This is a genomic window from Olsenella sp. An293 (assembly GCF_002159495.1).
GTDB lineage: Bacteria > Actinomycetota > Coriobacteriia > Coriobacteriales > Atopobiaceae > Thermophilibacter.
The window spans coordinates 1-56,452 of the sequence record NZ_NFIT01000001.1 but is presented as its reverse complement, the minus strand read 5'-3'; the positions used below and the strand labels follow the sequence as shown (position 1 = coordinate 56,452).

Sequence of the window (56,452 nt, the reverse complement as noted above, 5' to 3'; positions counted from 1 at the left end):
TGGGGTTTGGCTCCTCGGTCCTGCACGACCTCGTGACCGGCGGCTTCGTCAACGAGGAGACCATGCGCGCCCAGCTTGGGGTCACGCACCTCCCGCGGGACGGGTCCTACGCGATGCTCACGTTCTCCGGCCAGCGCGACGCCGACCGCGACTACCTCGCCCGCGTGGGCTCGATGGTGGGCCGCGCGGTGCGCAGCTGCCTGTGGTGCATCGAGGACGGCGTCCTGTGCGCGCTGGTGCCGGTGGGCAGGAGCGAGGCCGTTGGCTACGACGACTACGCGCGCTGCGTCCGGCGCCTCTCCGCCAACTCCGCCCTGGCCTCGATGCTCGAGAACAACGACCTGCGCGCCTTCGTGAGCGAGCCCTTTGACGAGGTCGACCGCGCCGGCGCCCGCCTCGAGCAGTGCCGGCTGCTCATGCGCGTGCCCGACCCGCGCGCCCGCGGCCGCGTCTGCTACTTCTGGGAGAACCGCTTTGGCGTGCTGGCTGCCGTCGCGGGCACGCGGGAGCGCGTCGACATGATGCTTGACAAGCGCGTGGTGGCGATGTACGCCTACGACCGGGAGCACGGCACGGCCTACCTCGAGACCGCCATCATGTCCGTGCGCCACCCCGGCAGCCCCGCCGAGGCGGCCGCCGCGCTCTCGGTCCACCGCAACACCTACTTCTACCGCATGAACAAGGTCAAGGAGCTCTTCTTCGTCGACCTCAAGGACGGCGAGGACCGCCTGGCGCTCTCCTTCACCGCGCAGGTCCTCGAGGCCTCGCGCCGGTAGCGTGCGCCGGTTGACAGTGGCGTCAGGTTATATTGTCAACTTGACAATCGCGTCAGGTTATATTGTCAAGTTGGCCGAGAAGAACGTCCGGATGCCGCACGGGGTTGACAGCGGCGTCAGCCGTCCAATGTGCAATCGCACAGACACGTTCTTCTCGCCTGGGCGTTTATCAAACGTCAGCCTAACGGGTTTGCCCATACGCTTTTCCCAACGGAACCCAAGCCGGAGAGGAAAGGGGTCGCCATGACCAAGATCGTGGGCGTTTCGTTTGGCACCAAGAACGGCAACAACGACTGCATCTGCAAGGAGGTGCTCAAGGCCTGCCAGGAGGAGGGCTGCGAGATCGAGTTCATCCGCGCGATGGACCTTGACATCAAGCACTGCACCGGCTGCATCACCTGCGTCAAGATGCTCATGAGCGGCACCAAGAACATGTGCGTCCACAAGGACGACTTTGACTGGCTCGCCTTCGAGATGTTCAACGCCGACGGCGTCATCATGGTCGACCCGATCTTCGAGACCGGCGCGTCGGGCCTCTTCCACACCATCATGGACCGCTTCGGGCCCCGCATGGACACCGGCAACAACTTCATCGGCACCCAGATCGCCCAGGGCCGCCTTGCCCAGGGCGGCGCCGCCGCCAAGGGCGTCGAGGTGCCCAACCCCGCGATCATGAGCCCCAAGGTCGTCTCCTACATCGGCATCGGCGGCTCCGACTGGGGCACCCACGTCCAGTCCGAGCACCAGCTCCAGGCCATGACCCCCAGCTGGAAGGTCATTGACAACGAGTGGGTCGCCTGGTCCAAGACCGCCCTCATGGACGACTCCCTGATCGAGCGTGCCCACCAGATCGGCGTCAACCTGGCCAACGCCGCCAAGGACATCGAGCACGCCACCTACCAGGGCAAGCCCGGCATCTGCCCGCACTGCAACTGCAACGACTTCTACCTCGTCCCCGGCGAGAACCGCGCCATCTGCTGCGTCTGCGGCCTCGAGGGCACCGTCTCGGTCGAGGACGGCGTCGTGAAGGTCACCTACGCCGACGAGGACCTGCACAAGGCCCACGACATCCAGTCCGGCAAGGAGATCCACGGCAAGGACATCGCCGAGAACGAGGGCAAGCTCGCGGAGATGAAGAAGACCCAGGCCTACAAGGACCGCGTCGCCTACTATCGCGACCTCATCCAGCCCACGATGCCCCCGCGCGCCTAGCGCGTCGGCAGGCCAGAAGAACTGCCTTTAGGACCCGGCCGCGACCACGTGGCCGGGTCTTCTCGTCCCGTGCGGGGCTCCCGGGCGCCAGGCCCGAGACCGTCGAAAAGCGCATGGGTCGAGCGCACAAACCACGCGGGACATTTTGGCCCGATATGTGTTGCGCGCACATTGTTGGCGAGACGCCCGTGCGCGATGGTGTACGCGTGCAAGAAGGTGCCGAGAGGCACGCATGGCAGCAGATAGAGGAGGATTCGCATGAAGCAGCTTGAGACCGACGTCGTCGTCATCGCGGCCGGCCTCTCCGGCCTCGCCGCGTCCGTGGCGGCCGCCGAGAGCGGCGCGAGGGTCATCACCCTCGAGAAGGCGTCCAACACCGGCGGCGCCGCCAACATGGGCATGGGCCCGGCCGCGGCCGGCTCGCCCCTCCAGAAGGCCTCGATGATCGAGGTCACCCCCGGCGAGCTCTTCCGCCGTCACATGTTCTACACCCACTACCAGGTCGACGCCCGCCTCGTGCGCGACTACTACTTCAAGAGCGGCGACACCATCCAGTGGCTCATGGACATGGGCGTCGAGTTCAACAGCGTCCGCCCGGCGTTCCGCGCCCGCGAGCGCACCCGCGCCTACGCCGACGGCGAGTACACCTGGCATGTCGTCCAGCCCGAGGACGGCTCCGAGCCCGGCCCGCGCGCCGCGACCACGATGACCAAGCGCATGACCGAGCACGCCCAGGAGCTCGGCGTCGAGTTCATGCTCGAGTGCCCCGGCACCGGCCTCATCACCAACGACGAGGGCGCCGTCGTGGGCGTCACCGCCAAGGACAAGAACGGCGAGGAGTACGAGATCTCCTGCTCCTCGGTCATCGTCGCCACCGGCGGCTTTGGCCACAACGCCCAGATGATCAAGGACACCATGGGCTTCGAGTGGGGCAAGAACCTGTTCTCCTTCGCCATCCCCGGCATGGACGGCGACGGCATCAACATGTGCCACTCCGTGGGCGCCGGCCACACCCCGGTCACCATGGAGATGATGTACCAGATCCCCGACAACATGAACCACTTCTACGTCGAGGGCGCCTTCCGCCAGCCCTGCTACTGGTGCAACCGCATGGGCGAGCGCTTCATGCCCGAGGACGAGATCTTCAACACCACCTTCGTGGGCAACGCGATCAACCACCTGCCCGGCAAGGTCGCCTACGCGATCTTTGACTCCAAGATGCTCAAGCACTGGAAGAAGGACGGCCCGGACATCGTCTCCCATGTCCACCCGCACGACCTCTACGAGGGCTTCGACGAGCAGTGGGAGCGCGACCTCGCCGACGGCTACGAGCCCATCTGCCAGGCCGACACCCTCGAGGAGCTCGCCGAGAAGGCCGGCATCGACGTCGAAGGCCTCATCGCCAACGTCGAGGAGTACAACGAGATGTGCGAGAGCGGCTGGGACGAGATCTTCGAGAAGGAGCGCGAGTTCATGCAGCCGCTCGAGAAGGGCCCGTTCTACTGCTGCAAGCAGTACATCGGCGCCTACGGCACCCTGGGCGGCGTGCTGATCAACCACAACATGGAGGTCATGACCGACGACTACAAGGTCATCCCCGGCCTCTACTGCGTGGGCACCGACGCCTGCACCATCTACGGCGACTCCTACAACTACTGCATCCCGGGCAACACCATGGGCTTCTGCCTCAACTCCGGGCGCATCGCCGGCGAGAACGCCGCCGCCAAGCTCTTCGAGTACTAGTTCCGTGACGCGCGGGGCCCTGCGGGGCCCCGCGCCCAAGCCGCGGAGAGGCGAGAGGGACGCGGGCTTGCGGACTTTCGAAGGGGGGAGCCGCGAGCCCGCGTCCTTCTCGGCGCGGCACGATCTGACAGAGGGGGTCATGTGAAGCTCACGATCAACGGCCAGCAGGTCGAGGCACGCGAGGGCCAGTCGGTCCTCGACGCGGCGCTCGAAGCCGGCATCTTCATCCCGCACCTCTGCAAGCACCCCGACCTCGAGGCCGTGGGCGGCTGCCGCCTGTGCATGGTCGAGGTCGACGGCGCGGAGGAGCCCGTGTGCGCCTGCAAGACCGAGGTGCGCGAGGGCATGCAGGTCAACGTCAACGGCGAGCGCGCCGACCGCGTGCGCCGCATGGCGATGGAGCTCATCCTCGCCACGCACCCTACCGACTGCACCGGCTGCCCCAAGTACGGCAAGTGCGAGCTGCAGTCGATGTACCAGTACCTGGGCGTCTCGCCCACGCGCTGGCGCGTGAAGAGCCGCCCCGTCGCCACCGACGAGTCCAACCCGCTCATCACCCACATGTTCACGCGCTGCATCCGCTGCGGCCGCTGCGTGCGCGCCTGCCGCGAGCTGCGCGGGGTTGGCGTCCTGGACTACCAGCACACCGAGGAGGGCATCCGCATCGGCACCGACGGCTCGGTCTCGCTCGAGGAGGCGGGCTGCCGCTTCTGCGGCGCGTGCATCGAGGTCTGCCCCACGGGCTCGATCATCGACGTGCTCTCCCGCGTGCACGAGGACCGCTCCCGCGAGGAGGACGTCGTGCCCTGCCGCTTTGGCTGCCCGGCGCACATCGACATCCCGCGCTACCTGCGCCACGTCCGCGACGGCGAGTGGGAGGCCGCGACGGCCGTCGTGCGCGAGAAGGTCCCGTTCCCCGAGACCCTCGGCACCATCTGCAACCACAACTGCGAGAGCGAGTGCAAGCGCAACGACCTGACCGCGCCGCTCTCGGTCTGCCGCCTCAAGCGCGCGGCAGCGGTGCGCGACACCGGCGAGTGGAAGAGCCGCGTGCGCCACGAGCCGCTCACGGGCAAGCGCGTGGCCGTCGTGGGCGCCGGCCCCGCGGGCCTCACGGCGGCTCTGTTCCTCGCCGAGAAGGGCCACCTGGTGACGGTCTTCGAGGCCAACGAGAAGGTCGGCGGGCAGCTGCGCTACGGCATCCCGGCCTACCGCCTGCCCGACGCCACCGTCGACCACGAGGTCGACATCATCCGCGAGATCTCCCAGGGCACCGACGCCGAGCCGCGCATCGACATCCGCTGCGGCGAGCGCGTGGCCGATCCCAGGGCGCTTCTCGGCGAGGGCTATGACGCCGTGCTCGTGGCCGTGGGCACCCACGTGGGCACCCGCCTTCCGATGGAGGGCTCCGACCTCGAGGGCGTCTACGTCAACACCGACTTCCTCAAGGCGGCCCGCACCGGCGAGCCGATGGACGTGACCGGCCGCGTGGTGGTGCTCGGCGGCGGCAACGTGGCCTACGACTGCGCCCGCACGGCCGTGCGCCTGGGTGCCGAGAAGGTCGACGTGGCCTGCCTCGAGTCCATCGATAAGATGACCTCCACGCCCGAGGAGCGCGAGGAGGCCGCCGAGGAGGGCGTGGAGCTCCACGACGCCTACGCCTTCACCTCCATCAACGAGTCCGAGCCCGGATCCGGCCGCGTTGGCTCCGTCACGATTCACAAGATCGAGCGCTTCTACTTTGACGAGAACCACCGCGCGGTGACCGAGCTCGTCGAGGGCGGCGAGCTCACGATCCCCGCCGACCACGTGATCTTTGCCGTGGGCCAGAAGCCCGAGGGCACCGACGCGATGGGCCTCGAGCTCACGCACGGCCCCTACATCGCGGCCGACGCCGAGCTCGCCACGAGCGCCGAGGGCGTCTGGGCCGCCGGCGACTGCGTCACGGGCACCAAGTCCGTCATCGCCGCCATCGAGCAGGGCCGCGAGGCCGCGAGCTCGATCGACCGCCACCTCGGCGGCGACGGCGACATCACGGCCGAGCTGCTCGACGCCGAGATGCCGCAGCAGCGCGTGGACAAGGTCCCCGAGGGCTTCTACGGCGGCCGCGTCGAGCCCAAGATCGCGCCGGCCGAGGAGCGCGCGCACACCTTCGACGTCTTCGAGTGCCCGTTCACCGAGGACGAGGCCCGCTGCGAGGCGTCGCGCTGCCTGCAGTGCGATCTGCGCCTGACCCTCACCACCCCGCGCCTGTGGAACGAGTACTAGGAAGGGAGCGAGAAATGACGACTATTGTGAGCTTCATGCCGACCTACGCGGCGGCGCCCGTCTCCCTTCACCTCCTGAAGGCCGACGTCGAGGGCGCGGCAGAGAGGATCGCCGGCCTCGGGGGAGAGGTGGCGGTGCTCGTGCCGTCCTCGGAGCCCGAGCTCGCCGCGCGCCTGCGCGAGCTTCTCGGCGACGCCGCGCGCGTGGTCGAGGCCGACGCGTCCCTCGGCTTTGTCTACGCCAACGACACCGCGTGCGCCTGCGTGCTGGCAGGCGAGAAACCTCTGCCCTCTGAGGTCACCGGCACCACCCCTGAGCTGCGCCTCGTTGCCGGCTCCGAGCTCCTCGGCGCCGAGGGTTCCCGCTGGACCTGGTTCGAGGGCGTGCAGGCCCCCGTCGAGCTCCCCGCGTCCACGACCGTGGGCGCGCTCGTCGCGGCCTCCGGCGTGAGCGACGCCAAGGCGGTCTACGTGGGTTATCCCACCGGCGCGTTCTTCTCGGCCTCGAACGCCGACGCCGCCGTCGAGCTCGGCAGCGACTACGTGCGCGTGTACGGCCAGGAGTCGTGCATGGCGAGCGCGCTCGACCAGGTGTGCCAGCTCTACCGGCACGAGACCTGCGGCCGGTGCGTCTTCGGCCACGAGGGCGGGCACCAGATCGCGCAGATCGTGAGCGACATCTGCCGCAAGAAGGGCAAGGCCTCCGACGTGGCGCTGCTGCGCGACCTCTGCCCCGTCATGGAGACGCAGAGCCTCTGCGAGATGGGCCGCGTGATGGCGCGCACCGTGCTCTCCGCGCTCGACGCCTTTGGCGACGAGATCGAGCAGCACTTCACCAAGAAGGTCTGCCCGGCGGGGGAGTGCAAGGCGTACATGACCTACCACATCCTGCCCACCAAGTGCGTGGGCTGCGGCGAGTGCGTCGACGCCTGCGAGGACGAGGCCATCCTCGGCAAGCCGCGCTTCATCCACGTTATCGACCAGAAGGCGTGCACGCAGTGCGGCAAGTGCGTGAGCGTCTGCGACGAGGAGGCCATCATCATGGCCGGCGCCGACAAGCCGCGCACCCCGCCGCGCCCGATCCCCATCCGCAAGCGCTAGCAGCACGTTGGGGACTGTCCCCAACGTGCAGGTGACGTCCCTGGGCCGCCTCCCCCGAGGCGGCCCTTTTCGTCGGCCGAGAAGGGCGCGCCGCCGCGGATTTGTCCCGTGCGCACAAAGGCGGCCCCTCCCGCCCGCCAGGCTCTGGTCCCGCGAACATGCCGCCGCGTCGGGCGCCGTGCGATACTACTCGCAACATGACCCTCTCGCGCTCTGTTTGCCATGCCGGAGCCCGAGGGGGTCACGCCTTTGTCCGCGCGCACGAAGCCGCGCCCGCCACGACCAAAAGCGTCGTTCGCCCAGACGGTGAACGCCCGCGCGCGCCGCCGTAGCATTCCCTCAGAATGCGCGGACGGGGGTCCGCGCCCGACGCTCGAGGAGAGGAGCGGACATGTCTTTCAAGGTCATGGCAATCTGCGCCGGCAGGCACGGAGGCAACGGCGAGGCGCTCGCCAAGGAGGCGCTCTGCGCGGTCCAGGAGGCCGGCGGCGAGGTCGAGCTGATCAACCTCTTTGACTACAACATCTTGCCGTGCACCGGCTGCGAGGGCTGCACGATGCAGATGGGCAAGGTCGGCGCGGGCCTCCAGAAGGAGTATCACGGCTGCGTCCTCAAGAACAAGGACGACGTCGACGCCATCGTGAGCGAGCTGCGCACCTGCCACGGCGTGATCTTCGCCGTCCCGACCTACGACCTCACCCCGAGCTCGGTCTACACGCGCTTCGCGCAGCGCTTCCTTGCCTACGAGCTGTCGTTCCTTCTCGCCATCGGCGCGGTGAAGGAGAACCCGCACACCGTGGCCGGCCTGATCGCGGTGGGCGGCTCCATGCACGACTGGCAGAGCCTCGCCCTCGAGAGCCTGCAGGCCACCATGTTCACGATGTCGCTGCAGGTCGTCGACCGCTACATGGCGCAGCGCGACGGCCGCCCGGGCAATGCCTTCGTCTGGGGCGACGACGTCGAGTGGGGCGGCCAGCTCGCCCGCGCCCGCAAGATGGGCGAGAACATCGTCAAGGCCATCCAGACGCCGGTCGAGGAGCGCACCTGGCTCGGCGACCCCGATGACGGCGTGTGCCCCAACTGCCACAGCTCGCTCGTCTACCCCGGCGACAAGCACTGGGACGGCATCGAGTTCCCGTGGGAGTGCGCGGTGTGCGGCGCCGGCGGCGACCTCGCCGTCAACGAGGAGACCGGTCGTCCCTACCTCAAGATCGCCGAGAACGGCCTCATCCGCGACCGCAACGACGACAAGGCACGCGCCGAGCACCTCAACGAGATCAACAAGACGCGCGATGAGTTCTTCGCGCACCTCGACGAGGTCAAGCCGCTGATGGAGAAGTACGCCAAGATGGAGTTCCCGACGCTCAAGATCGAGCGCTAGTCAGACGGGCCAGAGGGGGAGTCGTCCCCTCTGGCCCGCGTGCGGATTCCGGACGGTTTGGACCGCGAAAGCGTCCGGAGTCCGCACGTCTCCGGAAGAGGTGCGAGTTCCGGTCGTTCTTCTCGACAAAAGCGTCCGGAATCCGCGCGCTTCCTCGAAACGTGCGGGTTCCGGACGATCCGGCCGAGAAGGGCGACCTCCTCGCGCCCTCACTTGTGGTGCGCGCGGAGGTCGTCGCTCGTGCGCGGCTTGGTGCGCGTCTCGAGCAGGCCCAGGTAGATCAGGGCGCGGATGGAGAGGTGGAACAAGAACAGGTCCTCGCCGGACGTGAGGTCGTTCTCGCAGATCTCCTTGATGCGGCCCAGGCGGTAGAGCAGCGTGTTCTTGTGCAGGCACAGCAGAAGCGCGGTGCGCGCGGTGCTGCAGCCGTTTTGCATGTAGGCGTAAAGCGTCTCCACCAGCTCGCTGCCGTGGCGCTGGTCGTGGTCGTAGAGCGCCCAGATCGCGGGATGGACGTAGTTGAACAGGTTCACCCGGTCGTTGGCTAAGTCGAGCAGCTCCATGTAGGTGTAGTCGCAGTAGTTGTAGACGTGGGTGTCGTCGAGCACCTTGGTGTAGGAGGAGCCAAAGTGGATCGCGGAGCGCGCCTGGGCGAGGTGACGGCGCACGTCGCAGATGTCGTCGAAGGCGTTGCTCACGCCCACGAGCACATCGTTGTCCTTGGCGACGCGCGCGAGCAGGCGCCGGTCGTAGGCGGAGAGCATCGGCCCCTCCGCACGGCTCGCCACGATCACGAGGTCGCCGCCGTAGGAGGTCGTGAGGCTCTTGACCAGCATCGGCTGGAGCTGGCCGCGCAGGCTCTCCTCGTCCCGAGCGCCGAGGGCGCCGTCGGACGCGTCGCGGACCACCACGACGAAGAGCGTGGGCAGCGGCTCGATGCCCAGAAGCGCCAGGCGGCGCGCGGTGGCCTGGGGCGTGGGCTGCTCGTCCTCGAGCAGGCGGCGCAGGAAGTAGGACTCCATCTGGGCGCTGCCCACGGTGAAGACCTCCCCCTTCTGCAGCTCCTGCCCGACGACGTTGCACAAAAGCGAGAAGTCCTCGACGTCACCCTCGGCGAAGGGCCTCTCGTGGGCCATCATCATGACGCGCGCCAGGCAGATGCCGTGCACCATGACGTTTTGCGTCATCGTGGTGAGGGCGAGGTTGGCGTTGTCGCGCACCACGGGCCCGCGGGCGCGGGCGAGCCGCTCGTTGATGCCGTCGTCCTCGATGAAGGCCACGCCGTCCTCGAGGATGTCGCCGAAGGCCATCTCCTCGCGCATCGCGCGCGCGTAGGCGGAGTCGTCATCGGCCGCCGGGGACACGCCGCCGCTCGCGACGTAGTGGTAGCTCGGGTCCACGACCACGATGGGGTTGCCGAGGGCGTCGGCCGCCTCGTCGACGAGGTGCCTGATGCCCCGGTCGGAGAGGAGCGCCGCGAGGATGCGGTCTCTTCTCGCCTGCGTGGAAGGGTCGCCCTGCTCCATTCACGGCTCCTTTCGGCGGTGCGCTGCTGACGGATTTCTGCGACACATGATAATGGAAATGAGAGGGAGGGCGACCATGACGGTCTGGGGAGGCAGCGACAGGATGGACCCCGTCGACGCGCGCATCGAGGACGCGGTCTTTACGCTCATGGAGACGACCGACATCCCCGACATCCGCGTGGCGGACGTCGTGCGCCTCGCCGGCATCTCCCGCTCGACCTTCTACCGGCGCTTTGGCTCGGTCGACGACGTGGTCAAGGCCTTCGAGACCGACGTGCTGGCCAACATGCACTCCATCAACAGCTACGCCCTCAAGGCCCGCTTCGGCCAGTCCGAGCTCGACCCCACGCCCACGATGATCCGGCGCATGGAGGTCCTCGCTGAGCGGCGCGACAAGATCGTGGCGCTCAACGGCCCGCACGGCGACCCGCAGTTCGTGCACAAGGCCACGATCCTCATGCACGACCACTTCCGCGAGCGCCTCTCCGACGTGGAGGGCTCCGACACCTACCGCGATTTCTACCTCGCCTTCGTTCTCGCCGGCCACCACAACGTGATCCAGTACTGGCTCGAGGAGCGCCCGGAGGTCTCCCCGGAGGTCGTCGCCGGCGTGCTCAACCGCCTCTTCTACGCGCCTTTTTTCCTCGACGAGACCAACGCGCGTCACGTGCCCGCGTCGCCGTTCCGCGGAAGGGGCGCGCGGGGCGAGAAGGACGGGCGGGACGTGCGGGACGAGAAGGGCGAGCGGCGCCGCCAGCGGTAGGTTCCGACCGCCGAGCGGCAGACCCGCTCCCTCTCGAACAATACCTTTCACCAGCGAAAAGAAACACCGTACGCAAAGTTGTCCCACAGGGCGGAACGCCCTGAGCCCAGAGGTTCTTCTCGGCATTTGGCATGCGGCATAGCATGCGAGACATGGAAGGTACGCAATGCTTCGGAAAAGGATGTGATGCTATGGTCAAGCTTGGCAGGAACATGCGCAGCGTCTCGATCGTGGGCGTGGGCTGCACCCCGTTCAAGGACTTCGAGGACCACCCCGAGACCCAGGGGATCGGCGAGGGCGAGGCGTTTGGCTACGCCGCGCTCGAGGCGATCGCCGACGCGGGCCTCGAGCCGCGCGACGTCGACTTCTTCTATCACGGCGCCGCCAACCCCTATCTGATCAACGACTGCATCACCCCCAACATGCAGGTGGCCGACTGGTTTGGCATGCGCTCCAAGGGCTCGGTGCACCACTCCGAGGCCTGCTGCACCGGCTACGTGGCGCTCGAGCAGGCCGTGATGGCCGTCGCCTCCGGAACCTACGACGTGGTGCTCTCCGGCGCGGTGGACCTCGCCTCGACGCTGCCCGTCGAGCACATGCCCTCCCACGTGCGCCAGGACTTCCCGCTCGAGGTCATGATCCCCTCGCTCGACAAGATCTACGACCGCGCTTACGGCCGTCCGCTCGACGGCGCCTTCGGCGTCTCCTTCGACAACTGGATCAACGAGTACTCGATGATCTACGACCTCGACGCCGACAAGATCGACGACGCGCTCAACGGCCTCACCAAGAGCCTGCGCCGTGGCGCGGTGGCCAACCCGCTGGCCTACTACGAGACCACCGTCGAACAGGACGCCGCCGAGATGGGCTTCGAGACGGCCGACGAGTACCTCAAGAGCATGTACAACCCCAAGGTCACCCAGTACCTGCGCGTGACCGGCTTCGAGAAGAAGTGCGACGGCGCCGCCGCCATCGTGGTCATGCCCACGGAGAAGGCCAAGGCCATGGGCGTGCCGCACGCCCCGATCGAGGTCCTGGGCACCGGGGCGGCCGCCGTGGAGGCGGGCCTCGTGCACAACGAGCACTGGGCGACCGAGATCGCGGCCAAGCAGGTCTACGAGCTCACCGGCGTCTCTCCGGACGAGGTCGACCTGTTCATGTGCAACGACTTCTTCCTCGCGTCCGAGATCTGCTCCGCCGAGGAGTGCGGCTACATCCCGCGCGGAGAGGCCTGGAAGTACGCCATCGAGGGACGCACCGCCTTTGACGGCGACAAGCCCATCAACCCGCACGGAGGCCGCTGCAACTTCGGCCACGCGCACGGCGCCTCCGGCATCGCCGACATCTACGAGGCCGTCAAGCAGATGCGCGGCGAGGCCGGCGCGACGCAGATGGCCAAGGTGCCCCGCACCACGTTCCTGCGCGGCTTCGGCGGCTCCCAGAACGTCCGCTGCCAGATCCTGCGCACCGTCGAGTAGAAGAGCCGAGAGGACAAAGGAGGCATACCCCATGCAGCTTGATCAGATGGAGCCCGTCGTCAAGAAGTTCTACCAGGGCCTCGAGGAGGGCAAGCTCTACGGCCGTCGCTGCCTCGAGTGCGGCGCGATCGAGTTCCCGCCCCACCTGGCCTGCAACGCCTGCGGCTATCACGCGACCGAGTGGTGCGAGGTCTCCGGCCACGGCCGCCTCATCGACTTCACGCTTCCCGGGCCGCAAAACGACAAGCCCTACCTGCGCGAGGTCGGCAAGTACGCCTACGGCGCCGTCGAGCTCGACGAGGGCCCGGCCTACACCTACGTGATCTTCGGCATCACCAAGAAGAAGGCCGCCGACATCCGCGCCCGCCTCATCGCCGGCGAGAAGGTCGGCGTCCACCCCAAGATCATCGACCGCCCCGGTTACAAGGAGCTCTGCTTCGAGCTCGACTAACGACGAAAGGGACCGTCCCCTCTCATCACCACCGACAGAAAGGAAACATCATGAGCCAGGAAGTCCTCGAGCAGGTCTGCGAGTTCGCCAAGTCCGCCTACAAGTACGACGGCGAGGTCACCGCCGAGACCACCTTCGCCGAGCTCGGCAAGGGCTCGATGAAGATGATCGCCCTCACCTCCATGATCGAGAACGAGCTCGACGCCGAGGTGCCCATCCGCGAGGTCATGACCATGAAGACCATCGGCGAGCTCGTGGAGCGCGTCGAGGAAGAGATGGAGTAAACCGTGGGCCTGATGGAGACCCTGCGCGAGCGCGCCGCCGCGCGCCCGATGCGCGTCGCCTTCCCCGAGGGCGACAACGACACCATGATGCGCGCCGTGGCCGAGCTCACCGAGGCCGGCCTCGCCAAGTGCGTGCTCGTGGGCGACGGCGCCGAGCTCGCGCGCCTCGCCGAGGAGCGCGGCGTCAGCCTCGACGGCGTCGAGGTCGTGGACGTCACCGACGAGGCGGGCAACGCCGCCTGCGCCGAGCGCTATCTCGCGCGCCCCGACTGCAAGTACAAGGCCAAGGGCGTCGCGCGCCGCATGACGCGCCCGCTGGAGCGCGCCCTGATCATGCAGGTGCTCGGCGACGTTGACGTCATGTTCGCCGGCATCGCGAGCGCCACGGGCGACATCATCCTCGCCGCCCAGGCCATCGTGGGCCTGGCCGACGGCGTGGACACCATCAGCTCCTGCGGCATCGCCGACGTGCCGGGCTGGGACGGCGGCGAGGGCGGTCTCATCGGCTTCGGCGACTCGGCCGTGTGCGTGAACCCCACGCCCGAGGAGCTCGCCTCGATCGCCATCGCCTCGAGCGAGACCGTGGCGGCGCTGACCGGCTGGGACGTGCGCTGCGCGCTGCTCAGCCACTCCACGGACGGCTCGATGGACAACGAGCTCGTGGACAAGGTGCGCGCGGCGCGCGACATCGCCAACGAGCGTCGCCCCGACCTCAAGATCGACGGCGAGTTCCAGTTCGACGCCGCGATCAACCCCAAGGTGGCCGCCAAGAAGGTGGCCCGCGAATCCGAGGTCGCCGGCCGCGCCAACCTGCTCATCTGGCCCGACATCGACGTCGGCAACATCGGCGTGAAGATCATCCAGAACCTCACCGGCGCCGACGCCTACGGCCCGATGCTGCAGGGCTTCAAGAAGATCGTGTGCGACTGCAGCCGCTCCGCCCCCGTCTCCGAGATCGTGGGCAACGTCGTGATGAGCTGCGTGCGCGCCCAGGCGCTGGAGGGCTAGCATGGCCGAGAAGAACTATCGCGTGCTCGTGATCAACCCCGGCTCCACCTCCACCAAGGTGGGCCTGTTCGACGGGGAGACGGAGGTCTTCTCCGAGAACGTCGCGCACTCCGCCGAGAGGCTCGCGCAGTTCGGCGGCATCTCCGAGCAGATGCCCTACCGCCGCGACACCATCCTCGAGATGCTCGACGCCCATGGCGTCGACCTCGCGAGCGTCGACGCCTTCGTCGGGCGCGGCGGCGGGCTTCTGCCCACGCCGGGCGGCACTTACGCGGTGAACGAGGTCATGCTGCGCCACTCCCACGACGGCGCCAACGGCATCCAGCACCCCGCGCAGCTCGGCCCGCAGCTCGCGAGCGAGTTTGCCCAGGCGGCCGGCGGCAAGCCCGCCTTCGTGGTCAACCCGCCCGACACCGACGAGCTCTGCGACCTCGCGCGCATGACCGGCGTGAGGGGCGTGTACCGTCGCGTGCACCTGCACGCGCTCAACCTCAAGGAGACGGCCATCCGCCATGCGGCGTCGCTCGGGCGGCGCTACGAGGACTGCCGCTTCGTCGTGTGCCACATCGGCGGGGGCATCTCCGTCTCGGCCCACGACCGCGGCCAGATGGTCGACGGCAACGACATCGTCGGTGGCGACGGCCCGATGGCGCCCACGCGCTGCGGCGCCGTGCCCGTGGTGGAGCTGCTGCGCTACCTGGAGAGCCACACCACCGGCGACGCGCGCGCCCTGTGCATGAAGACCGGCGGCTTCGTCGACCTTCTCGGCACCTCCGACGCGCTCGAGGTGAGCCGGCGCGCGGCAGCGGGGGATGCCGCCTGCAAGCGCGCCTGGGACGCGATGATCTACCAGATCTGCAAGACCATCGGCGAGATGGCCTGCGTGCTCGAGGGCCGCGTCGACGGCATCCTGCTCGGTGGCGGCATGGTCCATAACGACGGCCTGGTCGCCGACATCCGCAGGCGCTGCGAGTGGATCGCCCCGGTCACGGCCTATCCGGGTGAGTTCGAGCTCGAGGCCATGGCGGCCGGTGCCCGGCGCGTGCTCTGCGGCCAGGAGGAGCCGCGCACCTACACGGGAGTGCCCGTCTTCACCGGCTTCGACGACTAGTTTTCCGGGCTTTGGGCCCAACAGGCGAGGGGCGCGGACGAGGTTTTTCTCGCCCGCGCCCCTTTTGCCCTCATGTTGGGAGAGATGATTACTCGCGCGGCTTGAGCGCGCGGAAGAGGACGACCGACGTCGCGTAGCCGATGATCACGAGCCAGACGTAGGAGTTGAGCCACGCCGCGACGAGGCCGGCGCCGCCCGTGTGCACGAAGGCTTCGGTGAGCGAGATGATCGTCACGAAGATGAGGTTTTCGATGAAGATCTGTGCGTAGACGCGCCATGAGGCGTCGCCGGCCCAGCCGGTGAGCGCGCGGGCGACGGCGCCGGTGGGCAGGACGAGCTGGCCGATGATGTTGGTGGCCAGCGCCACGCAGGTGAAGGTGTACCACGTGTGGTCGAACGGCGCCCCGTCGATGATCGTCGCGCTCGTGTTGATGACGATGGCCAGGACGAGGTCCTGGATGATGACGTTGCGGTTCCACTCGCACATGACGCTGCCCCTTCTCGCTGGTTCTGTCGAGAAGAGCGTACGTCTCGTAGAGGTGCGCAAAAAAGGTGCGGGGTCTCAAAAGAGACCCCGCACGCAGGCGCTCGTTTGTGCGAGAGGCACAGCCTACTCGTCTCCGAAGCTGATGCCGAGGGCCTTGGCCTCCTTGACGAGGTCGCTCTTGGGGTCGACGTACTTGAGCTTGCCGGCGACCTCCTCGAGCGGGACGCGGCACATCTTGCCGTTGACCTGGGCGATCATGACGCCGAACTTGCCCTTGAGGCAGGCGAGGGCCGCCTCGACGCCGCACTGCGTCGCGAAGATGCGGTCCTGTGCGTCCGGCTGGCCGCCGCGCTGGGTGTGGCCGGGGACGGCGATGCGGATCTCGCGTCCGGTGCGCTTGTCGATCTCGGCGGCGATGTCGTAGGCGATCGAGGGGGAGGTGCGCTCGGCGACGAGCTTCTTGTACTCCTTCTTGGAGAGCGCGGCCTCCTCCTTGGAGATGGCGCCCTCGGCGACGACGACGATCGTGAAGCGCGAGCCGGCCTTGTCTCGCTCCTCGATGACGCGGACGACGTTGTCCATGTCATAGGGGATCTCGGGGATGAGGATGACGTCGGCGCCGCCGGCGACGCCCGCGTAGAGGGGGATCCAGCCGACCTTGTGGCCCATGATCTCGATGACGAAGACGCGGCCGTGGCTCGAGGCAGTGGTGTGGATCTCGTCGATGCAGCGGGTGGCGACCTCGACCGAGCTGGTGAAGCCGAAGGTCATGTCGGTGCCAAAGGTGTCGTTGTCGATGGTTTTGGGCAGCGCGATGACGTTCAGGCCCTCCTGAGAGAGGCGGTTGGCCGTCTTGGTGGAGCCGTTGCCGCCGAGCATGAACAGGCAGTCGAGCTTGAGCTTGGCGTAGGTGTCCTTCATGGCCTGGACCTTGTTGACGCCGTCCGCCTCGGGCGTGTCGAGGAGCTTGAACGGCGTGCGGCTGGTGCCGAGGACGGTGCCGCCGCGGGTGAGCAGGCCCGAGAAGTCGCGGTTGTCCATCATGCGGTAGCGCTCGTAGATGAGACCCTGGTAGCCGTCCTCGAAGCCGTAGACCTCGACAGGCTCCTTGGACTGACGGTAGAGCGTCTTGACGATGCCGCGCATGGTGGCGTTGAGCGCCTGGCAGTCGCCGCCGCTCGTGAGAAGACCGACTCGAAGCATAGCTGTTCCCTTCCTCTTGTCCACAGATAGACGCATTATTGCGCTTTCAGCCGGCCGTGCGGCGTCGCGTCCGCAAACGGTATCGTTCTCAGCGGCGTGTGTCGCGCCTCGTCGTCCCACATCTGTCACACTGGTCGTGAGGGACATTGGGAAGGGGGAGTGTCGTGACGGCAGACGAGAGGCGAGAGGTGCGCGAGGCGGTGCTTGCCGGGAGACGGGCGCTGGAGAGTCTCGAGGAGGCGTCCGAGGCGCTCGACAGCGCGAGCAACTGGGGACTCTTCGACCTGCTCGCGGGCGGTCTCATCACGAGCCTGGTCAAGCATGCGCGCCTGGGTGACGCTCGCGAGGCGCTCGAGCGGGCCCGCGCGGACCTCTACGCCTTCACGCGCGAGGTGGACGACGTGCGCACCATCGAGAGCCTGTGCGTCGACGTGGGCGGTATCGCGACGGCGCTCGACGTGATCGCGGACAATCCGTTCGTGGACCTCTACGTGCAGAAGAAGATCGACGACGCCCAGGACGGCGTCGAGGCGGCCATCGGGGCCACGCGCACCGTGCTCGCGCGCCTCGAGGCGCTTCGCTAGCGTCTGACCGGCGCGGGCGCCTGCACTTCTTGCCTTCAGTCCATATTTCGCGGCGCCCAGAAACAAAACCGGGCTTCGATCCATGAGTTTTGGCGGCTTCTCAAGCGTTGCCCTCTCTATGACTTTGCATCATTAAATCAATAGTGAACTGATGCTGATGGAGATGCCGCCAAGGGGCCAAATCCGCATGGATCGAAGGCGACTTTTGTATCCGAAGGGATCGCAATATGGACCGAAGGCACGTTTTGCATGCCGCGAAGCGCCTGTCACGTCCGTGACCCGCGTTCCCATGGTTTCCGTTTGCGAACGCGCCGCCCGCCCGCGTCCTTCCCGCACGTCGCACGCCGTAAAATCCCTGTGTCCGCGTGCTTTCAGGAAAGGGCGAGCAAGATGCAGGAGATCCTCCACGCGCCCCACGAGCAGATCGAGCAGATCCAGCTCGAGGGCATCAAGAAGACCGTGATCGCGTGTTACGAGAACGTGCCGTTCTACAAGAAGAGCTTCGACGAGGCCGGCTTTGACCCGTATGCCGTCAAGAGCCTCGACGACCTCCAGAAGGCGCCGTTCGTGACCAAGCAGGACCTGCGCGACAACTATCCCTACGGCATGTTCGCCACGCCCCTTTCCGAGGTCAAGGAGATCCACATGTCCTCCGGCACCACGGGCGTGGCGACGGTGGGCGGCTACACCCAGCACGACCTCGACATCTGGGGCGAGTGCTTTGCGCGCGGCATCGAGTACGCAAACGGCGGCAAGGACGACGTCGTGCACGTCTGCTACGGCTACGGCCTGTTCACCGGCGGCCTGGGCGCCCACTACGGCGGCCTCTACTCCGGGGCAACCACGATCCCCATGTCCGCGGGCAACACCGAGCGCCAGATCCGCGTGCTCAAGGAGATGGGCTCCACGATCATCTGCTGCACGCCGAGCTACGCCATGCACATCGCCGACACCGCCCTCGAGATGGGCATCGACCCGGCGCGCGACTTCCATCTGCGCGCGGGCATCCACGGCGCCGAGCCCTTCAGTGACAACTTCCGTCGCGACCTCGAGCGCAAGCTCAACTACCATGTCCTCGACGTCTACGGCCTCACCGAGACCATGGGCCCGGGCGTCGCCATCGAGTGCTGGGAGCAAGATGGCCTGCACCTGGCCGAGGATCACTTCTACGCGGAGATCATCGACCCCAACACCGGCGAGGTCCTGCCCGACGGCGAGTGGGGCGAGCTCGTCCTCACCACGATCGACCGCGAGGCGTCGCCCGTGGTGCGCTACCGTACGCGCGACATCACGCGCATCCTGCCGGGGGAGTGCGCCTGCGGCTGCACGCACCGTCGCATCGACCGCATCCACGGCCGCACCGACGACATGCTCATCATCCGCGGCGTCAACGTCTTCCCGAGCCAGATCGAGGACGTCATGAAGACCTTCGACCAGGTCTCCTCCTGGTACCAGATCGAGGTCGACACCGATCACCGCTCGCTCGACATGGTCACGCTCAAGGCCGAGGTCAACCCCGACTTTGCCTTCGACTCCGTCGCCGCCGTCGAGCGCCTGCAGAAGGAGATCTCTGCGCGCCTCAAGACGGCGCTGTCCGTGGGCGTCAAGGTCAAGCTCGTGGAGCCCAAGACCATCGCGCGCAGCGAGGGCAAGGCCAAGCGCATCGTCGACCTGCGAAAGGGGATCAAGTAATGATCGATCAGATTACGGTTTTCCTCGAGAACAAGCGCGGCCGCATCGCATCGCTGTGCCGCACCCTCGGTGACGCCAACATCAACATGGCGGCCCTCTCCGTGGCCGACACCACCGAGTACGGCATCGTGCGCATCATCTGCAGCGACACGGCCGCCGCGCTCGCGGCCCTCGAGGCCGGTGGCTACCGCGCCATCAAGACCAAGGTCATGGCGATCGCCGTCCCGCACCACCCGGGCGGCGCTGCCGACCTGCTCGAGAAGCTCGACGACCTCGACGTGGACATCGAGTACTTCTACTGCTTCTCCACCACCGACGACATGGCGGTGCTGGCGCTCAAGATCGCCGACCCGGCGAGCGCGGCGGAGGCGAGCTGGGCCATCGAGAAGGCGGGCTTCCACGTGTTTGATCAGTCAGAGGTCGAGTAGCGACAGCTTACGGAACGCGTCTGAGGGGACTGCCATATATCGTTTATATGGCAGTCCCCTTTACTATGTATTTTACGATTGCCGGCGGCAGGCCTACCATGGTCTCGTACGGTGACGAGATCTTCTGGAGGCGACACGCATGATTCTTGGCATGGGCATTCCCGAGCTGGCGGTGATCCTTCTCATCGTGCTCGTTATCTTTGGTCCCAAGAACCTGCCCAAGCTGGGGTCTGCCCTAGGAAAGACGGTCAAGAGCGTTCGAGAGGGCATGGAGGAGGGCTCTGGCGACTCGGAGCCTTCCCCCGCGTCCACGACCGAAGACGACCTCGCGCAGTAGCCTCTTCGAGCAAGCCTTCCTCCCAGCCCCCGGGACCCTTTCCCGCCCGGGGGCGTTTCTGTGCGTCGGGACCTTCCGGTCATGGTCCGCGCGCTGTCCCCGACGCGCGGGACTCGAACGGACGAGCGGGTTAGGCGAGCTCGCCGAGAAGGGCGACAGCACGCTCGGCGAGCGGGGAGAGCGCACGGTCGGCCTTCCAGATGACGGCGGCGCGCGACTCCAGGTCCTTCTCGGCGACGACCTTGATAAAGCACGCCCCCGTGTCGCAGGTCGAGAGCAGCGACCGCGGCACAAGCCCCACTCCCAGGCCTGCGGCGGAGCAGGCGCATGTGGCGCGATCGTCCTCGGTGAGGCAAAACGGCGTCTGAGCGAGCTGGGCCGCCACGCGTCGCGAGCAGGCGAGCGGGACGTCGGCGAGCTCGGTGAGCCTGACCTCGAGCTCGTCGCCGCGCTCGAGCTCCTGGGGCATCACGGCGACGAGCGGCTCGGCGGGGGCGTATCGGCAGCGCAGCCCCTGGGAGGAGAAGGGCGTGCGCACGACCCCGACCTCGGCAAGGCCGCTCGCGACGAGCTCGAGGACCTTGGGTACGCTCCCGTCGAGCACCTCGATCGAGACCTCCGGCGCGAGGCGCGAGAGCTCCGCGAGCCGAGTGCCCGGGGCAAGTCCGGCGGCGGAGTCGCAGACCGCGAGGCAGAGCGTTCCCGTGAGCCCCTTTCCCACGCTCGAGACCTCGCGTGCCGTGGCGGTCGCCATCGCGAGGATGCGCGCGGCGCGCTCGTGCAGGAGCCGGCCCGCCTCGGTGAGCGTGACGCCGCGCGGCCCACGGCGCACAAGCTGCGTGCCGAGCTCGCGCTCGAGCTGGGCGAGCTCGTAGGAGAGCGGGGGCTGCGAGATGTGCAGACGTCGCGCGGCTGCGGTGATCTGGCCCTCCTCGGCGATGGCGACGAAGTACTCGAGCTGCTTGAGATTCACGAAACCTCCTGCGAACGGCTGCGATATAGCAAGATTGTATCGTTTGACAGCAGCGTGACGTCGCGCGGCGCCGTGCATGCCCCACGACACAAAACCAAGCGTCTGATGGGGCGTTTCTACCCTCTGCGGCATGCTGCCGCGAACGGTCGACCGTGAACGACTCGTGAAGGCGTCGGGACAATGCGTCTCTCGACAGACATTTTATAAACCCCAGCTTAACGACGTCTTAACGACTCATGTAGGAGTTGTAAACGTTCTGTCAAGCATCTTTCGGTTAGCGGGCAAATTGGGTATAAAAATCGCGTCACGATACAGACGAAAGGAGGGAAGGCATGACCAAGATCAAGGACATGAGCAAGCGCGAGCGCAAGGTGCTCGACGCGTGTCACAACGGCTGGTTCATGAGCGGCGAGTATCGCGCCATCATGGACGGCCACGAGCGCCGCTTCCATGCGGACAGCAAGGGGCTTCTGTTCAAGGACGTTGACGAGTGGTTCTCCTCCCACGAGCAGAATCACGCGGATTCGCCCCTGCTCGTCAAGTGCGTGTGCGCGGCGTAAGCGTCACATATCCCACTTAGGGAGGAGGAGCCTGCGGGCTCCTTTTTCTTTGTCGAAGTGCCAGGCAGGAAAAACCCTGCTTTGTAGGTGACGAGAGCCGTGCGTCGGACGCCGCGCTCACGTCCGCGCGTGCGCGAGCAGCAGGGCGAGCGTGACGGCGAGCCCTCGACGAAGGCTGTCCTTCTCGATCCACTCCTCGCGCGTGTGGAGCAGGTCTCCCTCGACGGCGCCCACGGTATGGGCGGGGATGCCGAGTGAGAGCGGGATGTTAGCGTCGGTCGAGGACTCCTGGTGCGTGGGCTCCACGCCGCCGAGCTCGCGCAGCACCTCGTCGGTGCGGGCGATGAGCTCCCACTGGCCCTCGGGCGTGTGCTCGCCGGAGGCGGGGCGGCGGCCGATCAGCTTGGCGTCGATGCGCGTGTTCTCCTTGAGGTGCTCCTCCACGAGCACCACGAACTTGCCGTACATCTGCTCGAGGCACTCCTCGGAGGCCGAGCGGTACTCCACGAGCACGCTCGCGTCCTCGGCGATCGAGTTCACCGTGGTGCCGCCCACGAAGCGGCCCACGTTGATGGTCGTCTTGGCCTCGCGAGGCAGCTCGAGCGCATAGAGGTCCTCGATGAACGAGCAGAGCGCCTCGATCGCGTTGTCGCGTCCGAAGTTCTCCCAGGAGTGGCCGCCCTCGGTGTGGCACTTCACGCGCCAGCGGTGGCTGCCCACGGCAGACACCACGTGCATGCCGAGGTAGAGGTCAAAGCTCGTGAACTCGGCCACGCGTCCGGCGTAGTGGCGGAAGAGCTCGCGCGTGCCCGCGAGGTTGCCGAGGCCCTCCTCGCAGGAGTTGGCAACGATGAGCAGGGGTCGGTCGAGCGGCACCTGGTTGCGCAGCAGGTAGCGCCCGGCGAGCATGAGGCCCACGAGGTTGGCCGTGTCGTCTCCCACGCCCGGGGCGAGCAGGCGCGTCCTTGACTCGGCGAGCGGCAGCGGCTCGGTGTCGGGGAAGACCACGTCGGTGTGGGCGGCAAAGACCGCGATGCCGCCGTCAGGCTCGGCGTGCGGGCCGGCGGGCAGCGACAGGATGACGTTTTTCGCCTCGTCGATGCGCACCGCGCCCACGGGCGCGCCCTGGGCGAGCCACCAGTCGCGGATGAACTCCGCGCGCCTCTCCTCGTGGCCGGAGGGGGCCGGGATCTGGGCGAGCTCGCGCAGCAGCTCGAGCTCCTCCTCGAAGCACGCATCGGCGTAGGCCGTCGCGATCTCTCTGGTCTTCTCGTCCATGCTGGCCGCTCCCGTGATGCGTGGTCTTTTGCCTTGAGCTTACCTTAGCCGCGACCTTCGGGGTGGCGGAGCGGCCGGGCGGTGGCAAAAATGGCGCGATGTGAGCGGCGCGCGAAAGGGGCGCGGCGTGCGGGGGCGCCTGCTCCACGGGTTTTGCCAGATGGCGATCGTCCGCCCGCGGCGGGCCCGGCGGCGCGGCATGCACAAGGGGCAGAAAATGCCAACAGCCGGCTTGAGTGGCGCCCCGTCGTCCATGCGCGCCCGCTTCCCGCCGAGAAGTACGTGCCGTCGGCGGAGCGGTGCGCCTGTGCGGGGGCGGGGAGGAGCATACTACCCCGCGGAACGCCGGCATTCCTGCACGCATCAACCCAAGGGGGAATCAGATGGCTGTCAACCGCTTCGTCCTCAACAACATCTCCTACCACGGCTCCGGGGCCATCAAGGAGATTCCCGGCGAGCTCACCCGCCGCGGCTACCAGAAGGCCTTCGTCTGCTCCGACCCCGACCTCGTGAAGTTTGGCGTCGTGTCCAAGGTGACCGACCTGCTCGACGAGGCCGGCATCGCCTGGGAGCTCTACTCCGAGATCAAGCCCAACCCCACGATCAAGAACGTCCAGGACGGCGTCGAGGCGTACAAGGCCTCCGGCGCCGACTGCATCGTCACCATCGGTGGCGGCTCCTCGATGGACACCGCCAAGGGCATCGGCATCATCGTCGCCAACCCCGAGTTCGCCGACGTCGTCTCCCTCGAGGGCGTGGCGCCGACCAAGAACCACGCCGTCTTCACCATCGCCGTGCCCACCACCGCTGGCACCGCGGCCGAGGTCACGATCAACTACGTGATCACCGACCCCGAGAAGGTCCGCAAGTTCGTGTGCGTCGACGTCAACGACATCCCCGACGTCGCCGTCGTCGACCCCGACATGATGGCCTCGATGCCCGCCGGCCTTACCGCCGCCACCGGCATGGACGCGCTCACCCACGCGATCGAGGGCTACACCACCCAGGGTGCCTGGGAGCTCTCCGACATGTTCCACTACAAGGCCATCCAGCTCATCTCCCATCACCTGCGCGACGCCGTCGCCGAGGCCAAGAGCGGCGTCCCGGGCTCCGGCCGCGAGGGCATGGCGCTCGCCCAGTACATCGCCGGCATGGGCTTCTCCAACGTGGGCCTGGGCATCGATCACGCCATGGCGCACACGCTCTCCGCGCACTACGACACCCCGCACGGCGTCGCCTGCGCGATGCTGCTGCCCGTCGCCATGGAGTACAACAAGCCCGTCGTGACCAAGCGTCTGGCAGAGGTGGCCGTTGCCATGGGCGTCGACACCGCCGGCATGACCGACGACGAGGCGGCAGACGCCGCGATCGCCGCCGTCCGCCAGCTCTCCGCCGACGTCAACATCAAGCCCACCTGCGACGGTCTCGTCGAGGCCGACCTCGACCAGCTCGCCGACGACGCCATCGCCGACGCCTGCTTCCCGGGCAACCCGCGCGAGGCCGACCACGCCGCCGTGGTGGAGCTGTTCCGCAAAGTCATGGCGTAGCGTCCTTATCGTCGGGATGGCGCCCCGCTTCCTTGCTAAGCAAGCTGCTTCGCGCTTCGCGCTCAGAAAGCTTGCTTAGCAAGGAAGCGGGGCGCGTCGCTGCGGGGCTGCTTGGCAACCAAGGGAAGCGATTTCGCGCTTCGCGCTCAGAAAGCTTGCTTAGCAAGGAAGCGGGGCGCGTCGCTGCGGGGCTGTTTGGCGACCAGGGAGAAGAGAAGGGTGGTGACGGGGTGGCGGACGTTCGGGACTATCTGGAGCTGAGGGGCGACGTCACGCTTTCGGAGCGGCCGTTCAACGACGTCGACAACCTCGCGCTGGCGACGCTTTCCTACCTGGACCTCACGGGCATCGTGGGCGGCCCCGGCGAGCGGGGCGTCCGGCTCACCGATGCCTGCGGCGAGCTGCTCGCCCGGTCGGGCGGGGACCTCGCCGCGCGCGTGCGCTCGCTCGCGACGGTCGACGAGCGCTTCGTGGTGGCCCTCGGCGGCTCGGCGCGGCTCGGCGACGCCGTGCTGCGCGACTACGTCGACGTGCGCGACGACGAGCGCGTCATGCAGTTCTCCGCCGTCACCGCGGACCTCGACGACGGGCAGACCTACGTCGCCTTTCGCGGGACCGACACCACGCTCGTCGGGTGGCGCGAGAACTTCGTCCTGAGCTTTGCCGTCACGCTAGCCCAGGAGGCCGCGGCGGAGTACCTGGCGGCGCAGCTCGCGCGCGCGGGCGCCTCGGGGCGGCCCGTGCGCGTGGGAGGCCACTCCAAGGGCGGCAACCTTGCGGCCTATGCCGCGACCAGTGCGCCCGTTTCGCTCGCCTCCTCGATCGCGTGCGTCTACAGCAACGACGGGCCCGGCATGGACCGCTCCGTCATGCCCGTGAGCTGTCACGACGTGATGGGGGAGCGCTACGTGCGCATCATCCCCGCCTACAGCGTGGTGGGGAGGTTCTTCTCGGACGACGCGCCGGCGACGATCGTGCGGAGCTCGGCGGAGCGCAGCCTCCAGCACGACCCGCTGACCTGGCAGGTGGGGCCTGCGGGCTTTCTCGAGGCGGACGGGCCCGACCCCGAGTGCCTCGTCGTGGCAAGGTCCTTCTCGTCGTGGCTCGAGCGGCTGGGGCCCGAGGACCGCCGTCAGCTCACCGACGAGCTCTTCGACGCGCTGGCGGCGGGCGGCGCGACGACGTTCGAGGACCTCTTCTCGAGCCCGGCGGCGGCGCGCGAGGTGATGGCCGCCCTAGGCGGGGTCGACCCCCGGACGCGCGACATGATGCTCGGGCTCGTGCGCGAGCTGGTGGGCGCGGCCGGGGCCGCGACGCGGGAGGCCGTGGTGCGCGGCGTATCGGAGGCCGCGGCGGACGTGGCACGGCGCGTGACGTCCCGCGCGCAGGGGGAGGCGTGAGCCGCCGCCGCGCTACTCGTCGCCCACGACGCCGGAGAGCAGCATGCTCACCACGGATATCACGATCGCCCCGAGGACGGCCGAGAAGAGCGAGTCGATGGCGATCCCCGCGTGGAAGATGTTGCGCGACAGCCAGCTCGCGAGCTCGAGCACGAAGGCGTTCACGATCACGTAGAAGATGCCGAGCGTGGCGATGGTGAAGGGGATGGCGAGCGCCTGAAGCACGGGCTTGACGGTGGTGTTGAGCAGCGCGAGCACGAGCGCGCAGAACACCGCGCCCACCCAGGTCCCGCCCACCGGGACGATCCCGGGGACGAGCCAGATGGCTACGGCGCAGGCGATGGTGGTGACGACCCAGCGTGCGATGAAGCTCATGGAGACCTCCTTGTCTGCCTGGGGATAGCGTACCCGAACCTCCTCGCGTCGAACGCTTTAATCGGCTAAAGTGTCTCCTTGAGGAAAGGGAGAGGGGGACGCATGACGCATGCAGGCGAGAACAGCGACGGCCTCGAACGGCTGGCGCGGGCCCTGTGCGCGCTGGAGACGCCCGATCAGGCCCGCGCGCTGCTCTCCGACCTCTGCACCCCGCGCGAGCTCGCGGACCTCGCGCAGCGCCTCGAGGTGGCGAGCCTGCTCGCGCAGGGCCGCTCCTACATGGACGTCTCTCGCGCGACGGGCGCCTCGTCCACCACAGTGAGCCGCGTCTCCAAGTGCCTTAACGGCCCGGCGGGCGGGTATCGGGCGGTGCTTTCCCGGCTCGACTGAGCGGGGCCCGTCAATTGTTGTCCGGTCGCCGCGCTACCATCGTTGCGTGAGAGGTGTCGAGAAGCGCAAAAGCGAGAGGAACCCATGTCGCTGAACCTCGTGAGAACAACTGACGAGCGCCTCGTGGGCGCCGGGGTCGAGCGCGCTCTGCGAGCGGGGCTTGCCGCTGCCGGCCGCGCCGTGCTGCTCGTCCCCTCGTTTCCCCAGGCGCTCGACGCCCAGCGAGCGCTCGCGGCGGCGGGAGGGCTTTCGCTCGGCGTCACGGTGACGACGCCTTCCGCCTGGGCCGAGGAGCGCTGGGACGTCTGGGGGGACGGCCGCCGTCTCGTCGACGACGTCTCGCGCGACGTCCTCGCCAGCCGCGTGCTCGCTCGCGCGGCGTGGCGCCCCGGCGCGCCCGTGACGAGCTCTCCGGGGGCGGCCGCCCTGCTCGCGGACCTCGCGCGCGCGGGCCTGCCGTGGCTTCTCGACGCCCCCGTCCCGGAGGGCGTGAGCGCCGCCGAGGCGGCCGTGGTCGCGCTGCTCGGGGACTATGCGGCCGAGCTCGACGCGCGCGGTCTCGTCGAGCCGTGCGCGGCCATGGCGTCGCTTCCCGGCGCGCTCGAGGCGTCCGGCGCCGCGGTCCCCCCGACCGTGCTGGCCGGCTTCGTCGAGCTGTCCCGCGCCGAGCGCGAGCTCGTCTGCGGCCTCGCCGCGCGCCAGGAGCTCACCGTCGTCTTCCCTGACGCGCCGGGCCCGGCTCACGCCCAGACGCGCGAGCTTGCGCTCCGGCTGCTCGCGCTCTGCGTCGAGCGCGGGGTCCTAGTCGAGCAGTCCTGCGACGACGCCCCCGTCCCGGCCCTCGGGCGCGCCTCCGAGCTCTCCGCCCTCCTCAGGTCGCTCTTCGTTGGCGCGGCGGAGGCGCTTGACCCCACGGGGGCGGTGCGCGTCCTTCTGCCGGCCGGGCCCTCCGCCGAGGCGGAGCTCGTCGCCCGCGAGGTGCGCGCGCTCGCCGGCCGGGGCGCGAGGGAGGTCGTCGTCGTCGCTCCGGACCCGGAGCGCGCCTGGCGCTCCCTCGCGGGCAGGCTCGTCTCCCGGGGCGTGAGCGTGCGCGCCCAGATGACGCCCGACCTCGCCTCGCTCGAGTGCGGTCGCGCCTTTCTCGAGTACGTCTGCGGCGTGGCCCGCCTCGCCGAGCTCGCGGCGTCCTGGCCGCCCGCGGAGCCGGTCCCGGACGCGCCCAAGGCGGGCACGACGCGCGTGCGCCTCGCGGACATGTCCTGGTGGCCGCCACGCGACCTCTCCGACTTCCTGCTCTGCGACATCTCGCACACCGACGCCCGCCGCGCCCGCGACCTGGACGCCGCGTGGCGCGGCAACCGCCTGCTCACCCCCGCCGCGGTGCTCGCGCAGCTGCAGTCTGAGCGCGACGTCTCGCCGGAGGTGGCGGCCGCCACGCGCGAGCTTTTGCGCGGGAGGCTGGGGTCTGCGGCCTCCAAGCTCCTCGCGCCCTACGTCCAGGGCGAGAAGCGCGACGCCCCGCTGGCCGCGGAGGCGACGGCGGTTCTCTCCACGGTCCTGGGCGTAGCCAAGAGCCTGAAGGAGCTCGGCTTCACGGCGGACCCGTCCGTCCCCGGCCACGTGGGCCTCTCCGAGCTCGTCGAGCTCGCTGCCGGGGTGCTGCGCCGCTCGCGCGCGGCGCTCCGTCTCGAGCGTCCGGCACCCGGTGCGACCTGCGCCGCGTTCGTCACGTCCCCGCGCGCGGCTTCCCGGCTCGCGCCCTGCTCGGTCGACGCCGTCGTGCTGCTCTCCCAGACCTCCGCGTCCTCGGCGGTCTCCACCCCCGACGACGTCCGCACGGCCCTACTTTGCGCCTACGGCGTCGAGGGGGCCCCGAGTGCCATGGACCTCGCCCGCGCGCGCTTCGCGGCGACGGTGCGGGCCGCGCGCGACGCCGTCGTGCTCGAGCGTCCGCTCTTTGGGGAGGACGGGAAGCTGTGCTATCCCTCGGTCATGATGACCGAGGTCCAGGCCTGCTATGGGCTCGAGGCCTACGCCAAGCCCCAGGACCTCGTCGAGCGGCTGGCCGACGCCGCCGTCGCGCGCTCAGAGACGCTCGTCCGCGAGAACGTCGCGAGCACGGGCGCCGCGCCGGGCGTCGAGACGGTCGAGACCCCCGCCCCGGCCGGCCGCATCCAGGCCCACGAGCGCTCGTGCGTCTCGCCCCCGCCCGAGGGCGTGCCCGTCGAGGGGTCGCGGCCCATCCTCTCCGCCTCCCAGATCGAGACCTATCTCGAGTGCCCGTACAAGTGGTTCAGCCTGCGCCGCCTTCGCCTGTGCGACGCCGACGCCGGGTTCACCGGCGCCGAGATGGGCACCTTCGCGCATCGCGTCCTCGAGGTCACGCGCCGCGAGCTGCTCGCCCGGGCGGCCGAGCGCGCGCACGGGGAGACCCGCCTCGCCGCCGAGCGCGAGGCACGGGCCGACGCCATGCAGCAGCCCGACTATCGCGAGCTGGTCGCCGCCCTCGAGGCCCGGGCGCAGGAGGATCCCTCGGCCCGGTTGCCGGGGTCTTCGGTCGCCGACCCCGAGGTGCTCGAGGAGGCTCGTGAGGTGCTGCTCGAGGAGTTCGACGCCCATCTCGCGCACCAGTATCAGGTCGACCGCAGGAACCACCCCCTGCCGCAGGCGCTCGTCCCGCACAGCGCGCGCCAGGACGGGCAGCTGCGCGTCCTGAGGCGCGACCTCTCGACCCTGCTCGACTACGAGGCGCAGATGCTCGCGGGCTTTGAGCCGCGCTTCTTCGAGTGGGGGTTTGGCCGGGGAGGGGCGTGCGTCGAGTACGCCGGAGTGCGCCTCACGGGCACGATCGACCGCATCGACGTGGACGCGCACGGCCAGGCGGTGGTCATCGACTACAAGCACAAGTCGGACGCGGGCTTTGCCGCGGAGTACGACGTCTTCCCCGCCAAGGGGGCGGACGCCTCGGCGCTCGCGCTGCCGCGCCGCGTGCAGTCGCTCGTCTACGGGCAGGTCGTCAGGCGCGCCTTCCCGCAGCTCAAGGTCCGCGCCGCGGTGTATCTGTGCACCAAGGGGGGCCATGCGCTGGCCGGCGCGGTGGACGAGAACCTCGTGGACAACGTCTTCGGCGCGCGCCCGGTCTCCGAGAAGCGCCTCGCCCGCATATGCGTCCCGCGCGACGCGAGCTTTGGCCGTGCCGACGAGAGCGGCATGGAGGCGCTGCTCGACGCCTGCGAGGAGCTGGTCGCGGCCCGCATCGAGCGCATGCTCGCGGGAGACATCGAGGCCGCCCCGGTCGACCCCGAGGCCTGCCTGTTCTGCCCGGTCCTCAACTGCGAGAGGAGGCTCAGGAAGTGAGCAGCCCCGTCGACCTCTCCGGCCTCAACGAGCGCCAGCGCCAGATCGCCGAGACCCTTGACGAGCCCCTGTTCGTGGAGGCGGGCGCGGGGTCGGGCAAGACCTTCACGCTCACCCAGCGCATCGCGTGGGCGCTCTGTCCGGGCTCCGGCCCGGACGGCGCCCCCTTCCTCGACGACCTCGGCCAGGCGCTCGTGATCACCTTCACCGAGGCCGCCGCGCGCGAGATCAAGGAGCGCGTCCGCTCCACGCTGCGCCGCTCGGGCATGGCGGACGAGGCGCTCTCCGTCGACGACGCCTGGATCTCCACGATCCACGGCATGTGCCGGCGCATCCTCGCGCGACACGCCCTCGACCTCGGGCTCGACCCGTCCTTCTCGGTCATCGCAGACTCCCGCCAGCAGGCACTTCTCGACGCGGCCATGGACGAGGTCATGCGCGCCGCCCGAGCAGACGAGTCCTTCTCGCCGGTCTTCTCCGAGTTTGACATGGGGACGCTCTCCGCACAGGGCTACACCGGGGCGATGGGCGTCGTCGAGCGCCTCGTCCGCGAGGGGGCCGCGCTGCCGGGCGGCCTGGACGCCCTCGCGCCGGCGCCCCGCGACGCGCGCGCCCTGGACGCCGCGGTCCGCGACCTCGCGATGCGCGTGGAGGAGCTCGGCGCGTGCGGGCTCACCGCCGCGGCGGCCGAGAGGGTCGCGCCCGCCCTCGAGACGCTCCGGGGGCTCGCGGGTGCCCGGCCGGGGTCGCTCGCCCCGGAGGAGGTCTTGTCCGCGCTCGAAGGCGTCTCGCTCCCTCAGGCGCGCGGCGCCATAAAGGAGCAGGTCGCGGCTGCAAAATCTGCCCTCGCCCTCGCGCGCGCGGAGGCGGCGTTTCTGCGCGCGGCGCCCGTCTCGGGCCTCCTGCTCGAGCTCGCGCGGCGCGTCGCGGCGCGCTACGACGAGCTCAAGCGGTCGCAGAGCTGCCTTGACAACGACGACCTCGTGCGCCTCGCGCTCGCGGCCGTCCGGGACCACGAGGAGGTCCGGCGCGATTACGCGGGCCGCTTCCGACTGGTGATGGTCGACGAGTTCCAGGACACCGACGAGACGCAGCTCGAGCTCATCGGCCTGCTCTCGGGGGAGGGCGCGCGCCATCTGTGCACCGTGGGCGACGCCCAGCAGTCCATCTACCGCTTCCGCGGGGCGGACGTCGGCGTGTTCCGCGGGCGCGGCGCGAGCGTGGGCGAGCGGGGCACGGTGCGCCTCGACGTCAACTACCGCAGCCACGCGGACGTCCTCGCCCTCGTCGAGCGGGTCTGCGCCGGGGCGGGCGCGGCGCGCGGCGCCATGCCCGACTTCATGCACCTCGACGCCTGCGCCACGCGCGAGGACCGCTATCGCGCCCGTGAGCTGCCGCGCGTCGACATCGAGGTGTGCGCCGGGACCGGGCGGTCGGGCCGGCCGAGCCGCCATCAGACGTCGGTCATGGCGGCGCAGGTCGCCGACGCCCTCGCGCGCTACCGCGACGCCGGGGAGCGGCCCGGGGACATGGCGCTTCTGCTCGGCGTGACCACGCACGCAGACGCCTACATCGACGCGATCCGCGCCCGCGGGATGGAGTGCGTGGTCACGGGCGGCTCCACCTTCACGGGCACCGACGAGGTCAAGGTCGTCTGCGCGCTGCTGCACGCGCTGGCCAACCCCAAGGACACGCAGTCGGGGCTCTTCCCGCTGCTCGCCAGCGAGATGTTTGGCCTCGACGCCAACGACTTCTGTGAGCTGGGGACGCGAGCCCAGGACAAGCTCGACGCCCCGACCAAGCGCTCGATCGACCGCGGCATCCTCGACATGACCTTCTTCCACGACCGTGAGCCGTCGGCCCGGCTGCGCCGGGCGCACGAGGTGCTCGCCCGTGCCCTCGAGCAGGTGCGCTGGCGTCCCGTGGCCGACGTCTGCGCCGACGTCGCGCGCGACTCCGGGTGGCTCGCGCGCCTCGAGGCGGGCGGCCCCGAGGGGCTCGCGCGCGCCGCGAACGTGCTCGCGGCGATCCGCTACGTGCGCGACCTCACCTCCGAGCTCGGGCTCGGGGCCGCGCGCGCGGCGACGGAGTTCGACCTCTGGCTCGCCGCGGCGAAGGTCCCGCCCGCCTCGCTCGCCGGCGGCGAGGAGGAGGGTGGCGGGACGGTGCGCGTCATGACCGTGCACGCCTCCAAGGGCCTGGAGTTTGGCGTCTGCGCCGTGGCCGAGTGCTGGGGCAACCCGCGCGCCGACTCGAGGCTCGCGTGCGGGCCGTCCGCGGCCGGCGGGCGCTCCTTCGTGCTGCGCCCCGCCGACGTGGTTCCCTCCGTCCTCGCCGCGATCGACCCCGAGGCGCTCGAGGAGGGGGCGGACCGCTCCGAGGCGCGCCCGCTCGCCGCGCGCTACCTCGCGCTCAGGGAGTCCGACCTCCGCCAGGAGTCCCAGGAGAAGGCGCGCCTGCTCTACGTGGCGCTCACGCGCGCCCGCGAGGCGCTCGTCGTGGGCGTGGCGGGGGCCTCCGGCAAGCAGGGCGTGTGCTCGGAGCTCGCCGCCGCGACGCTCGAGGCGCTCTCGGCGGGGGAGTGGGACCCCGTCCCGGGGGAGCGCGCGATCGACTACGGCGGGTCCGCCCCGGCGCGTCTGCGCTGCGTCGTCGTGGAGTCGGAGGGCGAGGGCGAGAGCCGCCGCGAGCTCGCCCGCTCCGGCGGCGCGCTGCCCGGCTTCGACGGGCCGCTGCCGGAGGACCCCCTCGACGTCGTGGCCTGGGGGCTCGGAGACGATGACGGGGCGGCGGCCGAGAAGGACGGCGAGGTCGCTCCGTTTGTGCTCTACGAGGCGGAGGCGCCCGGCGCCGACGAGGCCCCGGGGACCTGGCGCGCCCGCGAGGGCGTCTTCAGCTACTCGAGCGTGCACGCGGCGCTCGCCCCCGAGGGCAGGCCCGCGCCCGTGCCGTCGCACGCGGAGCGCGAGGCCCGCTCCGCCGGCGCGCCCGTGACGGAGGACGCCGACAAGGCGACCAACCTCGGCTCCGCCTTCCACGAGCTCGCGCAGGCGATGGTCGAGCTGGGAGGCCCGGTCGACGAGGCGCGCGTGGCCTCCCAGGTGCGCCGATGGAACCTCTCAGAGCGCGCGGCGGCCCGCCTTCGCGCGGCGCTCGCGCGCTGGGAGGGCTCGACGCTGCGCGCCGAGGCGCTCGCCTGGCCGAGCGTGCGCCCCGAGGTCCCGTTCTTCCTGCGGGTGGACTCACCGCACGGCGAGTACCTCGAGGGGGCGATCGACCTGCTCTGCGCAGATTCCGCCGCGCGCCGCGCGCTCGTGGTCGACTACAAGACCGGCGACGCCGGGCTCTCGCCCGAGGAGGTCCGCGAGCGCCATGCCATGCAGGCGGAGTTCTATGCGGGCGTCCTTCTCGACCAGGGCTTCTCGAGCGTCTCGTGCGCCTTCGTCTGCGTGGAGCGCGATGACCCCGCAGACCCAGGCGAGCCGCTCGTCGCGCGCTACGCCTTCGGGGGCTGACGGCGTCTCGTGCCTCTCGCCCCGCCGGCCCGCCCGCCCTTCGCCGCGGACGGGCCGGCGGCGCCTGCGAAGCCGGTCTGCGCGCCCCGCGCGCCGATTCGTAAGCCCTGCCCCGCGCCCCGCGTCCTTCTCGTCATGAAGATTCCCTGTGGTCACGACCTGCGAGAACGCAATTGAGCGCAGCTCAGCGCCCCACCTCGTCGCGTCCCGCCGCGCGGTCGAGGCGCTATCCTAGGAGACACGCCACTGACACCAAGCTGACGGGGAACCACCACATGGCTTTCGTCCACCTTCACAACCACTCGGACTTCTCGATCCTCGACGCCGCTACCCGCGTCTCGGACATGGTCAAGCGCGCCGTCGACCTCGGGATGCCGGCGCTGGCCCTGACCGACCACGGCTACATGTTTGGCATCCCGGACTTTGACATGGAGTGCCGCCGCTACAACGACGCCCAGAAGGACATGGGCCAGTGGCGCCACGACGTCGAGTGCTTCCAGAAGGGCTGGGAGCTCGAGGAACCCGAGCCGGACGCCCCTGACGCCGCCCCGCACGACCGCGTCCATGCCCAGTGGGCCTCCGACGTGCGCGTCTGGGAGCAGACCCACGACCTGGACGCCGTGCGCGCCAACCGCCCGAGCCTGCTGATCAAGCCGATCTTTGGCTGCGAGGCCTACTTCATCACGGACGACTGCATCGAGAAGGGCACCCGCCAGCATCGCTACCACCTGATCCTGCTCGCCAAGAACGAGACCGGCTACGTCAACCTCATGAAGATGATGAGCGAGGCGGCCTCGGGCGAGATGTTCTACTACTACCCGCGCACCACCCTCGACATGCTGCGGCGCTACCACGAGGGCATCATCTGCACCTCGGCCTGCGTCTCGGGCATCATCCCGCGCATGTTCTTCGAGGGCCGCGCGGACGAGGCCCGTCGCTGGGCGCTCGCCTACAAGGAGATCTTTGGCGACGACTTCTACCTCGAGGTCCAGGACCACGGCCTGGCCGACCCCAACTGGGGCGGCTTCACGGACCGCACCCTCTCCGAGCAGATCGTGAAGATGGGCGCGGAGCTCGGCATCAAGGTCATCGCCACCAACGACAACCACTACCTCACGCGCGACGACGCCCCCACCCAGGACGTGCTCAGCTGCATCGGCACGGCCTCCAAGCTCGACGATGCCAACCGCAAGCGCATGACCGGCACCGAGTTCTACATCAAGAGCGAGGAGGAGATGCGCGAGCTCTTCTCCTGGTGCCCCGAGGTCATCGACAACACGCTCGAGGTCGCCGACAAGTGCTCCTACGAGCTCGACTGGTCGCACATGTACCTGCCCAAGTTCCCGGACCTCGACCCCGGGGAGACCTCGGAGGAGCGCTTCCGCAAGGAGTGCGAGGTCGGCCTCGCGCGCCGCTACGGCGAGAACTGGCGCGAGCTCACCATCGGCGGCGAGAACGTGCGCGAGCGATTCGAGTACGAGTACAAGGTCATCTGCGAGAAGGGCTTCGCCGACTACTTCCTGATCGTCCAGGAGTACGTGCGCTGGGCCAAGCGCAACGGCATCGGCGTGGGCCCGGGCCGCGGCTCGGCCGCCGGCGCCATCGTCGCCTACGCGATGGACATCACGACCTTCGACCCGCTCGACAACGGCCTCATGTTCGAGCGCTTCCTCTCCCCGCAGCGCTCCGAGATGCCCGATATCGACATGGACTTCGACGACGAGCGTCGCCTCGAGGTCGTGGAGCACGTCCGTCAGCTCTACGGCCCCGAGCGCGTCTGCCACGTCATCACCTACTCCACGATCAAGGCCAAGCAGGCCATCAACGACGCCGCCCGCGTGCTCGGATTTCCCGTCTGGCAGGGCCAGAAGCTCTCCAAGATGCTCGCCAACGACCCCAAGCTCACGCTCGACCACGCGCTGCACAAGTCCGAGAAGGCACCCGACCAGTACTCCCCGGACTTCGAGGAGGCCTACAACAAGGAGGCCGACTCCCGCAGCATCATCGACGCCGCGCTCTCCATCGAGGGCCTGCACCGCGGCGAGGGCGTGCACGCCTGCGCCGTCCTGATCACCCCGACGCCGGTGAACGACCACGTGCCCACCAAGATCGATACCAAGGGCGGCGTCGAGATCACCCAGTACGAGGGCCACTCCGTGGCGGACATGGGCCTGCTCAAGATGGACTTCCTGGGCCTGCGTACCCTCACGGTCATCTCCAAGGCACTCGCCAACATCAAGGCCAACCACGGCGTGGACATCAACGTCGACGAGATCCCCTTCGACGACCCGGAGATCTACAAGCTCATGCGCGAGGGCCGCACCGCCGGCGTCTTCCAGATCGAGTCCGCGGGCATGACCTCCACGATCAAGAACATGCGGCCGACCGAGTACAAGCAGGTCGTCGCCCTCATCGCCCTCTACCGCCCGGGCCCTCTGGGCGCCGGCATGGTCACGAGCTACATCAACCGCATGAACGGCCGCGAGGAGGCCGTCTCCTACGACCCGCGCCTCGATGACATCCTGGGCGAGACCTACGGCACGATGGTCTACCAGGAGCAGGTCATGAAGATCTCGATGAAGATGTCGGGGTTCTCGGCCGGTGAGTCCGACTCGCGCATCAGAAAGCCGGTGGCCAAGAAGAAGATCAAGCTCCTCACCTCGACGGTCTTCCACTGGGACGACGGCAAGGACGAGACGACCTACGACCACTGGATGAACGGCGCGGTCACCAACGGTTACAAGAAGGAGATCGCCCAGCGCATCTGGGACGACGTCCTGGAGTTCGCCTCCTACGCGTTCAACAAGAGCCACTCCGCGGGCTATGCCATTCTCGTCATGCAGACGGCCTGGCTCAAGGCCCACTACCCCAAGGAGTACATGGCCTCGGTCCTCACGTCCTACATGGGCAAGACCGACAAGATCGTGCACTACGTCACCGCCTACCGCCACGAGGGCGTGGCCATCCTGCCGCCCGACATCAACGAGTCGGGCCGCGACTTCACCGCCACCGCCGACGGCGTGCGCTTTGGCTTTGCCGGCATCCGCGGCGTGGGCGAGGGCGTGGGCGAGGCCATCATGGCGGAGCGCGATAAGAACGGCCCGTTCGCCAACCTCCACGACTTCGTGGACCGCATGGACACGGGCCAGGCCAACCGCCGCGTGGTCGAGGCGCTGATCTGCTCGGGCGCCTTCGACTCGACGGGCTACACGCGCATGCAGCTCATGCGCTTCGTCGACAAGGCCAACCCCGAGAACATCATCGACGCCGCGACCAAGCGCCAGAAGGAGCGCGCCGCCGGGCAGTTCTCGATGTTCGACCTCTTTGGCGACGTGGCGGGCTCGGGCTTTGAGAACACCGTCCCCGAGCCCGACGGCGTGGAGTGGGACCGCTCGGTCAAGCTCGCAAAGGAGCACGAGGTCCTGGGACTGTACGTCTCGGACCACCCGCTGCGCCCGTACGAGTACGCGCTCGCCAAGAACCGCGACTACACCATCGCCGACATCGAGGTCGCCGAGGAGGTCACGGACGCCTCCGGCGGCGTCCACGAGCGCTTCAAGGTGCCCGAGGGCAAGGTCATCCGCCTGGCCGGCATGGTCACGGCAGTGCAGAAGAAGACCACCAAGAACGGCGACTCCATGGCCATCGTCACCCTCGAGGACATGGAGGGCGAGGTCACGCTCGTGGTCTTCCCCAAGCTCTACAAGAAGTGCGCCTCGGCGCTCGCCGGCGAGGTCGACGAGGAGACGGGCGAGAGCTCGGGGGACGTCTTCGTGAAGGTGGAGGGCAAGCTCGAGCGCGGCGACCGCGGCAACCAGGTCATCTGCATGGCGGTCGAGCCGCTCGTGCTCGACGAGAAGTCCAACCGGCCCAAGGTCATGGAGGTCAACATCCCCGCGGCGCTGCTCACGCGGCCCTACATGGACAGCCTCGGGCAGATCCTCGGGCGCTATCCGGGCCTCGATCACGTGGAGCTGCGCGTGGAGTCGACCTCCGGCGACGTCATGCGCATGGAGCTTCCCACGCGCGTCGACGCGCGCAACATGGTCCTTCTCGCCGAGATGATCGACCTGGTGGGACGTCAGGGCAAGGTCCTCGTGGCGTAGGCGCCCCGCGGAGCTCGCCGCCCGCGCCCCCGTTCGCCCTTCTCGGTGTAAAAATGCGAGCCTATGGGTATCAATAGGGCATCGCGGTGCGCAGAGGGCGCCCGCGCACGAGAGAGGAACCGCCATGGCCGAGGTCAAGTTCTATCGCTGCAACCACTGCGGCAACATCGTCACCGTCGTGAGGGACGGCGGCGTCACGCCGAGCTGCTGCGGCGAGCCCATGGAGCTGCTCGTCGCAGGCTCCACGGACGCCGCCACCGAGAAGCACGTGCCGGTCGTGAGCAGAGACGGCAACCACATCGTCGTGAGCGTGGGCGAGGTCGCCCACCCCATGCTCGAGGAGCACTACATCGAGTGGGTCGCCCTGGCCACCGACGGCAAGCTCTGCCTGAAGCACCTCGCCCCCGGCGACGAGCCCTCCGCCAAGTTTGGGGCCTGCTGCTCGGCGGGCGGCACCGTCTACGCCTACTGTAACCTGCACGGCCTCTGGAAGGCCGAGGTCGACGCCTAGGCTAGACGCTGGCTTCGGGGCAGGATCCGGGCGGGGCGCGGGAGACCGGCCCCGCCTCCTTTGTGCCGCGGCCGGCCACGCCCGGGCGTGTGGCACAATTGAGCGAGAAGAGCGACGACTGGAGGGCGCATGAGAATCGCGATCGCCCAGATGGGCACGAGGGCGGGGGAGTTCGCCGCGACGGCGGCGCGCATGGTCGAGCTGTCCGAGCGCGCGGCGGGGCAGGGGGCCGACCTGCTCGTCTTTCCCGCGCCGGCGCTCTGCGGCGTGGCCCCCGTGAGCTACGCCGACCGCGAGGGGTTCCTGCTCGACCTCGCCGAGTGCCTGCTCGGGCTCGTCGACGAGCTGGCGTGCCCCTGCCTGGTGCCGGTGCTGGCCGACATCGACGGCGCGCCCCTCCCCGAGGCGATGCTGATCGCAGACGGCGGGATCGTCCCCGTCAGGCTGGCGGCGTACCTCCAGTCGGTCGCGGCGAGCCAGGGGTCCGGGGCGCCCGAGGCGCGGCCCCTGCCCGAGCTCGAGTTCGCCGGCGCGCGCCTGGGCGTCGCCTTCGACTACGACGACCTCGACGAGTACGACGAGTTCGAGTACGACGTCGACGTCATCGTCTACCTCAGCGGCTACGGGTTTGCCCTCGATGACGCGTCGAGCGCGCTCGGCAGCTCGCTCACCGAGGGCCGCTTCCTCGCCGACGCCGAGGCGACGGGCGCCTGGATCGTGGGCGTGGGTGCCGTGGGGTCCTACGACTCGCAGGTCTTCTGCGGCTCGAGCTTTGTCCTCGCGCCGTGGGGTGAGCTCGCCGCCCAGGCTCCGAGCCTTGAGGAGGCCCTGCTCGTCTGCGACGTCGACCCCTCCGCCGAGGGCCCGCTCGCCGCCCCGCTCACCCCCGAGGTCTACGACGGCACCCTCATGGCCTGGGGCGCGCTCTCCCGTGGCGTCTCGGACGCGTGCGCGCGGCTCGGGGCGCAGGGGGTCTGCGCGCTTCTCGACGGCAGCCTCGGCTCGCTGGTGACGTGCGCCCTCGCCACCGACGCCCTCGGCCCCACACGCGTGCGCGCGCTCGTGCTCGCCACTGGGGACGCCGCCGCGGACGACGCGTCCGAGCGGCTCGTCTCCGCGCTCAGGCTCCCCGCGGAGAACGTCTCGCGCCTCGACCTCTCGGGCGAGAGGGACCGCGCGCTCGCCGCCGACCTCGCGCAGGCGCGCCTCGCCGAGCTCGCGCGGCGGACGGGCTGCGTCGCGCTGGGGTCCGCCGACAAGACGGGCCGTGCCCTCGGCGACGGCGCCGGCCTGAGCGCGGCTGCGCTGAGCCCCCTCGCCGACGTGTATCGCTCCGAGGTCGTTGCCCTCGCGCACCTGAGAAACACCATCTCCCCGGCCATCCCGGCGGGGGCCTTCAGGCGCCTCGGCGTGCCTGAGGTGCCCGGGCTCGAGGCGCTCGCCTCCGACGAGGTGCGCCTCGAGTTCGTCGACCTCGTGCTCTCGAGCTACGTCGAGTGGGAGCAGCCGCTCTCCGACATCGTCGCCGACCACGGGCGTCCCGAGGCCGCCGCCGCCATCGTCGAGCTCATGCGCGCGGCCCAGGAGCGGCAGGGCATGGCCGCGAGGTCGGTCGCCCTCACGTCGAAGACGCTCTCGGAGGCCCGCGGGCCGATCGGGCTCGCCTGGTCCGACCGCGTTCGCGCCGACGACGAGCGCATACGCGTCGAGGAGGCCGTGGAGGCCCTCGCGCAGACGGGGGCGCTCGCGCCCGGGCGCCCGGACATCCCGGCGGTCTCCGAGCGCGATCGCGAGCGCGAGGTGCACGACCTTCTCGGCTACCTCAGGGACTTCTCCCAGGGCGGGGCGTTCTCCGGTCCCGCGCACGGGGCGCCTTCGGAGGGGCACGGCCGCCATCCGGGACAGGGCGAGGGCCCCCGGCCGCTCTGGGAGGGCCCCTTCTCCGAGAACTGACGCGACCCTTGCCAAGCCGTGGCCGTGTGCTATGATAGAACGAACGTTCTAGTAATGGCAGAAGGGGGCTCATGGTCATTCTCGGCATAGACCCGGGACTCGCCCACACCGGATGGGGCGTGGTCGAGACGCGCGGCCCCGTCTGCCGGGCGCGCGCCTACGGCTGCGTGACCACCACGGCCTCGGAGCCCATCGACCTTCGCCTCGGCCGCATCTACCGCAGGCTCAGGGAAGTGATCGAGAGGTACGGCCCCACGGAGCTCGCCATCGAGAGCATCTACTTCGGCGAGAACACCAAGTCCGCCATCGCCACCGCGCAGGCGCGCGGCGCCGCCATCGTGGCGTGCTCGACGGCGGGCCTCTCGGTGGGCGAGTACACCCCCATGCAGATCAAGCAGGCCGTGGTCGGCACGGGCGCGGCGGACAAGCGCCAGGTCATGTACATGGTGCGCACGGTCCTCGAGCTCGACCACGAGCCCCGTCCCGACCACGCGGCGGACGCGCTCGCCGCCGCCGTCTGCCACGCCAACTTCACCCGCACAAGGAGCCTCGAGCAGGCAAGGAGGGTTCTCGCGTGATTGTCCAGCTGACCGGCACGCTCGTCGAGGTGCTGCCCACTCATATCGTGCTCGACGTGGGCGGGGTGGGCTTTGAGCTCGGCGTGTCCTCGACCACCGCGGCGTCGCTGCCGCACGTGGGGGAGTCCGGTGTGACCGTGCTCGCGCGCATGGTCGTGCGCGACGGCTCGATGGAGCTCTACGGCTTCGCCACGCGCGAGGAGCGTGCCCTGTTCGACCAGCTGCGCGCCATCTCGGGCGTGGGCTCGAAGCTCGCCCTCGCCGTGCTCTCGACCTTCTCTCCCTCCGTCCTCGCCCAGGTCGTGACCACGCAGGACACGGCGCGCATGGCGCAGGTCCCGGGCGTGGGGCGCAAGAAGGCGAGCCGCCTGATCGTCGAGCTCTCGGACGTCTTCTCCAAAAACGCCGAGCTCCGCGGCCTGGTTGGCCTCTCGAGCCCGGACGCGGCGTCGCTGCCGCTGGGATCTGTCGCGGCGGCGGGCGCCGGCGTGGAGGCGGACGCGACCGAGGCGCTGCTCTCGATGGGCTTCACCTCCCAGGAGGCCGAGCTCGCGCTCGAGGGCCACGCCGAGGCGGGGGCCGTGAGCGTCGAGCAGGTGCTCGCCTACGCGCTGCGGCGCCTGGGGAGTGGTAGATGATGTGGGAGTCGAGCGAGAAGGACCTCTTCGCCGGCGCGGGCGCCTCCGAGCGCCGCCCGGTGGGCCCGCGCGACGTCTCGGGCGAGCTCACGGCCGAGGACCTCGACCAGGACCGTACGCTGCGCCCGCGCACGCTCGACGAGTACATCGGCCAGGAGCGCGTCCGCGAGAACCTGCGCGTGCTCATCCAGGCCGCGCGCGACCGCGGCGAGGCGCTCGACCACGTGATCTTCTCGGGCCCCCCGGGGCTGGGCAAGACCACGCTCGCCGGCATCGTCGCCAACGAGATGGGCGCAAAGATGCACACCACCTCGGGCCCCGCCATCGAGCGTGCGGGCGACCTCGCGGCCATCCTCACCAACCTCGAGGCCGGAGACGTCCTGTTCGTGGACGAGATTCACCGCCTCAACCACCAGATCGAGGAGATCCTCTACCCGGCGATGGAGGACTTCTTCCTCGACATCGTGATCGGCAAGGGGCCGGCGGCGCGATCGATCCGCATCGACGTCCCGCGCTTCACGCTCGTGGGCGCCACCACGCGCACGGGGCTTCTCACCGGCCCGCTGCGCGACCGCTTTGGCATCTCGTACCGCCTGGACTACTACACCACCTCCGAGCTCGCCGTCATCGTGGGGCGCTCGGCGCAGATCCTCGGCGTGCAGATCGACGAGCAGGGCGCGGCGGAGATCGCCTCGCGCTCGCGCGGGACGCCGCGCCTGGCCAACCGCCTGCTCAAGCGCGTGCGCGACTACGCCCAGGTCAAGCGCGAGGGAACCATCACCTGGGAGGTCGCCGCGGAGGCGCTCGAGTTCTTCGAGATCGACGCGATGGGCCTCGACACGATGGACGTGCGCATCCTCACGGCGCTCTGCGAGACCTTCCGCGGGCGCCCGGTGGGGCTCACCACCGTCGCGAGCGCGGTCTCCGAGGACCCCTCCACCCTCGAGGACGTCTACGAGCCCTACCTGCTGCAGCGCGGTCTCATCGTGCGCACGCCGCAGGGCCGCCAGGCAACGTTTGCCGCCTTCGAGCACCTCGGGATCGAGCCGCCGTCACGATAGGCCAAGAAATCCCAGCTTCTGGGTTCTTCTCGCGTACAAACTAGGTATGATGGGCTTGACTTTGGGTGCGGGGGGAGGACTCCCTCGTGATGAAGGAGGACTTACGTGAGCGACTTTGTCAAGGCTGGGAACGTCTTCGTCGGGCAGAGCCTGGCCACGCGCGAGGACATGCTTCGCTTCATTTCCGACAAGGCTGCCGAGCTCGGCGTCACCGATGATGCCGACGCCGTCTATCAGGCGTTCGTTGCCCGCGAGGAGATGGGCGAGACCGGCATGACCGACGGCTTCGCCGTTCCGCACGCCAAGTCGACCGCCATCAAGGAGCCGGCCGTCATCGTGGTCAAGAACGACCACGCCATCGAGTGGCCAAGCTTCGACGACAAGCCCATCGACGTCGCCATCTCGCTGCTCGTCCCGGACGACGAGGCGGGCACCACCCACATCAGGCTCCTCTCCAAGACCGCCGTCCTTCTCATGAAGGACGAGTTCAAGGCGCTCGTCCGCGACACCGACGACGCCGAGGCCATCGCCGCCGCCGTGGAGGCCGGCATCGAGGACTAGGCGAGGTCGCAGGCGTTCACCCGAGGGCCCCGCCTGGCATGCCGGCGGGGTCTCGTCACAAGGAGGCATCACATGGTCAAGCAGACAACCGACAGGCGTGTCGCCGTCCTCATCGCCCCGGGGCTCGAGGAGATCGAGGGCCTCACGGTCGTGGACCTGCTCTTCCGCGCGGGCATTCCGTGCGACACCGTCGCCATCACGCCCGAGCGCACGGTGACCTCCTCCCACGAGGTGACCATCGTCTGCAAGCGCTCCATCGACGACGAAGGCTTTGCCTTCGACGACTACGACATGCTCGTGCTGCCCGGCGGCATCCCCGGCACGCCCAACCTGCGCGCCTGCGAGCCGCTCTGCGCGGAGGTCGTCGCCCGCGCCGAGGCGGGAAGGCCGCTCGCCGCCATCTGCGCCGCCCCCTCCATCTTTGCCGAGCTCGGGCTGCTCAAGGGTCGCCGCGCGACCTCCAACCCCGGCTTCCAGCACGTGCTCGCCGAGCAGGGGGCGGAGCTTCTCGCCGACGAGCCCGTCGTCGTGGACGGCAACCTCATCACGAGCCAGGGCGCGGGGACCGCGATGCCCTTTGCGCTCGAGATCGTCCGCCACTACCTCGGCGACGAGGCCGTGGAGCGCGTCCGCGCGGGCGTGGTCCTGTAGGGGGCGCGGTGGGGGAGACAGGGCTCACGCATCGCGACTACGCCGCCTTCGCGCGACAGACGCCCGAGGAGATTGCCCGTGCCTGTGAGGTGCAGGTCTTTCGCGCGACGGGACCGGGCGGCCAGGGCGTGAACACGACCGACTCCGCGGTGCGCATGCGCCACGTCCCTACCGGCATCACCGTGGTTTCGCGCGAGAGCCGCAGCCAGCTGCGCAACCGCGAGCGCTGCGTCGAGAAGATCCTCGAGATCTGCCGGCGCCGTGCCCGCCCGCCTCGGCCGCGCAAGAAGACCCGCGTTCCCGCCTCCCAGAAGCGCAGGCGTCTCGACTCCAAGCGCGCCCGCGGTCAGGTCAAGCAGCTCCGTCGCCGCGTGGACGGGGAGTAGGGCCGGCAGAGGTCCCGCTGACGTTGTGCGCACCCTCTTGCGTTGTGTACACCTTCCTGCGTTGTGCGCACTTCTCGACAGCTCGTCTACCTGCACATCCGCCGAGAAGGACGTCGAGGACCGTGTACACGACGCCGAACGGTGTACACAACGAAGCGGAGATGTGGGCTCCCGCCCTCGTCAATGGCTCCCGTCTCACCGCGCGAGCATGCGTCGAACGCCCTCCATGCTCGATATCTCCTCAAGGACGTCGATGAGCTCGTCGCTCTGGTAGAAGTCGCCCCGCCGACGCGTCCCCAGGGGACGTAGCATCCCATACCCGCACGCTCTCGCGACCAGGGTCGAGGCGGCACGCGAAGTGATTTCCAGACGCTCCGCGACATACGCGACGGTCACAACCGGCTGCTCTGCCAGCAGAGGAGGGAGACGCCAGATGGCCGATCCGGCGCGCTCGGTTATGGCGGACTCCCAGCCTTCCATCACACTGTCAATGAGAGCAGAGACGCGACCGCCGATGACGAGGGCAAGCTCGAGCGCGCTCAGCACGCTCTCCACTATGGGCAGGTAGTCGCCACCCTGATAGGCCTCAATCGACTCCATGTAGGCGTCGACGTCGTGGAGGAGGCCTGCGGAGACGGGAAGCGTGGCGCGCGTGAGCACGCCCTCGTTCCTGAGAATACGGTGGAGAAGGACTCTGCCCGTGCGCCCGTTTCCGTCGATGAATGGATGGATTGTCTCGAACTGAGCGTGAGCGACCGCCGCCTTGGCAATGGGACTAATGTCATCCCTGCCGACAAAAGCGACAAGATCCTCAAGACAGCCCATGATTCGACTTGGGGCGGGCGGAACGAAGAGCGCCCCATGCGGGCCGTATGCCGTCCCGCCGACCCACACCTGCTCGTCTCGCAGCTCTCCCCCAAACGACGCACCCGTCGGCTCGATCAAGGAGCGATGGATGGCCTTGACCTGATCGATCGAGATATCCGACGGCAGTCTGAGCGCCGCGCGCATGGCCGCGACATTACCCTGAACGATGCGCGCATTGGCCGGAGCGTCGTTCGAGAGCTCGGCAAGAGCGACATCGCGGACGCTCGAGGTGAGGTGCTCGATCTGGGAACTTGCCGCGGACTCGCTTCGCAGCAGGAGCGCAGGCAGGTCGTAGCCACGTGCAGCCTGCGCCTCGTCAAAGCGGGCGAGCCTCATCAGCAGGTCGTCAATGCGTGCCGAGGTGGCCTCCGGAACAGCCGGGCTGAGATTGGAAATAGAGGCTGGAATGGACGCCTGGTAGGTCGCGGACATCCTCCTGCGGGCGCTTCGGGGAATGAGGTCCCTCTCGTTTGGATCGATATGCCAAGGAAGCTCCTCGTAGCCGACCGCTGACAACATGCTCCTCACCCCTCACTCGGACCTCTCGCTGGGTCTTTTTTACTTCTCGTAACCTCAATTAGCGGAAGTGAATCAGATTTCACTTCCGCTAATTGATATCTATGGAAGCAAGGCTCTTACGCCACCTGGCGCCGCCTGAAGGAGAATGCCGCCAGAGGCGTTGACACGAGGGCGAGCAGGGCGTAGACCGCGACCACCATGCCGATCAGGTCGAGCACCAACGGGCCCAGCGGGTAGGACTCGAGCGCCGAGAAGGGCACGCTGAAGTTGGCGAAGTTGAGCGGGAAGAGGGCGAGCACGCGCTCGAGGATCCCGACGCCGCCCGACGGGACAAGCCCCGTGAGCAGGACGAGCACCACGTCCGTCAGGAAGACCGCGAGGGTCGAGCTCGTGCGCGAGGACAGGGCGAGCGTGAGGCACGCGAAGCCCAGGCACACGACGTACATGAGGCCCACCAGGACGAGCGCCGCCTGGCCCGCCGTGAGCGGGTAGGGCGAGGAGAGCGCCATGCTCTGGATGGAGAGCCCAAAGCCGTCCGCCCCGTAGAAGACAAGCGAGAACCCCACGATGATGGCGGCGCAGAGCAAGAGGTACGCCGTCGCGTAGGCGAGCGCGGCAATGACCTTCGCCGCAACGAGCGTGGAGCGGCCCCGCCTCGTGGCAAGCACCACCGCGTCCGCTCCGGACTGGTACTCGAAGGAGAACGTGGGCGCCAGCGTCACGCACACCGCCAGGATCGAGAAGACGAGAAACGCCGCGCAGTTGACGACGTTGTCCCAACCGCCCGAGTAGCCGTATGCGACGGGCTCCGGAACGGAGGCTCGCATCTCGGTCCAGTAGGCGCGCTCCGCCTCGGAGTACTCCCACATGCCACCCTGCCCTACGTCGAGGGCGTCCTGCGTCAGCTCGGAGACGGCGCCGTACCAGTCCGCCGCCATCTCGGGCGTCACGCGCGCCGCCGTCTGGGCCGGCTCCTCGCCCGAGACGCGCCACGGCCTCAGCAGCCAGCTCCAGTACGGGTTGTAGAGCTCGTAGACCTCCTCGTCGGAGAAGCTCTGGAACATGAGGTCATAGACGGCCGAGCCCGTCATCTGGGTCACCTCGTCGCGGTCAAGGCGCGAGAAGAGGCGCTCCTGGTAGGCGGCGATGTCCGCCGCGGCGCGCTCGGCGGTGACGGGCCCGGCGTGCTTCTCGGCCTCTGCGCGCATCTGCGCGATGGCGTCTGTGCCCGAGATGATCGCACCCGTGGCGTCCGTCGTCTTGGTCTGCACCACGTTGAGCGCCATGATGGCCACGAGGAACACGATCACGCCGACGTTGGCCGCGAGCGCCGTGCGCCGCGCGAGCATCTTCTTGAGCTCGAACAGGATGAGCCTAGCCATGACGTTCCTCCTTCATATGGGCGCCGCGGCGGCCACGCGGGGCCTGCTGCCGGGAGGCGTGCGCGTCGTCGCGGAACACGTACAGGTAGAGGTCCTCGAGGGTGGGATCGGCCGGCACGGAGCCCGCGACCTGCGGCTGGTCTGCGACGTAGCGCAGGAGCGCCCGCCCGCCCTCGAGGTGGCGCACGTTGCTCGCGCAGAGCCTGGCCTCGAGCGCCTCGGCCTGGCCGGCGGGGACGACGGCCTCCCACACCCTTCCCCTCGCCTCGGCCACGAGACCGGCGGGTGCGCCCGAGAGGACGACGGAGCCCGCGCGCATCACGAGAATCTCGTCGGCGATGCACTCCACGTCCGAGACGATGTGCGTGGAGAGCAGGACGATCTTGTCCTGGGCGAAGCCGGCGATGAGGTTTCTGAAGCGCACGCGCTCCTTGGGGTCGAGCCCGGCCGTGGGCTCGTCGAGCACGAGGACCTCGGGGTCGTTGAGGACGGCCTGCGCGATGCCGAGGCGCTGGCGCATGCCGCCGGAGAAGGTCCGGATGCGGCGGCGCTCCTCGCCGCCGAGGCCCACGCGCTCCAGCAGGGCGAGCGAGCGGTCGCGCGCGTCGCGCCGGCCGAGGCCCTTGAGGGCGGCCATGTACTCCATGAAGTCGAGCGCCGTGAACTCGGGGTAGTAGCCGAAGTCCTGTGGCAGGTAGCCGAGAAGCGCGCGGTAGGCGTCGCCCATGCGCTCGACGGGCGCTCCGTCGTAGCGCACCTCGCCGGACGTGGGGCGCAGCACCCCGCACACCATCCGCAGGAGCGTGGTCTTGCCGGCGCCGTTGGCGCCGAGCAGGCCGTAGACGCCGGGTCCGAGCGTCGCGCTCACGCGGTCAACGGCGATCTTGGGCCCGAACTCCCGGGTCAGCCGGTCGAGCGTCAGTTCCATGTTCGCAATCCCCTCTCATCGTCGGGTTGTCGGGAGCGTCTCGCAAGACGAGCCCCCGCGAGTCGAAAACGCACCCTTTGCGCGAGGCGGCTCACGATTCCCCTGTTGGTGCGTCCTCGATCGTGCAGAGGGCGCACTTTGAGGCGAGCCTCTAGAGCGCCCCGGCGGGTGCGGGGGCGTCGGCGAAGCCGGACGCCGCCGCGCGCAGCCACGCGCGGGCCTGAACCGCAGCGAAGGCGAGCGCCGCCGTCGCCGCAGCCCACCAGGCGAGCGCCGCCGCCGGGCCGAAGGCCGCCGGAAAGAGGGTGCGGGCAAGGACGCAGGCGGCGCACACCCCGGCCGCCGCGGAGACGGCAGCGACGGTCGCGTCAGGGCTCGCCGCGCGGCGGGCGGCGAGAAGCCCCGCCCCGAGGGCGGCGAGGTAGGGCGCGAGGCCCTGGGCGAGCACTGCCCAGGTCGCGCCCCCCGCCGGGCAGGCAAGGACGGCGAGAAGGGCGAGCGCGAGCGCGTCCGCGCAGCAGAGCACGAGCCCCCGGGCGCACGCCGCGGCCTGGGCGTTCACCGGGCATGACGCCTCGAGCTCGGCCATGCCGCAGGAGCGCGAGCGCGTGACGCCTGCGAGCGAGGCGAGCGCGAGCGCCGCTCCGAGGGCGGCCGCGACCGTCCCGACGCCGACCCCGGAGAGGGCGCACGGCACGGCGAGAAGTACGAGCGCCGCGTGCAGCGCCCATGCCCCCGCCCCGATGCGGCGGGCCTGCCCGGCGACGACCTCGGCCGCCCGCGGCCGGGAGGGCCGGGCCATCTCTGCCGCGACCGCCTCCACGAGCGCGCGGGGCACGGCGGCGTCGGTGCCGCGCACCGCCCGGTAGTGGTCCTTCAGGGCATCCTCGAGGGCGCGTTCTTCTCGCCTTCTCATCGTGTGCCTCCCCACTCGTTCGTCGAAGCGTCCAGGTCCGCCCGCAGCGCCTCGAGCCCAGACGACAGGGCGCGCGCCGCCGCGAACCTGCTCATGCCCAGCGCGGCGCCCACCTCGCCGACCGTGAGGCCCTCCCCGTACCTGAGCTCGAGCGCCTCGCGCTGGGCGCGGGGCAGCCGCGCGAGGGCCGAGGCCAGGTCGCGGCGATCGTCCGCCTCGCCCGGGTCGCCCCCGCCGGAAAGCTCCTCCGGGAGCTCCGCCCACGAGGACGCGCGGTCGCGCGCCATGTCGGCGCAGACGTTGCGGGCGATGGTGACGAGGTAGGCGCGGACGCGGCCCCGCTCCCGGTAGCGCGAGCGGGCGCGGACGAAGCGCAGGAACGTCTCCTGGGCGGCGTCCTCGGCAAGCCCCGCCGGCGCATGCCTGCGGCAGTACCGCAGCACGTCCGCATAGTGCTCGCTCACGAGGCGCTCCGCCTCCTCCGTCCGCCCGTTCTTCTCGCCCACGACGCCACCTCCCTCTATCCCTATTAACGCAGCGACGCCCGCGGATGAGCGGTCGGATTGATTTTTCTTTGCCTGTCGGATGACAAAAGGCCGCCCTTTGGGCGGCCTCGAGTGGCGAGAGATGTTTGGCAGAGTCCGCGTGGTGCGGACTACAGCGCAGCGGCAATCTTGGAGAAGGGCTTTATCTTCCTGAGCTCGGGCTCGATCTTGCGTCGGGCCACCTCGATGTCGTACGCCGCCTGCGCACGCAGCCAGTACCCATCAGACAGGCCAAAGAAGCGACAGAGCCTCAGGTCAGTGTCGGCAGTTACGGAGCGGCGTCCCAACACGATCTGTCCGATGCGCTGCGCGGGTATGCCGGTCTCCTTGGCAAGACGGTACTGCGAGATGCCCATGGGCACGAGGAACTCGTCGCGCAGCAGTTCGCCTGGAGTAATGGGGGCAACCATCTCTCCCTCGTGAACAGGCTCAGTGATAGTCGACGATTTCGACACCCTCGGCACCTCCCTCGACCCATCGAAAACAGACTCGGAACTGGTCGTTGATGCGAATGCTGAATTGCCCAGCTCTATCTCCGCTCAGCGCCTCGAGACGATTTCCCGGCGGTATTCTGAGGTCAGACAGCTCGTTTGCGATTTGCAGCTGGCGAATCTTTCTCAGTGCAACACGCTCGAACGCCACGAACCGTGCAACGCGAAATCCCGACGAGAGCCGCTCGGTATCCTTGTCTGCAAATGACCTAATCATAGTATCGCCTCGCGTTACTATTGTCAATGTCAATTTCGAAACCACAGCTCGTGTGGTAGATTCATTGTATAAGAACACATGTTCGTGTCAAGGGAGCTACATGAGGGGAGAGACACCGAAGGGCGGCACTGCTGGCCGCAGCCGTCACGAGCTCGAAGCACTCGCCGACCCCGCGTATCGGGACTTCCAGGCGAAGCTCGTGCCGACCGTCGACCCTGCGCGCATCCTTGGCGTGCGCACACCGGCGCTGCGCGACTACGCCCGCAGGCTCGCACGCGAGCGACCCGAAGAGGCGCGCGCGTTCCTCGCGGCGCTCCCGCACGAGACCTACGACGAGAATAACCTGCACGGCGCGCTCATCGGCCGGATGGCGAAGACGCCCGCCGAGGCGTTCGAGCTCCTCGACGCCTTTCTCCCTCACGTTGACAACTGGGCGACCTGCGACCTCATCCGCGTCCCCGCCTTCAGGCGCGACCTTCCGGCGGCACTCGAGCGCATCCGCGGATGGGTTGCCGCGGAGCCGGAGTACACGGTGCGCTTTGGGGTGGTCCAGCTCATGACGCTCTTCCTGGATGACGCCTTCGAGCCCGAGCACCTCGCGCTTGTCGCCGGCATCAACCGTCCTGAGTACTATGTCAACATGGCGCGCGCCTGGTACTTCTCGTTTGCCCTCATCAAGCAGCCCGCGGCGACGCTGCCCCTCTTCGAGCGGAGGCCGACCGCCCTCGACCCCTGGACGCGCAACAAGGCGCTCCAGAAGGCCCGCGAGAGCCGCCGTATCACACCTGAGCGGAAGGCGTACCTGCAGTCGCTCAAGGTGTGACGCGAGACGGGGGCAGAGGCGCTCCCCTCGTCCTCATAGTGGACGACGAGGCCGACATCGCCGACTTGCTCGAGTCGTACTTCAGGCTCGAGGGGTATCGTACGCTCGTGGCGCGCGACGCCGCGGGCGCGGTCGAGCGGGCGGCGGTCGCGGGCGAGCTGCGTCCTCACGCGGGCGCCGAGGACCTCGAGCGAGAAGGGCTTGGTCACGTAGTCGTCGCCGCCCTCGTCGGCGCCGGCGCGGCAGCCTACGCTGCCGTGAGGCGCCGGGAGGCCGCGAGGTAGGGTCGCGCGCCGAGCAACGGATCTTTGCGCGGCTACTCGGCGGAGACCTCTCGCTGCACGCGCTTTGGCAGCTTGGAGAAGACGAGGTCGTAGCTCATGTCGCAGAGGTCGAGCATGAGGTCCTCGGGCAGGTCGGCGTCCAGGTCGACGGAGACCCACGTGCGCCCGTCGGAGTAGTAGCCTGGCAGCACCGTGCCCGGGTGCTCGGCGCGCAGCTCCAGGATGCGGTCCGGGTCGCACTTGAGCGAGAGCAGGTGGCGCCCCGCGTAGGGTGGCTTGGCGTCGGGCGAGGCAGTGAACTCGCAGGCGAACTGCCTGCCGCCCACCCAGTAGACCATCCAGCCCCACTTCTCGTGGAGGGCCTTGGTGGCGCCAGGGCGCGTGAGAAGGCGGGCGTCTATGCGCGAGAGATCCATGGCGTGCCTCCTTTGGATGAGCTCGCGACTATTCTTACACACGGTACTCTCTCATTCGTGTGTAATACAATTGCAATACACATTGGAGGTGAGAAGATGGCCACGAACTCCACAGTAGCAAGGGAGCCAAGAACCGCCGTCTCACTGCGACTCCCACCAGAGCTCGTGAGCGAAGTCGAACAGTTTGCCTCCGAGCACCGCCTGAGCAAAACCGATGCGTTTATCCATTTTCTAAATAAAGGCATTGAGTCCGAGAACAGCGAACAAGAGAATGCCACCCTCGCCCGCATAGAGCAAAAGGTATCCGAGACGCTTAGGCTCATCCAAGGACGACAAGACATCGCCAACGAAAAGCAGCTCGTTGCCGATAAGATACGAGAGGTGTGTTCGCGCTTCCCCGCCATCGAGCGCGCCTACCTCTTCGGCTCGTTCGCACGAGGCACATACTCCGATAAAAGCGACATTGACATCCGACTTGACATCGGGACATCTCGCTCGTTCAACCTTCGCGACCTCGAGCACTTCTCCAAGCAGGTCGAGCAGCTCACGGGACGCTCCGCCGACGTGGTGACTGCCAGAACGATAAAGAACACCGCCCTGCGGGAGGCCATCGAACGAGATAAGGAGCTGATCTATGAGCGCAAAGCCGAACGATCTCGGTAGGATACAGGCTTACAAGCTACATTACCTGCAATAATAAGCTTCGACTGTCCACGAGTCTCAGAGGGACCCACATGGCAAAGACCCTGTACCTCATCGGCGGCCCTATGGGCGTGGGCAAGACCGTCGTCTGCCGCGAGCTCAACCGGATGCTGCCCGCCTCCGTCATGCTCGACGGGGACTGGTGCTGGTGCGCCGACCCGTTCCAGGTGACCCCGGAGACCAAGCGCATGGTGCTCGACAACATCTGCCACCTGCTCGGCAACTTCCTGCGCTGCAGCACATACGAGAACGTCATCCTCTGCTGGGTCATGCACGAGCGCGCGATCATTGACGAGTTGCTCGGGAGGCTGCCTATCGAGGAGTGCGGCGCCAAGGTCCGGGCCGTCTCCCTGGTTGCCCGCGAGGACGAGCTACGCCGCCGCATCGAGGGGGACGTTCGCGCGGGCTTGCGCGACGCAGAGGCGGTGGCACGCTCGCTCTCCTATCTCCCGCGCTATCGCAACCTCGACACAGAGCTCATAGACACCACCGGTCTCACGCCGCATGAGGTCGCCGCGCGCATCGTCGCATCCAACGGATAAACGCTCATCTGGCGTTGTGTACACTCTCCGGCGATGTGCGCACTTCTCGCCAGCTCGTCTACCTGCGGTTTTGCCGAGAAGGACCTTGGGGACAGTGTACACAACGCCGGAGAGTGCGCACAACGCCGAAACGCACTGCTGGGTTGATCATGCGCACGCGTGGATCGCGTCGCGTAAGAACTGCGCGGCACCCGGGGCCACCTTCTCGTAGTAGGCGCGGAACCGCTCGTCGGAGACGTAGCCGTCGGCCAGGCCCTTGTGGGCCTCGGGCGTGTAGAGCCCGTCCGGCCAGTACATGCGCAGCCAGTGGCCGTGCATCGCCACGAGCTTGCGGGCCTCCGGACCGGCCGGGTCGCCAGCCTCCATCGCGCGCCGCAGCTGCTCGTTGATGGCAAGCGCCAGCTCCTCTGCCTGCAGGTGCGCCGCCTCGCCCATCGCCACGTACTTCTCGTTTGCGGCGTCTACCACCTCGCTGCCGTAAGCGGCCCGGACCTCCGCACCGTAGGCCTCCTCGTTCTCGGCGACCTCGCGCCAGCGCTTGAGGTGCGGCAGCAGCGTGGCCATGAGCGAGACCGCCTCGTCCAGCGAGACGCCGAGGGCCTTGGCCTCCATGGGCGCCGTGGCCTCGATGAACTCGTCCATCGTCATGCCCTTGGCGGTGAAGTCTCCGTGGTCGTAGCAGAACTTGCAGAAGTCCGCGCTCTTGGAGCCGTCGGCCTCGGTGCCGTGCATCTCCTCGTCGGGGATGGGCATGCTGCAGCACTGGCAGTAGTAGCTCATGGGCATGTCGAAGAAGCGCTCGAGCGGCACGCCAAAGGTGACGCAGATGAGCTTGACCATGTCGATCCCGGGGGTCGTCTCGCCCTGCTCCCAGCGAGACACTGCCTGCCTCGTCACGTAGAGCCTGCGCGCCATCTCCTCCTGCGTGATGCCCGCCTCCCTGCGGATGGCGGCGATGACGTCCTTGATGGCCATGGGTTCCCTCCTTGCTCGGGTTTCTCGGTAGGGTCATTGTCACCGGGCGGGCGACGCCGCACAAGAAACAGCCCGTTGCGCGGCCGCGCGGCAGCTCTACGGCGACGCGTGAGGGTATGTACAGCCGCCCTTGAGGGTATGTACACGTTCCGACTCGACCGTCCTTCTCGCCTGAGGCTCTGAGCTGCGGGGATGCGAGAAGAGATGAGAGGCCGGGTGTACATACCCTTACGCGGCGGTGTACATACCCTCACGTGCGCACAACGCCGGGCCCCGCGCCTGTGCTACGATGCACCCGACCCATCGGGTCTCTGACGAGGGCAGCCGTACCAGAATCGCAAAGACGGCGCATCACTGCAGCGCATAATCTGGGAGGTTGCCATGGATTGGGTCATCTTGGTCGTGTCGGGCGCGATGGAGGCCGTGTGGGCCCAAGCCCTCGACCGCTCCGAGGGCTTTACGCAGCCCGTCCCCACGATCGTGTTCATCGCCGCCCTCGCGGCGAGCATGCTCGGGCTGAGCCACGCCGTACGCACGATTCCGCTGGGCACCGCCTACGCCGTCTGGGTGGGCATCGGCGCCGCGCTCACGGTGGCATGGGGCGTCGCCTCCGGCGCGGAGTCGTTCTCGTGGCCAAAGGCGCTGCTGATCGCGGGCCTCGTGGCGTGCGTCGTCGGCCTCAAGCTGGTGGGGGAGACGCACTAGAGCCGCACGAACATGCGACGGGAATCGCTCGCCAGGCGCTGGAACCCAAAGTGGGCGTAGAAGCCCTCCGCGCGCTCGTCAGCCGGATCGACAACAAGCGCCCGCGATGCAACGATGCGCGACGCCGCGGCCGTGCGGCGAATGGCATCCTGCAGTAGGCGGGCTCCCGCCGACCCCCCTGGCAGCGCTCGTCAACAGCAAGCTGGCCAAGCAGCGTGCAGGGAATCGGGTTAGGAGCGTTTCTGCGCAACGACCCGGCAAACGCCCCGACTCGTGCGACCGCATGGGTGCTCAGGGCGTAAAATCCGCAAATCTCGTCGGTGGCGAGGGGCAGGACGTACACCCGGGCCGTCCCGTCGCGCATAGCGCGATGCGCGCGTTCTTTGAGTCAGGCGTCGTTGTCGCTGTTGCCAGAGCAAAACCCGCTCACGTCGTCATTTTCGAGAAGCGGGCGGATGCGACGAAACGCTAGTCCTCCCATGAGAACTCGCGATCGAGCAGCTCATGGGTGGCTGCGGGGACGGCAGAGTCAAGGGCGCTCGCAAAGCGCGCGTAGTCATCTGCAGAGAGGTACGTCACGCTCTCGTCGCTCACCTTCCTGCGGACCTCAAATGGAAAGCCGCCGCACTCGTTGAACATGTGGACGAAGACCTTGATGGCGGCGGATGGCGTCAGGCCCAGGGCAGCGGTGTTCCTGACGAAGGCCTCCTTCTCCTCAGCGCTCAGCTTGGTGTTGAGCGACGTCATTGTCGTTGCCATGGGATCTCCCTCAGTCGCTCAGAATCTGCCGTTTGGTTCATTTTTTACTACGTTAGACCACATTGTAGTCCTGTGACAGCAGCACGCGGGAGCACTCGCGAACGCAGAGCAGGTAGTACAGGGCGAGAAGAACGAGCGTGCCCAAAACCGAGCAGCCCGCGATGGCGAGAAACACCTCGTCGGGCACGCCGCGCGCGAGCTGGCGCACCAGCGTGAGGCCAAAGCAGTCGTGCGCCACGGCGAGCGCCGCGGGCAGCGCGAAGGCGACGCCCACCTGAGCCCGCACGGCGCCGCGCGCCTCCCGTGCGTCCGCCCCGAGCGCGGCAAGCGTGGTGTAGGCGCGCCTGCCGTCCGCGGCCTGGCTCACCTGCTGGAGCGCGAGCACCGCCGCGGCCGCCACGAGGAACGCCTCCCCGTAGAAGATTCCCACGTAGCCGATGGGCGCGAGCGAGGCCTCCGAGAGCGCGCCCGGGTCCGCGAGCCCCGCCGCGCGCTGCCCGACCGAGAACAGGAGCCCCGCGCAGATCATGCAGACCGCGCACGCCACGAGCACGCAGGTGCACGAGAGCGCCTGGCACCCCGTGGACACGTGCCCCTCCACCTGTCTCAGCGTGAAGGCGCGCAGCCCCTCCCAATAGCGGGCACTCCGGCGCATGCCGCTGGGGATGCCCGTCGCCACCAGGCGAAAGACGAGCGACGTCGCCACATAGGCGGCCCATCCCATCGGCAGGATCGCGAGCACGAAGAGCCCGGGCTGGAGCGCGCACGAGCCCCACACCACGGCGAGAAGGACCACGGCGAGCACCGCCTGCGCCCGCGTCACGCCGCGGCGCCCGGCGAGGGCGAGCCGCTCCGGGGCGCGGTCCCGCCCGAGGAGCTCCACGAGCGGACGGCGCAGCACGTCCACCACGGAGAGCATGACGGCGAGGCCCTCGATCCCAGCGAACCACGCGCACGCGTCGAGCGCCGCCGCGGGCGAGAAGGACCAAGCGAGCCGCCACGGCACGCCAAAGACGAACGCCGCCACCGCGCCGAAGGCCGGCGAGGCGGCAAGGCCGAGCGCGAGCCCCGCCGCCAGCGCGACGAGCCCCACGATCGCGCCCTCCGCCGCGAGTATTGCCGCGAGCGCGGGCGCGCGCATGCCGAGCAGCGCGTACGTCCCGAACTCCCGCGAGCGACGTCGCACGATGAAGCGGGCCGCGCAGGCCACGAGCACGGCGAAGACCAGCACCACGAAGACGGAGAAGGCGCCCGTGACGTCGCGCGCCTTGTGGATGACCTCGAGCTGCGGGCTCGTGAGCGGCATCGCCAGGAGATAGTCTCCCGAGGCGTTGAACGAGTAGAGCAGGCACGCGGCAAAAGCGAGCGTGACCAGGTAGACCGAGTAGTCGCGCGCGCAGCGAGAGACGTTGCCGAGCGCGACGCGCAGGATGGCGGGCATGTGCGCTCCTTCCGGGCGGCGTATGGACGGTGCGGTGCCATCGTCCTTCTCGGCGGCCTGGCGCGCCATGGCGCGGGCTTATGGGGCTCTAACGGTTTCGCAAGGTTTGGAGCCGGGGCGCTGAGGGGCGCTCAATGGGCGGTTCAATGAGGGCCCCTGGTGACTACCATTCGGACAATGACGCGACCATTCGGGCGTGAGGCGTTGCGTCGTGTGCCGATTGCCTGCGAAATTATATTCGTAGATACATTTTTGACTGCGGGGGGGG

The 56,452-nt window shown here is 68.8% G+C and carries 52 protein-coding genes and 1 pseudogene (1 of these 53 cut by a window edge); 36 read left to right on the top strand and 17 right to left on the bottom strand.

Translation table 11 applies throughout. The features are described 5' to 3' along the window. From B5F85_RS00265 to B5F85_RS00240, 6 genes are all read left to right on the top strand, one after another. Window positions 1–776, top strand: partial view of a helix-turn-helix domain-containing protein gene (locus B5F85_RS00265; protein WP_087313260.1) — the 3' end only. The gene continues 781 nt to the left of window position 1, outside the view; 776 of the gene's 1,557 nt are visible here — the last part of the coding sequence; the start codon falls outside the window, past its left edge; the stop codon is at window positions 774–776. A gap of 243 nt (window positions 777–1,019) precedes the next feature. Then, window positions 1,020–1,988: a flavodoxin family protein gene (locus B5F85_RS00260; RefSeq protein ID WP_087313258.1), complete on the top strand. Its 969-nt coding sequence runs from the start codon at window positions 1,020–1,022 to the stop codon at window positions 1,986–1,988. A 258-nt stretch (window positions 1,989–2,246) separates the two neighbouring features. Next, window positions 2,247–3,731 carry an FAD-dependent oxidoreductase gene (locus B5F85_RS00255; protein ID WP_087313256.1) on the top strand — a complete coding sequence of 495 codons (1,485 nt, stop codon included), beginning with the start codon at window positions 2,247–2,249 and terminating at the stop codon, window positions 3,729–3,731. Between the two features lie 141 nt (window positions 3,732–3,872). Beyond that, window positions 3,873–5,999: an FAD-dependent oxidoreductase gene (locus B5F85_RS00250; RefSeq protein ID WP_087313254.1), complete on the top strand. Its 2,127-nt coding sequence runs from the start codon at window positions 3,873–3,875 to the stop codon at window positions 5,997–5,999. Window positions 6,000–6,013: 14 nt separating this feature from the next. Next, window positions 6,014–7,099 (top strand): NADH-ubiquinone oxidoreductase-F iron-sulfur binding region domain-containing protein, encoded by a 1,086-nt coding sequence (locus tag B5F85_RS00245; protein WP_087313252.1) that lies wholly within the window; start codon window positions 6,014–6,016, stop codon window positions 7,097–7,099. A 391-nt stretch (window positions 7,100–7,490) separates the two neighbouring features. Continuing rightward, the gene (locus tag B5F85_RS00240) at window positions 7,491–8,480 is read left to right on the top strand and encodes a flavodoxin family protein (protein WP_087313250.1); all 990 of its coding nucleotides are present in this window, start codon (window positions 7,491–7,493) and stop codon (window positions 8,478–8,480) included. 209 nt (window positions 8,481–8,689) lie between these two features. Here B5F85_RS00240 and B5F85_RS00235 read toward each other — a convergent pair whose 3' ends face one another. After that, the gene (locus B5F85_RS00235) at window positions 8,690–10,006 is read right to left on the bottom strand and encodes a helix-turn-helix domain-containing protein (RefSeq protein ID WP_087313248.1); all 1,317 of its coding nucleotides are present in this window, start codon (window positions 10,004–10,006) and stop codon (window positions 8,690–8,692) included. Between the two features lie 76 nt (window positions 10,007–10,082). On the opposite strand from B5F85_RS00235, the gene B5F85_RS00230 reads away from it, so the two are divergent. The 6 genes from B5F85_RS00230 (at window position 10,083) to buk (ending at window position 15,101) form a co-directional block, all read left to right on the top strand. Beyond that, complete coding sequence (locus B5F85_RS00230; protein WP_158094534.1) at window positions 10,083–10,769, top strand: TetR/AcrR family transcriptional regulator; 687 nt, start codon at window positions 10,083–10,085, stop codon at window positions 10,767–10,769. 191 nt (window positions 10,770–10,960) lie between these two features. Then, window positions 10,961–12,247 carry a thiolase family protein gene (locus B5F85_RS00225; protein WP_087313246.1) on the top strand — a complete coding sequence of 429 codons (1,287 nt, stop codon included), beginning with the start codon at window positions 10,961–10,963 and terminating at the stop codon, window positions 12,245–12,247. 31 nt (window positions 12,248–12,278) lie between these two features. After that, on the top strand, window positions 12,279–12,698 hold the full coding sequence (locus B5F85_RS00220) for a zinc ribbon domain-containing protein (RefSeq protein ID WP_087313244.1): 420 nt from the start codon (window positions 12,279–12,281) through the stop codon (window positions 12,696–12,698). A 50-nt stretch (window positions 12,699–12,748) separates the two neighbouring features. Beyond that, on the top strand, window positions 12,749–12,982 hold the full coding sequence (locus B5F85_RS00215; RefSeq protein ID WP_087313242.1) for an acyl carrier protein: 234 nt from the start codon (window positions 12,749–12,751) through the stop codon (window positions 12,980–12,982). Between the two features lie 12 nt (window positions 12,983–12,994). Next, entirely contained in the window at window positions 12,995–13,990 is a 996-nt protein-coding gene (locus tag B5F85_RS00210; protein WP_239386559.1) for a phosphate acyltransferase, read from the top strand. 1 nt (window position 13,991) lies between these two features. Further along, window positions 13,992–15,101 (top strand): butyrate kinase, encoded by a 1,110-nt coding sequence (buk, locus tag B5F85_RS00205; RefSeq protein ID WP_087313238.1) that lies wholly within the window; start codon window positions 13,992–13,994, stop codon window positions 15,099–15,101. 88 nt (window positions 15,102–15,189) lie between these two features. Here the strand turns inward: buk and B5F85_RS00200 are convergent, their stop codons facing one another. Together B5F85_RS00200 and B5F85_RS00195 are read right to left on the bottom strand one after the other, a co-directional pair. Continuing rightward, window positions 15,190–15,588: a hypothetical protein gene (locus tag B5F85_RS00200; protein WP_087313236.1), complete on the bottom strand. Its 399-nt coding sequence runs from the start codon at window positions 15,586–15,588 to the stop codon at window positions 15,190–15,192. A gap of 123 nt (window positions 15,589–15,711) precedes the next feature. Then, complete coding sequence (locus B5F85_RS00195) at window positions 15,712–16,791, bottom strand: ATP-dependent 6-phosphofructokinase (RefSeq protein ID WP_087313234.1); 1,080 nt, start codon at window positions 16,789–16,791, stop codon at window positions 15,712–15,714. Window positions 16,792–16,955: 164 nt separating this feature from the next. On the opposite strand from B5F85_RS00195, the gene B5F85_RS00190 reads away from it, so the two are divergent. From B5F85_RS00190 to tatA, 4 genes are all read left to right on the top strand, one after another. Next, entirely contained in the window at window positions 16,956–17,375 is a 420-nt protein-coding gene (locus tag B5F85_RS00190) for a hypothetical protein (protein WP_087313232.1), read from the top strand. Between the two features lie 390 nt (window positions 17,376–17,765). Beyond that, on the top strand, window positions 17,766–19,067 hold the full coding sequence (locus B5F85_RS00185) for a phenylacetate--CoA ligase (protein WP_087313230.1): 1,302 nt from the start codon (window positions 17,766–17,768) through the stop codon (window positions 19,065–19,067). Next, window positions 19,067–19,495: an amino acid-binding protein gene (locus B5F85_RS00180; protein ID WP_087313228.1), complete on the top strand. Its 429-nt coding sequence runs from the start codon at window positions 19,067–19,069 to the stop codon at window positions 19,493–19,495. The genes B5F85_RS00185 and B5F85_RS00180 overlap by 1 nt, the downstream gene beginning before the upstream one ends. Before the next feature lie 139 nt (window positions 19,496–19,634). Beyond that, a complete protein-coding gene (gene tatA, locus B5F85_RS00175) occupies window positions 19,635–19,832 on the top strand; it encodes a twin-arginine translocase TatA/TatE family subunit (protein WP_087313226.1) in 198 nt (65 codons plus the stop codon). A 130-nt stretch (window positions 19,833–19,962) separates the two neighbouring features. On the opposite strand, the gene B5F85_RS00170 is transcribed toward tatA, so the two are convergent. Then, window positions 19,963–20,805 (bottom strand): LysR family transcriptional regulator, encoded by an 843-nt coding sequence (locus B5F85_RS00170; RefSeq protein ID WP_158094533.1) that lies wholly within the window; start codon window positions 20,803–20,805, stop codon window positions 19,963–19,965. Between the two features lie 332 nt (window positions 20,806–21,137). On the opposite strand from B5F85_RS00170, the gene B5F85_RS00165 reads away from it, so the two are divergent. Then, window positions 21,138–21,365, top strand: coding sequence for a hypothetical protein (locus tag B5F85_RS00165; RefSeq protein ID WP_087313222.1), 228 nt, complete (start codon window positions 21,138–21,140; stop codon window positions 21,363–21,365). A 117-nt stretch (window positions 21,366–21,482) separates the two neighbouring features. Here B5F85_RS00165 and B5F85_RS00160 read toward each other — a convergent pair whose 3' ends face one another. Then, the gene (locus B5F85_RS00160; protein ID WP_087313220.1) at window positions 21,483–22,643 is read right to left on the bottom strand and encodes a M20/M25/M40 family metallo-hydrolase; all 1,161 of its coding nucleotides are present in this window, start codon (window positions 22,641–22,643) and stop codon (window positions 21,483–21,485) included. Window positions 22,644–23,026: 383 nt separating this feature from the next. Between B5F85_RS00160 and fucO the strand changes: the two genes are divergently transcribed. Both fucO and B5F85_RS00150 read left to right on the top strand, forming a co-directional pair. Next, window positions 23,027–24,190 carry a lactaldehyde reductase gene (gene fucO, locus B5F85_RS00155; RefSeq protein WP_087313218.1) on the top strand — a complete coding sequence of 388 codons (1,164 nt, stop codon included), beginning with the start codon at window positions 23,027–23,029 and terminating at the stop codon, window positions 24,188–24,190. 230 nt (window positions 24,191–24,420) lie between these two features. Beyond that, on the top strand, window positions 24,421–25,590 hold the full coding sequence (locus B5F85_RS00150) for an Mbeg1-like protein (protein WP_158094532.1): 1,170 nt from the start codon (window positions 24,421–24,423) through the stop codon (window positions 25,588–25,590). A 12-nt stretch (window positions 25,591–25,602) separates the two neighbouring features. Here the strand turns inward: B5F85_RS00150 and B5F85_RS00145 are convergent, their stop codons facing one another. Continuing rightward, window positions 25,603–25,965, bottom strand: coding sequence for a phage holin family protein (locus B5F85_RS00145; protein WP_087313216.1), 363 nt, complete (start codon window positions 25,963–25,965; stop codon window positions 25,603–25,605). A 102-nt stretch (window positions 25,966–26,067) separates the two neighbouring features. Between B5F85_RS00145 and B5F85_RS00140 the strand changes: the two genes are divergently transcribed. The 12 genes and pseudogenes from B5F85_RS00140 to B5F85_RS00085 form a co-directional block, all read left to right on the top strand. Continuing rightward, window positions 26,068–26,355 (top strand): YerC/YecD family TrpR-related protein, encoded by a 288-nt coding sequence (locus B5F85_RS00140; protein ID WP_087313215.1) that lies wholly within the window; start codon window positions 26,068–26,070, stop codon window positions 26,353–26,355. Window positions 26,356–26,439: 84 nt separating this feature from the next. Further along, the gene (locus B5F85_RS00135; RefSeq protein ID WP_087313212.1) at window positions 26,440–29,712 is read left to right on the top strand and encodes a PD-(D/E)XK nuclease family protein; all 3,273 of its coding nucleotides are present in this window, start codon (window positions 26,440–26,442) and stop codon (window positions 29,710–29,712) included. Then, window positions 29,709–33,227: a UvrD-helicase domain-containing protein gene (locus B5F85_RS00130; protein ID WP_158094531.1), complete on the top strand. Its 3,519-nt coding sequence runs from the start codon at window positions 29,709–29,711 to the stop codon at window positions 33,225–33,227. The genes B5F85_RS00135 and B5F85_RS00130 overlap by 4 nt, the downstream gene beginning before the upstream one ends. Before the next feature lie 275 nt (window positions 33,228–33,502). Further along, entirely contained in the window at window positions 33,503–37,333 is a 3,831-nt protein-coding gene (gene dnaE, locus B5F85_RS00125) for a DNA polymerase III subunit alpha (protein ID WP_087313208.1), read from the top strand. Window positions 37,334–37,457: 124 nt separating this feature from the next. After that, window positions 37,458–37,844, top strand: a complete 387-nt coding sequence (locus B5F85_RS00120; RefSeq protein WP_087313206.1) for a desulfoferrodoxin — start codon at window positions 37,458–37,460, stop codon at window positions 37,842–37,844. Window positions 37,845–37,973: 129 nt separating this feature from the next. Continuing rightward, window positions 37,974–39,797 (top strand): nitrilase-related carbon-nitrogen hydrolase, encoded by a 1,824-nt coding sequence (locus tag B5F85_RS00115; protein WP_087313204.1) that lies wholly within the window; start codon window positions 37,974–37,976, stop codon window positions 39,795–39,797. Between the two features lie 71 nt (window positions 39,798–39,868). Beyond that, window positions 39,869–40,375, top strand: a complete 507-nt coding sequence (gene ruvC, locus B5F85_RS00110; protein WP_087313202.1) for a crossover junction endodeoxyribonuclease RuvC — start codon at window positions 39,869–39,871, stop codon at window positions 40,373–40,375. Further along, window positions 40,372–41,013 carry a Holliday junction branch migration protein RuvA gene (ruvA, locus tag B5F85_RS00105; protein ID WP_087313200.1) on the top strand — a complete coding sequence of 214 codons (642 nt, stop codon included), beginning with the start codon at window positions 40,372–40,374 and terminating at the stop codon, window positions 41,011–41,013. Before ruvC ends, ruvA begins: the two co-directional genes overlap by 4 nt. Further along, a complete protein-coding gene (gene ruvB / locus B5F85_RS00100; protein ID WP_087313198.1) occupies window positions 41,013–42,074 on the top strand; it encodes a Holliday junction branch migration DNA helicase RuvB in 1,062 nt (353 codons plus the stop codon). Before ruvA ends, ruvB begins: the two co-directional genes overlap by 1 nt. Window positions 42,075–42,179: 105 nt before the next feature. Continuing rightward, a complete protein-coding gene (locus tag B5F85_RS00095; RefSeq protein ID WP_087313195.1) occupies window positions 42,180–42,635 on the top strand; it encodes a fructose PTS transporter subunit IIA in 456 nt (151 codons plus the stop codon). A gap of 72 nt (window positions 42,636–42,707) precedes the next feature. Then, window positions 42,708–43,286, top strand: a complete 579-nt coding sequence (locus B5F85_RS00090; protein ID WP_087313193.1) for a DJ-1 family glyoxalase III — start codon at window positions 42,708–42,710, stop codon at window positions 43,284–43,286. A gap of 89 nt (window positions 43,287–43,375) precedes the next feature. Further along, window positions 43,376–43,672, top strand: a pseudogene (locus B5F85_RS00085) (peptide chain release factor-like protein); the annotation flags it as partial. Between the two features lie 195 nt (window positions 43,673–43,867). On the opposite strand, the gene B5F85_RS00080 reads toward B5F85_RS00085, so the two are convergent. From B5F85_RS00080 to B5F85_RS00050, 7 genes are all read right to left on the bottom strand, one after another. After that, the gene (locus tag B5F85_RS00080) at window positions 43,868–45,055 is read right to left on the bottom strand and encodes a Fic family protein (RefSeq protein ID WP_158094530.1); all 1,188 of its coding nucleotides are present in this window, start codon (window positions 45,053–45,055) and stop codon (window positions 43,868–43,870) included. Between the two features lie 119 nt (window positions 45,056–45,174). Next, window positions 45,175–46,440, bottom strand: a complete 1,266-nt coding sequence (locus tag B5F85_RS00075) for an ABC transporter permease subunit (RefSeq protein ID WP_087313187.1) — start codon at window positions 46,438–46,440, stop codon at window positions 45,175–45,177. Beyond that, entirely contained in the window at window positions 46,433–47,368 is a 936-nt protein-coding gene (locus tag B5F85_RS00070) for an ABC transporter ATP-binding protein (RefSeq protein WP_087313185.1), read from the bottom strand. The genes B5F85_RS00075 and B5F85_RS00070 overlap by 8 nt, the downstream gene beginning before the upstream one ends. 151 nt (window positions 47,369–47,519) lie before the next feature. Continuing rightward, window positions 47,520–48,284, bottom strand: a complete 765-nt coding sequence (locus B5F85_RS00065; RefSeq protein WP_087313183.1) for a hypothetical protein — start codon at window positions 48,282–48,284, stop codon at window positions 47,520–47,522. Continuing rightward, complete coding sequence (locus tag B5F85_RS00060) at window positions 48,281–48,790, bottom strand: sigma-70 family RNA polymerase sigma factor (protein ID WP_087313181.1); 510 nt, start codon at window positions 48,788–48,790, stop codon at window positions 48,281–48,283. Before B5F85_RS00060 ends, B5F85_RS00065 begins: the two co-directional genes overlap by 4 nt. Before the next feature lie 149 nt (window positions 48,791–48,939). Further along, the gene (locus tag B5F85_RS00055; protein ID WP_204204582.1) at window positions 48,940–49,239 is read right to left on the bottom strand and encodes a HigA family addiction module antitoxin; all 300 of its coding nucleotides are present in this window, start codon (window positions 49,237–49,239) and stop codon (window positions 48,940–48,942) included. Window positions 49,240–49,258: 19 nt separating this feature from the next. Next, entirely contained in the window at window positions 49,259–49,537 is a 279-nt protein-coding gene (locus B5F85_RS00050; RefSeq protein ID WP_087313178.1) for a type II toxin-antitoxin system RelE/ParE family toxin, read from the bottom strand. A 100-nt stretch (window positions 49,538–49,637) separates the two neighbouring features. On the opposite strand from B5F85_RS00050, the gene B5F85_RS00045 reads away from it, so the two are divergent. Both B5F85_RS00045 and B5F85_RS10625 read left to right on the top strand, forming a co-directional pair. Next, the gene (locus B5F85_RS00045; protein WP_087313176.1) at window positions 49,638–50,360 is read left to right on the top strand and encodes a DNA alkylation repair protein; all 723 of its coding nucleotides are present in this window, start codon (window positions 49,638–49,640) and stop codon (window positions 50,358–50,360) included. Window positions 50,361–50,398: 38 nt separating this feature from the next. Beyond that, window positions 50,399–50,644, top strand: a complete 246-nt coding sequence (locus B5F85_RS10625; RefSeq protein WP_158094529.1) for a hypothetical protein — start codon at window positions 50,399–50,401, stop codon at window positions 50,642–50,644. Between the two features lie 32 nt (window positions 50,645–50,676). Here B5F85_RS10625 and B5F85_RS00035 read toward each other — a convergent pair whose 3' ends face one another. After that, complete coding sequence (locus B5F85_RS00035; RefSeq protein WP_087313173.1) at window positions 50,677–51,060, bottom strand: MmcQ/YjbR family DNA-binding protein; 384 nt, start codon at window positions 51,058–51,060, stop codon at window positions 50,677–50,679. A 96-nt stretch (window positions 51,061–51,156) separates the two neighbouring features. Between B5F85_RS00035 and B5F85_RS00030 the strand changes: the two genes are divergently transcribed. Next, window positions 51,157–51,723 (top strand): nucleotidyltransferase domain-containing protein, encoded by a 567-nt coding sequence (locus B5F85_RS00030; protein ID WP_087313171.1) that lies wholly within the window; start codon window positions 51,157–51,159, stop codon window positions 51,721–51,723. Window positions 51,724–51,794: 71 nt separating this feature from the next. Continuing rightward, complete coding sequence (locus B5F85_RS00025; protein WP_087313169.1) at window positions 51,795–52,304, top strand: AAA family ATPase; 510 nt, start codon at window positions 51,795–51,797, stop codon at window positions 52,302–52,304. A 147-nt stretch (window positions 52,305–52,451) separates the two neighbouring features. Here the strand turns inward: B5F85_RS00025 and B5F85_RS10505 are convergent, their stop codons facing one another. Continuing rightward, window positions 52,452–53,279, bottom strand: coding sequence for a TipAS antibiotic-recognition domain-containing protein (locus B5F85_RS10505; protein ID WP_143786102.1), 828 nt, complete (start codon window positions 53,277–53,279; stop codon window positions 52,452–52,454). Window positions 53,280–53,660: 381 nt separating this feature from the next. On the opposite strand from B5F85_RS10505, the gene B5F85_RS00015 reads away from it, so the two are divergent. Then, window positions 53,661–53,984 carry a multidrug efflux SMR transporter gene (locus B5F85_RS00015; protein ID WP_087313167.1) on the top strand — a complete coding sequence of 108 codons (324 nt, stop codon included), beginning with the start codon at window positions 53,661–53,663 and terminating at the stop codon, window positions 53,982–53,984. 468 nt (window positions 53,985–54,452) lie between these two features. Here B5F85_RS00015 and B5F85_RS10750 read toward each other — a convergent pair whose 3' ends face one another. Then, complete coding sequence (locus B5F85_RS10750; protein ID WP_143786101.1) at window positions 54,453–54,743, bottom strand: hypothetical protein; 291 nt, start codon at window positions 54,741–54,743, stop codon at window positions 54,453–54,455. Window positions 54,744–54,795: 52 nt separating this feature from the next. Further along, entirely contained in the window at window positions 54,796–56,184 is a 1,389-nt protein-coding gene (locus B5F85_RS00005) for an FtsX-like permease family protein (protein WP_087313165.1), read from the bottom strand. Between the last annotated feature and the right edge of the window lie 268 nt (window positions 56,185–56,452).

Coding starts and splice junctions, on each gene's coding strand:
- B5F85_RS00090 (WP_087313193.1), top strand. CDS start 42,708: ATGGTCAAGCAGACAACCGACAGGCGTGTCGCCGTCCTCATCGCCCCG.
- ruvB (WP_087313198.1), top strand. CDS start 41,013: ATGTGGGAGTCGAGCGAGAAGGACCTCTTCGCCGGCGCGGGCGCCTCC.
- B5F85_RS00195 (WP_087313234.1), bottom strand. CDS start 16,791: ATGCTTCGAGTCGGTCTTCTCACGAGCGGCGGCGACTGCCAGGCGCTC.
- B5F85_RS00140 (WP_087313215.1), top strand. CDS start 26,068: ATGACGCATGCAGGCGAGAACAGCGACGGCCTCGAACGGCTGGCGCGG.
- B5F85_RS00180 (WP_087313228.1), top strand. CDS start 19,067: ATGATCGATCAGATTACGGTTTTCCTCGAGAACAAGCGCGGCCGCATC.
- B5F85_RS10750 (WP_143786101.1), bottom strand. CDS start 54,743: ATGGCAACGACAATGACGTCGCTCAACACCAAGCTGAGCGCTGAGGAG.
- B5F85_RS00210 (WP_239386559.1), top strand. CDS start 12,995: ATGGAGACCCTGCGCGAGCGCGCCGCCGCGCGCCCGATGCGCGTCGCC.
- B5F85_RS00065 (WP_087313183.1), bottom strand. CDS start 48,284: ATGAGAAGGCGAGAAGAACGCGCCCTCGAGGATGCCCTGAAGGACCAC.
- dnaE (WP_087313208.1), top strand. CDS start 33,503: ATGGCTTTCGTCCACCTTCACAACCACTCGGACTTCTCGATCCTCGAC.
- B5F85_RS00230 (WP_158094534.1), top strand. CDS start 10,083: ATGACGGTCTGGGGAGGCAGCGACAGGATGGACCCCGTCGACGCGCGC.
- B5F85_RS00045 (WP_087313176.1), top strand. CDS start 49,638: ATGAGGGGAGAGACACCGAAGGGCGGCACTGCTGGCCGCAGCCGTCAC.
- B5F85_RS00005 (WP_087313165.1), bottom strand. CDS start 56,184: ATGCCCGCCATCCTGCGCGTCGCGCTCGGCAACGTCTCTCGCTGCGCG.
- B5F85_RS00215 (WP_087313242.1), top strand. CDS start 12,749: ATGAGCCAGGAAGTCCTCGAGCAGGTCTGCGAGTTCGCCAAGTCCGCC.
- tatA (WP_087313226.1), top strand. CDS start 19,635: ATGATTCTTGGCATGGGCATTCCCGAGCTGGCGGTGATCCTTCTCATC.
- buk (WP_087313238.1), top strand. CDS start 13,992: ATGGCCGAGAAGAACTATCGCGTGCTCGTGATCAACCCCGGCTCCACC.
- B5F85_RS00030 (WP_087313171.1), top strand. CDS start 51,157: ATGGCCACGAACTCCACAGTAGCAAGGGAGCCAAGAACCGCCGTCTCA.
- ruvC (WP_087313202.1), top strand. CDS start 39,869: ATGGTCATTCTCGGCATAGACCCGGGACTCGCCCACACCGGATGGGGC.
- B5F85_RS00185 (WP_087313230.1), top strand. CDS start 17,766: ATGCAGGAGATCCTCCACGCGCCCCACGAGCAGATCGAGCAGATCCAG.
- B5F85_RS00220 (WP_087313244.1), top strand. CDS start 12,279: ATGCAGCTTGATCAGATGGAGCCCGTCGTCAAGAAGTTCTACCAGGGC.
- B5F85_RS00255 (WP_087313256.1), top strand. CDS start 2,247: ATGAAGCAGCTTGAGACCGACGTCGTCGTCATCGCGGCCGGCCTCTCC.
- B5F85_RS10505 (WP_143786102.1), bottom strand. CDS start 53,279: ATGGCCATCAAGGACGTCATCGCCGCCATCCGCAGGGAGGCGGGCATC.
- B5F85_RS00260 (WP_087313258.1), top strand. CDS start 1,020: ATGACCAAGATCGTGGGCGTTTCGTTTGGCACCAAGAACGGCAACAAC.
- B5F85_RS00200 (WP_087313236.1), bottom strand. CDS start 15,588: ATGTGCGAGTGGAACCGCAACGTCATCATCCAGGACCTCGTCCTGGCC.
- B5F85_RS00055 (WP_204204582.1), bottom strand. CDS start 49,239: ATGGTTGCCCCCATTACTCCAGGCGAACTGCTGCGCGACGAGTTCCTC.
- B5F85_RS00235 (WP_087313248.1), bottom strand. CDS start 10,006: ATGGAGCAGGGCGACCCTTCCACGCAGGCGAGAAGAGACCGCATCCTC.
- B5F85_RS00135 (WP_087313212.1), top strand. CDS start 26,440: ATGTCGCTGAACCTCGTGAGAACAACTGACGAGCGCCTCGTGGGCGCC.
- B5F85_RS00240 (WP_087313250.1), top strand. CDS start 7,491: ATGTCTTTCAAGGTCATGGCAATCTGCGCCGGCAGGCACGGAGGCAAC.
- B5F85_RS00075 (WP_087313187.1), bottom strand. CDS start 46,440: ATGGCTAGGCTCATCCTGTTCGAGCTCAAGAAGATGCTCGCGCGGCGC.
- B5F85_RS00165 (WP_087313222.1), top strand. CDS start 21,138: ATGACCAAGATCAAGGACATGAGCAAGCGCGAGCGCAAGGTGCTCGAC.
- B5F85_RS00015 (WP_087313167.1), top strand. CDS start 53,661: ATGGATTGGGTCATCTTGGTCGTGTCGGGCGCGATGGAGGCCGTGTGG.
- B5F85_RS00145 (WP_087313216.1), bottom strand. CDS start 25,965: ATGAGCTTCATCGCACGCTGGGTCGTCACCACCATCGCCTGCGCCGTA.
- B5F85_RS00225 (WP_087313246.1), top strand. CDS start 10,961: ATGGTCAAGCTTGGCAGGAACATGCGCAGCGTCTCGATCGTGGGCGTG.
- fucO (WP_087313218.1), top strand. CDS start 23,027: ATGGCTGTCAACCGCTTCGTCCTCAACAACATCTCCTACCACGGCTCC.
- B5F85_RS00120 (WP_087313206.1), top strand. CDS start 37,458: ATGGCCGAGGTCAAGTTCTATCGCTGCAACCACTGCGGCAACATCGTC.
- B5F85_RS00245 (WP_087313252.1), top strand. CDS start 6,014: ATGACGACTATTGTGAGCTTCATGCCGACCTACGCGGCGGCGCCCGTC.
- B5F85_RS00115 (WP_087313204.1), top strand. CDS start 37,974: ATGAGAATCGCGATCGCCCAGATGGGCACGAGGGCGGGGGAGTTCGCC.
- B5F85_RS00050 (WP_087313178.1), bottom strand. CDS start 49,537: ATGATTAGGTCATTTGCAGACAAGGATACCGAGCGGCTCTCGTCGGGA.
- B5F85_RS00025 (WP_087313169.1), top strand. CDS start 51,795: ATGGCAAAGACCCTGTACCTCATCGGCGGCCCTATGGGCGTGGGCAAG.
- B5F85_RS00035 (WP_087313173.1), bottom strand. CDS start 51,060: ATGGATCTCTCGCGCATAGACGCCCGCCTTCTCACGCGCCCTGGCGCC.
- B5F85_RS00160 (WP_087313220.1), bottom strand. CDS start 22,643: ATGGACGAGAAGACCAGAGAGATCGCGACGGCCTACGCCGATGCGTGC.
- B5F85_RS00070 (WP_087313185.1), bottom strand. CDS start 47,368: ATGGAACTGACGCTCGACCGGCTGACCCGGGAGTTCGGGCCCAAGATC.